Here is a 57,030-nt window from a genome sequence, read left to right as displayed (position 1 = left end):
CGAGCTGCGGGCGCTGCTGTGCGTGGAGGGCGTGGAGACCGAATTGCAGTTCGCGGCAGCGTTGTCGGCCGGAGCGCAGCTGGCGCAAGGGGAGCTGTTCGCGCCGCCGGCCAGGCTGCCGACCGCGGAAGTGTATGTTCCGCCCCGCTCCCCCGGTGTCGAGGCGTCGTCGCCGTCGGGACCGCTGGTGCGGGAGTTCGTGCGGCCGGCCGCGCTGCTGCCCGCGAATGCGTCCGCGGCCCAGGTGCGGGCGCTGCTGACCGGGTCCCCGGATGTGTCCGGGGTGCTGCTCGTGGACCGTGACGGGGTGCCCGTGCGGTCCGTGCACCGCTCACGCTTCTTGCTGTCCATGTCGGGCCGGTACGGGCACGCGCTGTACGCCGACCGGCCCGCCGCCAAGCTGGGTGATCCGCCACGCATCGTGGGGGCCGACGCCACCGCCTGGGAGGTGCTGGAGGTGGTCGCGGACGGCGGGCGGGACCGTACGTCGGACGATGTGGCCGTCGTCGACGCGCACGGGCGATGCGTGGGCGTCGTACGGCTGGCGGACCTGGTGCGGGCACTGGCCGAGACACGGGTCGAGGAGGCGGCCGGGCTCAATCCGCTGACGCGGCTGCCCGGGTCGGACGCGATCACCGGTGAGGTGGACCGGCGCATCGCGGGAGGCCGGTCGTTCGCCCTGAGCTGGCTGGATGTCGACCACTTCAAGCAGGTGAACGACGGTGCCGGGTTCGCGGCGGGTGACGAGCTGATCCGGTCGGTGGGCCGGGCGCTGCAGGTCGCGGCATCCGGGAACACCCGGGTGGGCCACATCGGCGGCGACGACTTCCTGGTCCTCGCGGATCCGGAGGGGCTTGATCCGCTCGCATCCTCGGTCCTGGACATGCCGTGGTCGGCGGGTGGGCGGCCGGTGACACTGTCCCTTGCCACCGTGCTGTGCCCGCCCGGCAGCGTCACGGATCACCGGGAGGCGGCGGCCTGCCTCGCACCCCTGAAGAAGGCCGCGAAGGCGCTCAGGGGGGCGAGCTGGGTGCTGGGCCACCCGGGTCTGTCCAGCCACGAGATCCTGCGTGGCCGGACAGACCATGCGCCGAACGAGGCCGGATGTGCCGTGGGGGATCCCGGCAGGGGCTGAGAGGAGCTGCGGGGGCGGCGGCGCATGTGCGCCCGGGCGGCTCGACGCCACCTGCGGGCACGCAAGGGGAGCCCGTGCCACCTCCCGGTGCGGACACGTCAACGCAGCACGGCGCCCTCTTGCCGGTGCGGCCACCACCAGAGTCGCCCGCCCGCACAGTACGGTGCGGCCACCATCAGCCCGCCCGCCGCCGCAAAACGGAACGGGCGTCACCAGCCCCCACCGCGGCGAACCGACGCGGGCACCACCAGACCCGCCCACCCCCGGAATGCGGTGCGCCCACGACGGCACCCCCCACCGCCGCAAACCGGAGGGACGACCACCACACCCGCCCTCGGCCGCCCCACGTGCCTCGCACCGCGATGGCGCTGGGGGCGCGGGCCGGCGCGCTCCGGAGTGGGAGGGGCCGTGAATGGGTGCCGTCGGCGACCTTGACGCCCCCTGACCCCCGGTGAACACTTCGGGTGTCAGCCGACATCGCCCTGCATTCTCGGCGCGTTCCGGCGCGGAGCCGTACGGGCTCGGGCGCCGAGGCCCACTTCCTTGGCCGGGTCGGCTGCGACGGCACGCTCGTCACGGACGCCGACGGGGCGCGGGACCCTCCCAGGCTCCGGCTGATCGGCACGGGAGCAACGCGACGCACCTGCACGGAGGACCGGGCCGAGCGCCCCGTCCACGGGTCTAGGAGCCGCCATGAGCAGCGGAGACATCTCCGTCGGCGAGGTCATCGGCACCGCGATCCTGATCCTCTTCGCCGCCGGTGTGTACGCGGCTGTGACGCTCAGGCATGTGAAAGCGCGGGCCCCGGGGTGGATCGTGATCGCGGTCGGCCGGGGCTTCGGCATGCCGGCGAACGCATGCACGGCCGCTGCCGTGGCCGGTGGACCCTTCAATCCGGCCGTCACTTTCGGTATCGCCTTCGACACGGGCGTATGGGGCACGGTACCGGGGCTCCCTGCTCGGACAGCTCGTCGGAACGAGCGCGCTGATCGTCCCGCTGCGGGTCGTCGGCATCGGCCGCTCCCCCGGCGGGCCAGCCGGGTGCACGATCAACCCGGCTCGCCACCTGCGGTCGGGCATCGTGCGGGCCTCCCTGCCGCTCCGGGACCAGGGCACCTGCGAACGGGGCTACGCGTGGATTCCGGCCGTAGGGCCACTCGTGGGACGAACGCTCGCCGGCCCTACCTACAGCACAGCTTTCTGAACCGAGCCCAAGGGGAAAGCCATGACGAACAACGCCGAGAAGTACGTGGCCGCGATCGACCAGGGCACCACGTCAAGCCGCTGCATCGTCTTCGACCGCAACGGCGCGATCGTCGCCGTGGATCAGCGAGAGCACCGGCAGATCTTCCCCAAACCCGGCTGGGTCGAGCACGACGCGACCGAGATCTGGTCGAAGGTGCAGGCGGTGGTCGCCGGGGCGATCGCCAAGGCGGGACTGCGGGCCGACCAGCTGAGCGCGCTCGGCATCACCAACCAGCGTGAGACGACGGTGCTCTGGGACCGCGCCACAGGAAAGCCGGTGCACAACGCCATCGTGTGGCAGGACACCCGTACGGCCGCCCTGTGCGGCGAACTGGGCGGCTCGGACGGCCAGGACCGCTTCCGTGAGCAGACGGGTCTGCCGCTGGCCAGCTACTTCTCCGGGCCCAAGGCGGCCTGGCTGCTGGACAACGTACCCGGTCTCAGGGACCGCGCCGAGCAGGGTGAGATCGCCTTCGGCACGATCGACTCCTGGCTGATCTGGAACCTCACCGGCGGCACCGACGGCGGCCGGCACGTCACCGACGTCACCAATGCCGGGCGCACCATGCTGATGAACCTGGAGACCCTCCAATGGGACCCCTCCATCCTCGCCGCGATGAATGTGCCCGAGTCCGTGCTGCCCGAGATCAGGTCCTCGGCCGAGGTCTACGGGACGGCCGTGGGCCAGCTCGCGGGGGTGCCCGTGGCGTCCGCGCTGGGCGACCAGCAGGCAGCCGTGTTCGGGCAGGCGTGCTACGACGTGGGGTCGGCCAAGAACACGTACGGCACGGGCAGCTTCCTGTTGCTGAACACCGGCAGCCGGCCTGTGCCGTCCAAGAGCGGGCTGCTGACGACGATGGGCTACAAGATCGGCAGTGAGGCACCGGTGTACTGCCTGGAGGGGTCCATCGCGATAACGGGCGCGCTCGTGCAGTGGTTCCGCGATCAGCTCGGCATCATCCGAACCGCCGACGAGATCGAGACACTGGCGGCGAGTGTCGACGACAACGGCGGCGCCTACATCGTGCCCGCGTTCTCGGGCCTGTTCGCGCCGTACTGGCGCTCCGACGCGCGCGGGGTGGTCGCCGGGCTGACCCGGTACGTCACCAAGGGGCACCTCGCGCGTGCCGTGCTGGAGGCGACGAGCTGGCAGACGCGCGAGGTCGTCGACGCCATGTACCAGGACTCGGGCGTGCACATCAGCACCCTGAAGGTGGACGGCGGCATGACGAAGAACAACCTCCTGATGCAGCACCAGGCAGACGTCCTGGGCGTTCCCGTGATCCGCCCCAAGGTGTCCGAGACGACGTGTCTGGGCGCGGCCTACGCGGCCGGGCTCGCGACGGGCGTGTGGAACGACCTCGACGAACTCAAGGCGCACTGGCAGAAGGACGCGGAGTGGACGCCGGCCATGGAGGCGTCGGTGCGTGACCGCGAGTACCGCAACTGGCGCAAGGCGGTCGAGAAGAGCTTCGGCTGGGTGGAGGACGGCGACAGCTAGGCACGCGCGCGTGGATGGGGGCCGCCGCATTCATGGGCTGCGGCCCGTACCCCAGTCGGCGGGGGTACGGGCCGCGCGCGTCCGTCAGGTCGTCACGGCCTGACGGAGGTCCGCCGCCAGAGCCATGGCGTGCTGGACGACGCCGATCAGGACGTCCTTGACCGACTCCCGGTCGCGGGCGTCGCACAGCACCAGGGGCACGTCTTCGTCCAGGTCGAGCGCCTGCCGTACGTCCTCCGCCGGATAACGGTCCGCGCCCTCGAAGCAGTTGACGCCGACGACGAACGGTATGGAGCGCCGTTCGAAGTAGTCGACTGCGGCGAAACAGTCCTCCAGCCTGCGGGTGTCGGCGAGGACGACGGCCCCGAGCGCGCCCTCGGAGAGCTCGTCCCACATGAACCAGAACCGCTGCTGGCCGGGTGTGCCGAAGAGGTAGAGGACGAGGTCCTCGCGCAGTGTGATGCGGCCGAAGTCCATGGCCACCGTCGTGGTGTGCTTGCCTTCCACGCCGCTGGTGTCGTCGACCGGGCGCCCGGCTTCGGTGAGCAGTTCCTCGGTGCGCAGCGGCCGGATCTCACTGACCGCGCCGACGAGGGTGGTCTTGCCCACCCCGAAGCCACCGGCCACCAGGATCTTGAGCGTGACGGGCTCGACCGGGGGCTTGCCGCGCTCAGATCGCCCGAAGATCATCGATCTCTTCTCCTGCTCGATGGGGGTCGGGGGGCGGTGGCCCGTAGCCTCCGCCGCCGGGGGTCTCGATGACGAGCACGTCGCCGGGTCCGACGTCCGTGGCGTCGCTTCCGCCGAGTGTGCTGATCGTGCCGTCCGCGCGCTCGACGCGGTTGGCGCCCAGGGCACCGGGCTCGCCGCCTGCCATGCCGTACGGGGGAATCCTGCGGTGCTGGGAGAGCGTGGAGACGGTCATCGGCTCGTGGAACCGGATACGGCGGACGGCGCCGTCCCCGCCGCGCCACCGCCCCGCACCGCCGCTGCCGCGCCGGACCGAGAACTCCTCCAGCTGGACGGGCAGGCGCCACTCCAGGACCTCGGGATCGGTCAACCGGGAATTGGTCATGTGGGTCTGCACGACGCTCGCGCCGGGGAAGCCGTCGCCCGCTCCGGATCCGGAGGCCAATGTCTCGTAGTACTGGTGGCGTTCGTTGCCGAAGGTGACGTTGTTCATCGTTCCGGAGCCTTCCGCCTGCACGCCGAGCGCGGCGTAGAGGGCGCCGGTGACGGCCTGGGAGGTCTCCACGTTGCCGGCGACGACAGCGGCGGGCGGGGCGGGCGAGAGCATCGAGCCGGACGGCACGATGATGCTGATCGGGCGCAGGCAGCCGTCGTTGAGGGGGATGTCGTCGTCGACCAGGGTGCGGAAGACGTACAGGACGGCCGCGTTGACCACCGAGTACGGCGCGTTGAAGTTGCCGGCCAGCTGCGGTGACGTACCGGTGAAGTCCACCGTGACGGCGCGGTTTTCGCGGTCCACGCGCACGCGTACGCGAATGACGGCGCCTGAGTCGGTCTCGTAGGCGTACTCACCGTCGTCGAGGGCTTCGACGACGCGGCGCACCGCTTCCTCCGCGTTGTCCTGGACGTGCCGCATGTACGCCTGGACGACGTCGAGGCCGAAGTCCTCCATCATTCTGGTGACTTCCTCGACGCCCTTGTGGTTGGCGGCGATCTGGGCACGCAGGTCGGCGAGGTTGGTCGTGGGGTTGCGTGAGGGGTGCGGCGCCTCGGTGAGCAGGCGGTGTGTCTCCTCCTCCCGGAAGCGGCCGTTCTCGGCGAGCAGCCAGTTGTCGAAGAGGACGCCCTCCTGCTCGATGGTGCGGCTGCGCGCGGGCATGGAGCCCGGGGCGATGCCACCGATCTCCGCGTGGTGGCCGCGCGAGGCGACATGGAAGAGGATCCGGTCACCCTCCGTGCCCGCCGATCCGGCGGTGTCGAAGACAGGGGTGATCACTGTGACGTCGGGGAGATGGGTGCCGCCGTGGTACGGGTCGTTGACGGCGTAGGTGTCCCCCGGCCGCATGCCGGTGCCGCGCCGCCGGATGACCTCTTTGACGCTGGTCCCCATGGATCCCAGGTGGACGGGGATGTGTGGGGCGTTGGCCACGAGGTTTCCGTCCGGGTCGAACAGGGCGCAGGAGAAGTCCAGACGTTCCTTGATGTTGACGGACTGCGCCGTGGACTCGAGCCGGGCGCCCATCTGTTCGGCGATCGACATGAACAGGTTGTTGAAGACCTCAAGGCGAACCGGATCGGCTTTCGTGTCCAGTTCGGAACTCTCTGTAGTTGCCGCGCGTTCCATGAGCAGATGCCCGTCGTCGGTCGCCGCGGCCCGCCAGCCGTCGTCCACGACGGTCGTCGCGCCGGCCTCGGTGATGATCGCCGGTCCGGTGACGGTGTCGCCCGGGGGCAGGTCCTCGCGGCGGTGGAGGGGTACGTCGCGCCAGGCGCCGCCGCTGTGGAGGCGGACGGTGTCAGGGGCGGCGGGGCGGCCCGCGCGGGCTGCCTCGTAGGGAGCGAGAGCGGACAGATCGGGGGGTTCGGTGATGCCGGTGGCTTCCACGGAGAGGGCTTCGACGACGACCGGGCGGTCGAGGGTGAAGGAGTACGTGGCGCGATGACGTTCTTCGAAGGCCTGCTTCATGGTGTCGGGGTCGGTGAGTTCGACGGTGAGCGTCGTGTCGGTGCCGTCGTAGCGGAGCTGGGCGCGCCGGGTGACCTCGATGCGGTCCTCGGGGACGTCCTCGGCAAGGAGTTCGGCGCGCGCCGCGGACTCCAGGTCGTCGGCCGTCTTGGTGACGCCGGGCATGGAGGCGGTTTCCAGTGGTGCTTCGACGGACTGTTCCCGCATGGCGGTGGTGTCGGCGAGGCCGATGCCGAGCGCGGAGAGGACACCGGCCATGGGAGGTACCAGGACGGTGCGGATGCCCAGCAGGTCGGCCACCATGCAGGCGTGCTGCCCGCCCGCACCGCCGAAGGTGGTCAGGGCGTAGCGGGTGACGTCGTGGCCCTTCTGCACGGAGATCCGCTTGACGGCGTTGGCGATGTTGGCGACGGCGATCTGCAGGTAGCCCTCGGCGACCTGCTCGGGCGTGCGGTCGTCGCCGGTCCGCTCGCGGATCTCGCGCGCGAGACCGGCGAAGCGCTCGCGGACGAGGGGCGCGTCGAGGGGCTGGTCGCCGTCGGCGCCGAACACGTGGGGGAAGTGATCGGGCGGGATGCGGCCGAGCATGACGTTGGCGTCGGTGACGGCGAGGGGGCCGCCCGCGCGGTAGCAGGCGGGGCCGGGGTCTGCGCCCGCCGAGTCCGGCCCTACGCGGTAGCGGGAGCCGTCGAAGTGGAGGATCGAGCCGCCCCCGGCCGCGACGGTGTGGATGTCCAGCATGGGCGCACGCAGCCGTACACCGGCGATCTGAGTGGTGAAGACGCGTTCGTAGGCCCCGGCGAAGTGGGACACGTCGGTGGAGGTGCCGCCCATGTCGAAGCCGATGACGCGGTCGAAGCCGGCCAGCTGCGACATGCGCGCCATGCCGACGATGCCGCCCGCAGGCCCGGACAGAATGGCGTCCTTGCCGCGGAACTGCCCCGCTTCGGCAAGGCCTCCGTTGGATTGCATGAACATGAGCCGGACGCCTTCGAGCTCGTCGGCGACGTGCCGCACGTAGCGGCGCAGCACCGGCGACAGGTAGGCGTCGACGACGGCGGTGTCTCCGCGAGGGACGAGTTTCATCAGGGGGCTGACCTCGCTGGACAACGAGATCTGGGGGAAGCCGATGCGATCGGCCAGCTCCCCGACCGCCTGCTCGTGGGCGGGGTGCAGGTGGCTGTGCATGCAGACCACGGCGACGGCGCGGATCCCGTCGTCGTAGGCCCGGCGGAGGGGTTCGGCGAGGGCGTCCAGGTCGGGTGCGGCCCTGACGGTGCCGTCGGGGGCGATGCGCTCGTCGAGCTCGACGACCCGTTCGTGGAGCAGCTCGGGGAGCTCGATACGGCGGGCGAAGATCTCTGGGCGGTTCTGGTAGGCGATCCGCAGGGCGTCACGGAAGCCGCGTGTGATCACGAGCAGGGTGCGCTCGCCCTTGCGCTCCAGCAGCGCGTTGGTGGCGACCGTGGTCCCCATGCGCACCGCTTCGATCGCGTCGCCGGAGTCGGACAGGAGCTCGCGCACGCCGGCCACGGCCGCGTCGGAGTACCGTGCCGGATTGTCGGACAGCAGCTTGTGGATCATCAGCCGTCCGTCCGGGCGCCGCGCGACGATGTCGGTGAAGGTGCCGCCCCGGTCGACCCAGAACTGCCAGCCTGTCACGTCTCCACCTCGCTTCCGCGCTGGTCACAGCGCCCTGAGGCCGTTGATCACGTCGCGCAGAATGCTCTCGTCCGGCAGCTCGGCCGGAGGCACCGGCCGTGTCACATGGACGAGCTCCGCGTCCGTCAGGTCCCCTACGAGTACCCGCACGACACCGATGGGCAGGTCCAGCCCGGCTGCGAGTTCGGCGACCGACTGCGGCATGTCACGGCACATCTCGACTATGTCCACGTGTTCCGGGGACAGGGTCGTGTCCGGTTCCGGATCGTCCACATGGGGCTCCGTGACGACCACCGCGATCAGATCCAGGCGGTGCTGGGCCGCATGGCTGGTGCGGCCCCGCGTCATGGCGTAAGGACGGACGACCGGTCCTGCTTCGTCGTCGAACCAGTGGCTTCGTGCCTGACCGTCTGCGCTCATGCCGTCCCACTACCCGCCCGAGGGCAGATCGGTGCGCGAAGCAGCGCCCAGATGCACGCCGACCCGCTTCACGAGGAGCGTCATCTCGTAGGCGACCTGGCCGACGTCCGAGTCGGCGGCGGACAGGACGGCGAGGCAGCTGCCGTCACCGGCGGCCGTGACGAACAGGAAGGCGTCGTCCAGTTCCACGACCGTCTGGCGGACGCTGCCCGCCTCGAAGTGCCGGCCCACGCCTTTGGCGAGGCTGTGGAAGCCGGAGGCAACGGCGGCCAGATGCTCGCCGTCCTCCCGGGTGAGGTCCTTGGACACCCCCGTCGCCAGACCGTCGCCGGAGAGTACGACGGCCTTGCGAATGCTCGCGACGCGGTCCACCAGTTCGTCGAGGAGCCAGTTGAGCTCGCCGGACCTTCCGTTCGCGGTGTGGCCGGTCGCTTTCGGTGCGGTCATCGACCGTCCCCCTTTGTCGTTCCCTGTGGTGCTGTGCCGCGCGGGACGTCGTCCCCCGCGGCGTTCTCCTGGCGGCCGCGCTGCCAGCCGCGCTGGAGCGAGGCCATACGGCTGCGGACCTCGTCGGCGTCCCGTTCGGCGGGCGCCGCCCGGTCCTCGGTACGGCGCGGGTCCTGCTTCAGCTGGGGCGCCAGACTGGCCTGGCGGACACGGCGGGGCAGGGCGCCGCTGCCTGACGGCGCTGACCCGGGCTCGCCGGGGCTCGGGCGCCCTGCCGTGCCGTCCTGGCAGGGGTCATGGGCCTGGGGCTCGCCGGCATCGCTGATCCGGCCCAGCGCGGACTCGGCCCCCTCGGGGCTGTGCCCGGCGGCTGCGGTGTGGGTTCCGGTGTCGTCGGACAGGGGGCTGGGCCATCCCCGGAAGTCCGTCGCCTCTACGGAACCCGTCGCCTCCGCGGAGCCCCCCGTCTCAGAGGCTTCCCTCGCCTCCGCGGAGCCCCCCGTCTCAAAGGCTTCCCTCGCCTCCGCAAAGCCCTCCGTCTCAAAGGCTTCCCTCGCCTCCGCGGAGCCCCCCGTCTCAGAGGCTTCCCTCGCCTCCGACGGGTCCCGTGCCTCGGAGCTGCCGCCCAGAATCGCGGGTGGGCGCTCGGAGGGCTCGCCGGTGTCGCGCTTCGCGGGCTGCTCCGGGTCGCCGAGGTGGGCGGCGGAGCCTGCGGTACGGCCGAGGGGTGAGCCGCCACGGCGGCGGGTCGGCAGGGGTGGGGTGCGGTCCTGCTCGGAGCGCCGCGGGCCGGGGCCGGTCGCGTGCTCCTCGTCGGCTTCCGGGCGCCGGAAGCGCTGGCCGGTGACCGGGCGACCGTGCGAGCTGACCAGCTTGGGTGTGCGGCGGCGGGGCAGCGGCACCGGGGGGTTGACATGATCGTCGCCCTCGGTGCGGTCGGATATGCCACGATCCTCGGACCTGGACGGCTTGTCCCCGTCGGCAGCAGTGAGGCCGCGGCGCGGGCGGAACAGGCCCCCGCGTGCGCTCTCCTCACCTTCGAGTGCGCCCGGGAAGTCGTCGATGGCGTCAAGGTCCACGGGGCCCTCCAGCTCGACCGGCCCATCCAGCAACGCGGGAGGCAGCACGGGCAGTTGAACCGGCGCCTGGGAGAGCGCCGTCCTGCGGCTCTCCTCGGACCCGGCCTCCCTGGACGGGCGTGGGCGGTCCAGACGGAAGCCGACGCCGTTGGTGTCCGGTACCTCGTCCGTCAGCAGCGAGTCCGGGATGAAGACGACGGCCGTGGTGCCGCCGTACGGGGAGGGCTGCAGCGAGACCCGGACGTTCTGCCGCTGTGCGAGCCGGCTGACCACGAAGAGCCCGAGCCGGTCGGTGTCGGACAGCTCGAACTCCGGAGTCTCGGCAAGCCGGAGGTTGGCGTCCAGCAGGGCCTCGGCCGCCATGCCGAGGCCGCGGTCGTGGATCTCCAGGGTGAAGCCGTTTGCCACGCGCTCACCGAGGACCTGGACTGCCGTGTGCGGTGGGGAGAACACGGTGGCGTTCTCCAGGAGTTCGGCCACGAGGTGGGTGAGGTCGGCGACCGCCGGGCCGGTCACAGCGATGCGGGGCAGGCGGCGGACCTCGATGCGTTCGTAGTCCTCGACCTCGGCGACGGCGGCCCGGACGACGTCCATCAGCTGGACGGGCTTGCGCCACTGCCGGGAGGGCGCGGCGCCGGAGAGAATCACCAGGCCCTCGGCGTGCCGCCGCATACGCGTGGTGAGGTGGTCGAGTCGGAAGAGGTCGGCGAGTTCTTCGGTGTCCTCGGTCCGGCGCTCCATCGTGTCGAGCAGGGTGAGCTGCTTGTGCAGGAGCACCTGGCTTCGGCGAGCGAGGTTCACGAAGACCTCGGACACGCCGGCACGGAGTTCGGCCTGCTTGACGGCGGCTTCGACGGCGGCGCGCTGCAGGGTGTCGAGAGCCTGGCCGACCTCGCCGATCTCGTTCCTGTCGAACTCCAGGCGCGGGACCTCGGTCTCCACGTCGACCTGCTCACCCACGGACAGGCGGCGCATCACGCTGGGGAGCCGGACGCCGGAGGCCTCGTGGGCTTCGAGACGGAGCTGGCGCAGGTCGCGTATGAGACCGCGGCCGATGCGTATGGAAACGATGAGCGAGAGCAGTACGGCGACCAGGCCGAGGACACCTGCCACCACCGCCTTGACGATGATGCCGGTGGCGATCGGGCGGACGCGGTCCTGGTAGCGGTCCGCCGCCTCGTCGTCGAGGTTGCCCAGTTCGTCGAGTACGTTGCCGGCCACGCTGTCCCAGGTCTGCGCCGAGACACCGCCTGTGCCACCCGAGGAGGAGGCCACGGTGGACTCCTCGGCCACGCGCAGTGGCGCGGTGGCGGCGTTCTTCCAGAAGCGCTCGTAGCGCTCACGCTCCGAGCTGGGCAGCATCGGCAGGCTGGTGTCGTAGAGGACGTTCCGCTGAGCCACGAGGTCGGAGATGTCACGCGTCTCGGCGCGGGAGAGCTTGCCGACGACCAGGGAGGAGCCGAGGAGGGCGTCCTCACGGGAGAGGAGTTCCCGAGCCCGGACCATGTTGACGAGCGCACGGTACTGGGTGTCCATCTCCACGTTGTCGACGACGTGGAGGTCGCCCAGGAGGACGAAACACGGGTCGACCAGGCGGTTGTAGAGGTCGAGGGCCTGGGAGCGGTCGACCGTGCCGTCCTCCACGCTCTGACGCAGGGACTCGATGCCGTCGAACGCGTCCAGGACGGCGGTCAGCCGTTCGCCCGCGGTCTCACCGAGGTCGTCACGCACCTTCGCACTCGAGGCGTTCCTGCGGACCGTGGCGACGGCTTCGTCGGTGGCGGCGCGACTGCGTCGGAGCGCGGCGAGCCCGTCGGAGGCTCGGGGATCGGCGAGATGGACCAGGGTCTGGCGTCGTTCCTGCTGAAGGACCCGGACGGTGTCCTCGACCGGATAGCCGATCTTCTCGACGACGGACGCAGCGCTGAACAGCTGTGCCGCCTCGCGGCCCGTGAGTACCGTGGCGAAGGCCCAGATCGCGCTCAGGGCCAGCAACGGCACGAGAAGCAGCGCCACGATCTTCCGGCGGATGGACTTCCCGCGAAAGCGCATGGCCTCCCCCAGCTCGCCCCCACCGGCAGGGGGTACACATGTGCGTCAACAAGCGGCGCGAGCCTACTACCGACGCACCCGCAACTCGAAGACCGTTCCGGACGTCGAGCTTCCGGATGCCTGCCGGACAGGGGGAGTTGTCCCTTCATTGCAGGAGATTCCCGCCCCCGATCGAGCGCTCCCGGGGAAGCCGGATCCGATCGGCAAGCCCGGGTGTTTGGCCGGAATTTTTCGTTCGTTGGGAATCATCGAAGCGCACCGTTCGTCCTTCTCTACAGGAAATGGGGGCGGAATCGGCCACAGGAGCCGCATCCTGCACCCGGGCGGCGTAAAGCAACGCAAGCCGGGCAGCCAATGGGGAGTCGGGTCTTCGGACCGGGGAAATGGGTCTGCTGGCGGTGGGGAGTGACACGGTGATGGGCACGGCGGAGCGGCAAGAGGCACCCACGAAGGGCGCGGTCGCACAAGTGACGGCGCAGCGGGGCCCCGAGGCGCCGGATCACGACATTCACACGGGCGGACCGGCGTTGCTGGAGGGGGACCTGGCCACGGAGACGACGGAGCAGGGCGGAGGGAAGGCCGAGAGCGGGGGAACGGCGGCACAAGCGAGCGCGGCCCGTCCCTCGGAGAGGAACGCGCCTCAAGAACGGCCCGGTTACCGGCCCTTGTGGATCGAGGAGCCCGCCAAGCGGCGCAGGCTGCCGGACCCGGTGCGGGCGGCGGCCGTGCGAGCGGTGCTCATCGTCGCCGTGACGCTGATACAGGCGATGGTGGCTTTCCTGTGCACCCTCGCCGGCTCCTGGCTCGCGTTTCCGATGGTGCTCAGCAGCATCGCCAGCACGGTCGCGGCGACGTGGAGTGTGCTCGACGTCTGGGTCACACGTCAGGTCTGGAACCAGCGCAACGGGGTGGTGTCGATGCCGAGCAGCACGGCACGGGCACTACGGCGCGAACGCCGCCGGGCCAGGCGCCAGGCACGGGCAGCCGAGCGGACGCAGGAGCGGATACACGGGCGGGGTGCTGGGCAGTTGTCGCACCCCTGAGACATCGGCTCGGCTGGTCGGCCCAGATCGGTAGGCCGGCCGGTACAGCTGGCCGGCCTTGCGGGTGCCTCGCGTACAGAACCTGGACGCGCCCCGGCGATCACCGCCGGCCGCTCCGGCCCGGTCGACCTGCGCACGCTCGACAGCGGCGAGACGTGTGCACGTTCGGCCCGCTAGACCGGCCGCTTGAACATCCGCGTCGCCGTGATCTCGCTGTGCACCGTCTCACCGGAGCGCGGCTGTTGCGGCAGCCCCGGCCTGAGGTGTTCCTCGACGCTGATGTACTTCAGGCCCGCTCGCAGGTCGGCATCGTTGCGCAGCCGGATGACCAGCGGGAACTCGGCCAGCGCCGTCGTGTCGAACAGGCCGGTGGTGTACAGAAGCTGCACTCCCAGGGCGTCGGAGACAGCTCGCTGGAGTTCCAGCAGGTACGTGGCGTTGGCGCGGCCGATCGGGTTGTCGAGGAAAAGGGTGCCGGCGTGCCGGTGCCGGTGCCGGGCCCGGCCCCGGTCGTTGGAGCGCAGCGCGGCCATCGTGCAGTACAGGGCGATGGCCGCGGTGAGCAGCTGGCCGCCGGAGAACACGTCGCCCATCTGCCCGACGGGTACGCGCTCCGCACGCAGCACGGCGTCCGGCTTGAGGATCTCGACGGCGACGCCCTTGGGCCGGAGGGCGGCGGCCACGCCCCGCAGCAGCAGGGACATGCCGTCGCGGCGCAGGTCGGAGTTCTTCTTGACGGCGGCCTGGGTCGCCTCGTCGACGACCTCGCCGAGGCGCTCGGCGAGGGTGGCCTGGTCGGGCTCCTCGAAGCGGATCCGAAGGAACTCCTGCCCCGACCACTCGCCGAGTCCTTCGGGCAGCCGTGACAGCCGCTGCGCGGAACGCAGGGTGGCAAGCGCCGACTCGACCAGCCCGCGCAGCCGGTCCACGATCGAGTCCCGGTTGCGCTCCAGCTGCTCCAGCTCGTCGGTGAGGACCCGCAGCCGGGGCGCGAAGGCGTCGGCCCACTTCCGCGCGTGTTCGGGCAGTGCGGAGGCGGGCAGCTCGCGGATCTGCTGGCGGGCGGGCGTGCGTACCTGCTCGTAGCGGGTGGAGTTGGCGTGCCGGACGAGGATGTCGCTCGCCTCGCGCACGGCGGCCTCGGCGGCGGACAGGTCGCCGGCGCAGCCGCGCAGCGAGCGGCGGGCCTCGGCGGCGGACTGCCGGGCGTCCTCCAGACCGCCCGGATAGGGCTCCGGCACGTCCTGCTCCTCGTCACCGGCGGGCTCGCGCAGCAGGTCCCGCAGCAGCGCGGCGATCTCGTCGAAGCCGCTCGCCGCGTCCTCGGCGGCACGGTGCGCGTCGAGCAGCTCGCCGTGCGCCTCGCGGGCCTGGGTCAGCGCCTCGGCGCGGGAGGCGAGTTCGCCGGTGGCCGTACGCAGCAGTGTCTGCGCGTGCTCCGCGTCGCGCGGCTGGAGTTCCCCGGGCAGCTCGGTGTGCGCCTCGCCCTCTTCGGGAGCGTTCCGTTCGGCCTCGCCGCGCAGCCGGCCGAGCTGCTCGCTCGCGCTGGACATCCGGGTCTCCAGGAGCTGGACGAGCTCCTCCGCGCGCGCGGCGGCGGCCTGCCGGGACGGCCCGTCGGAACCGTCGGGGGACTGCAGCAGCTGTTCCGCGCGTGTGCGGACCTTGTTGCTCAGCCGGTCCAGCTCCGCCCGCGCCGCGCTCTCGTCACTCTCCGCCCGCGCCTGCTCGGCCCGCAGATCGGCACCGACGCCGACCTTCTCGTAGACCTGGGACGCCGCCCGGTACGCCTCACGCAGAGCGGGCAGGGCCGTCTCGGGCGCGCACGCGTCGTCCTCGACTACGTCGTCGGGTGCGCCGGCGATCTCGGAGCGCTCGGCGCGCAGCGCACGGGCGGTGCGGCGGGTGTCGTCGGCGGCCCGCTGGGCGGCACGCCGGTCCTCGTCGGCGGCGCGGGCCCGCTCCAGGCAGGTCTGTGCGAGGGCCTCGGACTCGGCGGCCTCGTCGGCGAGTTCGCGCAACTTGACCTGCCAGCCGGCCCGTTCGCGCAGCCGGAAGGCGAGCCCGGCGAGGGCGTCGGCGGAGCGGCGGGCCTTCTGCGCGGCCTCCTGCCGCTCCTCGCGCACCTGTGCCGCTTCCGCGGCGGCTTCCTCGGTCTCGGCCCGCGTGGCTCGCGCCTCGGCCAGCTCGGCCTCGCTCTCCTCGGCGAAGGCCCGCGCCTCGCGCGTCACCCGCGCCAGCTCCGCCAACCGCCCGGCCGGGCAGCCCGTACGCCAGGACGCGAGCCGCGCGGCGAGTTCGCGGTCCTTGCCGAGCCGGGCCGCGAGCGCGCGGATCTCCTCGTCGCGCTCGGTGGCCCGCGCGCGCAACGCCCGCCGCTCCTCGTCGGCGGCGTGCTCGTCGTGCATGGCGGGGTTGGGCGGTACGAGGAAGACGTCGCCGTCGCCCGACGTGTCCGGGGCCGGGGTGGGCGCGAGCAGGGCGGCCGCCGTGCCGACCGCCACGGCGGAGCGGGGCAGCAGCGCGGCGTCGCCGAGCGCGTCCCGCGCGCGGGCGTGCGAGGCAGGGTCCGTGATGATCACGCCGTCCACCAGCTCGGGCCGGGCGGCCAGCACGCGCGCGTGGTCGGCGGGGTCGACGGCCTGCGCGAGGTAGCGCCAGCCGGGCAGGGCAGGGATGCCGTGCTCGCCGAGGAACTCCACGGTCGCCAGCACGTCGGGGCCGGGCGGCAGCAACCCTCCGTCGCCGAGCGCGCCCAGGATGCGGGCGTCGTCGGCGGCGGCGGTGCGCAGCTCGAAGAGCTGGCGCTCGGCCGAGGACACGGTGTCGTCGAGCAGTTCGCGCAACTCGTCGGCGAACCCGTCGAGTTCCTCGGGGGTGAGAGCGCCTTCGGCGACAGGGCGCGGGGTCCTGGGGGTGCCGTGGCGCGGGTGGGACGCCCGGGAGGCCGGGTCCGTGCCCGCCGCCCGCCCGTCCGTGTCCTCGGCCGGCTCCGACGCGTCGGCGGGCGCCGGCTCGCCGGAGCCGCGTCGCCCGGACCCGGCTCCCGTCGCGCCGTCGGCACCCGCTCGCGGCGCGGGCACACCAGCGGACGCCGCGCCACCGGACGACGCCGCGCCGCCGGACGTGAGGGGCAGGCTGAGCAACTCCGCGAGCCGTTCCTCCGCCGCCAGGGCCTCGGCGGTCCGCCGCTCACCGTCGTAGGCCCGCTCCGCCGCGGTCGCCGCATCCGCCGCGCGGGCCGCCGTCAGCTCGGCCCGGGACTCCGCGGACGCCGCCTCCCGCGCTTGCTCGCTCGCCCGGCGCGACGCCTCCCGTGCCGTGTCCCAGGCGGCCACCGCCGCCTTCTCCGCGTCGCTGGCGGCGAGGGCGGCACGGGCCGGGTCGGCGTCGGGAGCGCTGTCGTCGAGCCAGCCCGCGCGCACCGCCTCGGCGGTCTCCTGCTCGACCTCGGTCAGGCGCTGCCGGAGGTGCCCCACCTCGCTGCGGGCGCGCTGCGCCTCGGTGGCGGCGGTGGTGGAGTCCCGGTACGCGCGGTCGCTGACCTCCTGGAGTGCGGCGGAGCGCTCCTCCTCCTCGTTCGCGAGCGCCTCGGCGCTCTCCGTCGCGGTGTGCAGGGCCCGTACGAGGTCCACGGCTGCCCTGGTCCGCGCGGCGAGCGCGGGAGCCGCGTCCCGTTCGGCCTCCTGGATCGCGGCGGCCACGCGCGCGACCCGGTCGGCGGCGGCGCGATGGCGCAGCACGGCCTCGGCGGCCTGCCAGGCCGAGTGCAGGGTTCGCGCGTCGGCGAGCTCACGTTTCTGCGCGGCCGCCGACTTCTCGGCCGCGGCCAGTGCCAGGGACGCGTGCCGGTAGGCGAGTTCGGCGGCGATCAGCGCGCTGCGGTCGCGCGCGGACTCGGCGTGGGTGACGGCGTGGGCGGCGGACGTGACCCGCTGGGCGAGGTCGGCGGCCCGGACCCGCTCCTGGGCGCCGCGCGCGGAGAGCCGCCGGGCCAGCGTGCGCGTCCGCCGCTCGGCCCCGGCGTGGATGTCCCGCGCGCGTGTGCGGGCCTCGGCTGCCTCCACGATCCGCCCGAGCAGATCGACCGACCCCGCGGTGAAGTCCCGCTCGGCGATCAGTTCGGCCCGCCGCCCGAGCTTGTTCCCGAAGCCGCTGACCAGGTCGGCGAGCCCGTCGGTGTCGCGGGTGTCGGTGACCGCGCGCAGCAGCAGGTCGGTGAAGTCGGAGTCCTTCTTCACCGCGAAGAGACCGGCTGCCTCGCCCTCGTCGGCGTTCATCTCCCGCTGGTAGCGGAAGAGTTCGGGGTCGAGGCCGAGGTCGCCGAGGTGCTCGGTCCAGCGCTCGTGGATCTCCTCCCAGTGCACTTCGAGATGTGGATACGTTTTCCCGGCGTCGGTGAGCGCGTCCCTGAACCCCTTCATGGTGCGCCGCCGTCCCCGCGCGCCCGATTGGCCCTCCACGGAGGGCCGTACGGCGGTGGCCTCGGCGACGGGCAGGTTGTCCAGGGTGAGCCCCGGTCCGGGCCGGAAGGAGTACCAGGCCTCGGCGAACTTCCGAGGGTCGTTGGAGACCTGACGCCCGCGCCACTCGCTCACCTTGCCGACGACGACGCACTCGCCGGTCAGGACGTGCTGCCACTCCAGCACGACATGCCCGCAGTCGTCCGCGAGCAGGAACTTGCGCAGCACACCGGAGCTGGCGCCGCCCAGCGTGTTCCGGTGCCCCGGCAGCATCACCGAGAAGATCAGCTTGAGCAGCACGGACTTGCCGCCGCCGTTCTCCAGGAACAGCACCCCGGCGGGCGCGGGCCGGCGCGGCGGGCCGACCGGCTCCTCCTCGAAGAACTCCGCCTGCGTCGGCGCGGGGTCGGGCACGGACTCGCCGACACCGCGCAGGTCAAGCACGGTGTCGGCGTAGCGCGCACCGGCCGGCCCGATGGAGTAGAGGCGGACCCGGGACAGCTCGTACATGGCGGACTCTCGTAAGTCTTCGGCAGATCAGGGAAGTTCAGGGCGGCGCGGGATATCAGGCGGAGTGGAACGGAAGTCCGGCATCGGCCACCAGGTGCAGGTCGTCGCCCTCCTGCGGGGGCAGCAGCGTCGGCGTGCCGTCGGTCACCGGGACGACCCCCAGCTCCAGCAGCTCGGCCATGGCAGCGCTTGCGGCCATGTCCCGCACCTGGAGCTGGTAGCGGGCGGTCGTGCGGTAGGTACCGCCGTTGTCGTCGCCCGTCCGCTGCAGGAAGCCGGAGTCGGTGAGGAAGGCCACGGCCTTGCCGACGATGCCGGTCGTGGACCCCGCGAGGCGCCGCGCGTCCTTGGTGGCACCGGTGGCGCTGCGTCTCACCCAGATCCGCCAGGCGGCCTCCAGGCCGGGCGCGTCGGTCGCGGGGTCGGTGTTCTCCCCCTGCTCCGCGGCCCGCTCCTCCAGCCGCCGGCAGGCCTGTCGTACGAAGGCGTCGACACCGTTGACCGTCGCACGGCCGATGTAGCCGTTGTCGGCGAGGTCCTCGGGGCGCGGGAACGCCATGGCGGCGACGGCCAGATGCGCGAGTCCATGCAGGAACCGGTCGCCGGAGTCGGCGGCCGTACGGCGCGCGTAGTCGCCCATCCGCACGGCGAACACGGAGTCCTCGGCGGCGGTCACGGCGATCCCGGCGCGCGGGGACACCTCCAGTACGACCAGGCCCAGCCCGGTGGCCACGGCGTCCGCGAGCCGCGCGAACGCCGGATGCTCGCGATACCGCCGCAGCAGGTCGGCGTACTCCTGGTCGCGCGCGGGCAGCAACTTCGGCTGCAGCCCGAAGGCGACGAGCCGCGCCGCGTCGGCGGCGTCGGCGGGGGTGACGCCGGCGCTCACCGCCGTCCCCGCGCCCTCCGGCTCCACGTGCTCGCTCACGACTGCAACTCCTCAGTGGTCATCACGCGGCCTCCGTCCGCTCCGCCGTCATCCCCGCCGCGTCCAGCAGGGCCGTGCCGACGATCAGGTCGGCCCCGCCGAACTCGGGATCGTCCAGCTCCGTCCCGTCGTCCACGGAGAACAACAGCTTCTCCTCGCCCTGCCGATACGCCGTCCCGACCGGCGGGCTGGCCGCGTGGACCGCCATCAGCGCCACCAGGTACGGCAGCTCGGGATCGGTCCGGCGAGCCTGGGCCAGCAGCCCCGACAAGCGTCTGGGCGCGTCCGCCGGAAGGTCCAGCAGCGCGTTCGCCGCGGCCAGTTGGTCCTCGCTGAACCGGCTGTCGTCCGGTGTGGCGATCAGGTCGGGCTCCGGCATCTCCGCCCCGAGGTGCTCGCGCTCCACCGGCGGCGTCAGGAGTATGTCGACCAGGTCCCCGACCCGGACGGTCACCGGCGTGCGCAGGCCTGTGCCCTTCGCGAAGAAGGCGTCGGTGACACGGATCGCCTGCTCCAGCGGCAGCGGCAGCACCGGCGCGACCAGGTGCCCGTACAGGTCGATGCCCGCCGTGGACATCGGCGTCGCGAAGGCCTGGCGGTCCTGCTCGGCGCGGAACAGGGGCCCGGCCTCCAGCAGTCGCGACTGCAACTGGGTGTGCCGCCGGATGCAGTCCTTGACGATGTCGACCAGCTCGGCGGCCCGCCGCTTGTGCTCGGGGTCCTCCGACTCGTCCCGTGCCCTGCGGATGTTGGTCAGGATGGCGTTCTCGTGCCGGTACCGGTCGGCCACGTGGTCGAGCGCCTCGGCGATCATGTCGGGCACGGTGCTGAGCCAGTCGACTGCGCGGACGTTGCGCCTGGTCGCCTCCAGGGCGCGGCGGAGCGTCTCCGAGTACTGCACGGTGCGGTACCGCGCCTGCTCGGCGGCCAGTTGCGCATCGGCCAGCCGGCCGCGGTTGATCAGAACCTCCAGCTTGACCTCTGCCGCGATCTGGGCGCTGGTGACATCGGTGTCCAGGGCGCCGACGAGGACGTTCACCGCCTCGTCGGTCGTGCGGAGGTAGACGCTGCCGCCGGGCCCTGGCACCTCCTCGATCAGTTTGAAGTCGTAGTCCCGCCGGACATATGCCCCATCAGGTGCGAAGGTGCCGTAAACCGCCCGGAATCCACGGTCCACGCTGCCGACGTTGATGAGGTTCTCCAGGACCCAGCGCGCGACCCGCTCATGCTCGGCGGCCGGCCGCCGCGGCGCCTGCGCCGCGATGCGCGGGACGAGCCGGGCCACCACCTGGTCGTGGTCGGCGCCGGTGTCGAAGTCCATGTTCAGCGTGACGAGGTCGATCGCGGCGAGGGCGACCTCCGCCATGCCGTAGACCGAGTACTCACCCGCGAGGTTGGCCTTGCGCGCGTCGAGGTCGTGCAGCGGCGCGGTGCAGGCGAGCGCGCGCAGCCGCCGCGCCAGTCCCTCGTCGGCGGCCGGTCCCGGGGCTGGGCGCGGCCCCGCGCTGAACTGGGGCGGAACACTGTCCGTCGATGCAGGCGAAGTCACGGTGCACAGATTAGGTCCTCGGTCTGACAACAGCCCAAACGGCGCAGATGCCGCCCGGCGTCACGACGGTCGCGCCGGGCCGCGGGATGTGTCCTGGGCGTCGTCGCCCACCCGCCGACGGTAGACCTCCACGACTCGCTTCAGGGAGTCGTCGAGGTACACCTCCAGCAGCCGCTCCGCCTCGCGCCTGTCGCCCGCCTGAAGGGCGTGCAGGATCTGCCGGTTGCGGGTGAGGTAGGGCTCGTGCAGCCGTCGCGGATCGTCCACGACGTGGAAGGCGAGCCGCAGTTCGGCGAAGACGCTGCGCATCAGCTCGTCGGTGCGCTCGCTGGCGGCGAGGGCGACCAGTTCGCGGTGGAAGTGGATGTTGGCCGTACCCAGGCCTTTCCAGTCGTGCTCGACCGCCGCCCGCTGCCCTTCCGTCACTGCCGACGCGAGCCCTTCCAGCGCGTAGGGCGGCTCACCGAGCCCCCGGACGACGGCGCACTCGACCAGGCGGCGGGTGCGGTAGATGTCCTCGACGTCCTCCACGGCCAGGACCCGGACGAAGACGCCCCTGTTCAGCTCGTGCACCAGCAGACGTTCATGGGTGAGCAGCCGGAAGGCCTCGCGCAGGGTGTTGCGGGAGACGCCGAGCGCCCCGCCGATGCTGTCCTCGGACAGCCGGGTGCCGGGCGGGAAATAGCCCTCGGCGATACGGCTCCTGAGGATGTCCGACACGCGCTCGGCGGTGCTGGTGCGCCCCAGGAGGGCCCGGTCGCCGGCCAGTCCCGTCAGCTGCTCTGCCATGCCCGGAATTCAATCGCAGATACCAGAACGAAACAACACGAGTATTGAGGGATCGTTGAACGATCCTCTACGTTGCTACGAGCGGTGCCGCCCCCTCCCTCAGGCGGCGGCACCGCCACGCTTCCGCACGGCTCAGTCCGCAAGCACCCTCCGTCCCCCCTCTGCGAGGTGCCCATGAGCACGACCCCTCCACCGCCGGCCCCGACCACCGGCGCCCGCCCGGAAAAGAGTGAACAGAACGACGGTGACGGCGCGTTCGGCTGGCTGCGCGCACTCGGCCCGCGTGGCCGCCGCGCTTTCGCCGGCGCCTTCGGCGGCTACGCGCTGGACTCGTACGACTACTTCACTCTCCCGCTGAGCATGGTCGCGCTGGCCGCCTACTTCAGCCTGGACAGCGGCCAGACGGGCCTGCTCACCACCGTCACGCTCGTCGTGTCCGCGATCGGCGGCGCCCTCGCGGGCGTGCTGGCGGACCGGATCGGCCGGGTCAAGGCGCTGATGATCACGGTCGTCACGTACGCCGTGTTCACGGTGGCCTGCGGCTTCGCACCCAACTACGAGACGCTGCTGGTCTTCAGGGCCTTGCAGGGCCTGGGCTTCGGCGGCGAGTGGGCGGTCGGCGCGATCCTGGTCGCCGAATACGCGAGCGCCAGGCACCGGGGGCGCACGCTCGGCGTGATCCAGAGTTCCTGGGCCGTCGGCTGGGCCCTGGCCGCGATCGTCTACACGCTGGTCTTCTCGTTCCTCGACGAGGACCTGGCCTGGCGCGTGATGTTCTGGACCGGCGCGCTGCCGGCGCTGCTGGTCATCTGGATGCGGCGTCGCGTCCACGACGCTCCTGGGGCGGCTGCCACACGGGAGAAAAGCCCGCAAAAAGGTTCATTCGCGGCCATCTTCAAGCGGGACACGGCCGACACGCCGGGCCTGCTGCGCACGACGCTCTTCGCCGTGCTGCTCTCCACCGGCGTCCAGGGGGGCTACTACACGCTGGCGACCTGGGTGCCGACGTACCTCAAGACGGAGCGCGACCTGTCCGTGGTGGGCACCGGCGGCTATCTGACCTTCCTGATCTCCGGCGCCTTCGTCGGCTATCTCACGGGCGGCTACCTCACCGACAAGCTGGGCCGGCGGCGCAACATCTGGCTGTTCGCCCTGCTGTCGGCGGTCTGCATCCTGGCGTACGCGAACATCCCCGGCGGCGCCAACACCCTCGTGCTGGTGCTGGGGTTCCCGCTCGGGTTCTGCATGTCGGCCATCTTCAGCGGCTTCGGGTCGTTCCTGAGCGAGCTGTACCCGACCGCCGTGCGCGGCACGGGGCAGGGCTTCACCTACAACACCGGCCGGGCCGTCGGCGCGGTCTTCCCCACCACCGTCGGGTTCCTGGCGGACAGTTGGGGTGTGGGCGGCGCGCTCGTCTTCGGTGCGATCGGCTACGGACTCGCGGCGCTGGCGCTGCTGGGGCTGCCCGAGACGCGAGGCAAGGAGCTGGTGTGAGGCGCGCCGACGACCGCCCCCTGGCCCTCGTGGACGAGCACGCGCGCGCGTGGACCCCGGAAGCGGCCCGGACCCGCTTCCGCGCGGGACTGGCCGGCCCCACGGCCGGGGTCGCCGCCGGCCACACCCAGGTCAACCTGGTCGCGGTGCCCGCCGAATGGGCCTGGGACATGCTGCTGTTCTGCCAGCGCAATCCCAAGCCGTGCCCGGTCCTGGACGTCACGGACGCCGGTTCCTGGACGACCGTGCTCGCGGCCGGCGCGGATCTGCGCACCGACCTCCCGCGCTACCGAATCTGGCAGGACGGCGAGTTGGTGGACGAACCGACGGACGTTCTCGCGCACTGGCGGGACGACTTGGTGTCGTTCCTGATCGGGTGCAGCTTCACCTTCGAGTGGGCACTGTCCGCAGCGGGTGTGCCGCTGCGCCATGTCGAGCAGGGAAGGAACGTGCCGATGTACGTGACGAGTCGTCAGTGCCGTCCGGCGGGGCGTCTGAGCGGGCCCATGGTGGTGTCCATGCGCCCGGTGCCGCCCTCGCGGCTCGGGGCTGCGATCCGGGAGAGCAGTCTGCTCCCTGCGGTGCACGGCAGCCCCGTGCACTGCGGTGACCCGTCGGCGCTCGGCATCGACGATCTCGACCGGCCCGACTTCGGCGATCCGGTGACCGCCGATCCGGACGACATCCCGGTGTTCTGGGCCTGCGGGGTGACCCCGCAGGCGGCGGTGATGGCCTCCCGCCCGCCGTTCGCCCTCACCCACGCACCGGGCCAGATGTTCCTCACCGACGCCCGCGACGACCAGTACCGCGTGGCCTGAGCAGCCAAGGGGACCCCATGACCGCGATCGATCTGAACGCCGACCTCGGCGAGGGCTTCGGCCGCTGGCGGCTGACCGACGACGAGCAACTGCTGTCCGTCGTCTCCAGCGCCAACGTGGCCTGCGGCTTCCACGCCGGGGACGCGGCCACCATGCGGCGGGTGTGCGAGCTGGCCGCCGCGCGCGGAGTGACGATCGGCGCTCAGGTCTCCTACCGCGACCTGGCCGGGTTCGGGCGGCGCGCGATGGACGTGCCGCCCGCCGAGCTGGCGGCCGAGGTGGCCTACCAGATCGGGGCCCTGGAGGTGTTCGCCCGCGCGGCCGGGGCCCGGGTGGCCTACGTCAAGCCGCACGGCGCCCTCTACAACCGCGTGGTGCACGACGAGGAGCAGGCCGGTGCGGTCGTCTACGGCGTGCTCCTCGCGGACGGCTCGCTGCCCGTGCTGGGGCTGCCCGGCTCGCGACTGCTGGCACTCGCCGGGAAGGCGGGGCTCGCGGCGGTCCCGGAGGCGTTCGCGGACCGCGCGTACACCGACGAGGGCACCCTGGTGCCGCGCGGCCGCGAGGGCGCCGTCGTGACCGATCCCGAGGCCGTCGTGGCACGGTCGGTGGGCCTGGCCCGTTCCGGGACGGTCGTCTCCCACTCCGGGGCCCGCATCGGGATACGCGCGCGGTCCCTGTGCCTGCACGGGGACACCCCCGGCGCGGTGGAGCTGGCCCGGCGGGTGCGCCGACAGCTCGAAGAGGCCGGTGTCCGGGTGGAGGCCTTCGCATGAGGGTGCTGCCGGTCGGCGACGACGGCCTGCTCGTGGAGGTCTCCTCCGGCGACCACGCACAGGCGCTGCACGCGGAGTTGCTGCGCCGCCGCGCCGAGGGGTCGCTCACGGTTCGCGACATCGTGCCCGCGGCCCGTACCGTCCTCCTCGACGGCCTGACGGACGCGCTCCGCCTGGCTTCCGAGCTGGCGGCCGCCGCCGTGCCCCCCGCTCCCCCGCGCGCGGGGGAGGTCGTCGAACTCCCGGTGCGCTACGACGGCCCCGATCTGGCGGACGTCGCCGCCCTGTGGGGCGTGAGCGAACGGGAGGTGGCACGCGTTCACGCCGGGACCGAGTTCCGGGTCGCCTTCTGCGGTTTCGCCCCCGGCTTCGGCTACCTGACCGGTCTGCCGCCGCGCTACGACGTCCCGCGCCGCCCGACCCCGCGCACCGCCGTCCCGGCGGGTTCGGTGGCGCTGGCCGGCCCCTACACGGGCGTGTACCCGCACGCGTCCCCGGGCGGCTGGCAGCTGATCGGCAGCACGGACGCGGTGCTGTGGGACCACGCACGCGTGCCCGCCGCGCTGCTGGCCCCGGGCACGCGCGTGCGGTTCGTCCCGGTGCGCGCCGATCACCAGGGTCCGGTGGTGGGGCACCGATGACGGACCGCGCGCTCGCCGTCGTACGCGCCGGGGCGCTGACCACCGTGCAGGACCTGGGCCGCCCCGGTCACGCCCACCTCGGCGTGCCGCGCTCCGGGGCCCTGGACGCGCCCGCGGCGGCCCTAGCGAACCGGCTGGCCGGCAATCCGCCCGAGGCAGCCGTCCTGGAGACCACCCTCGACGGCTGTGCCGTCCGGCCGCGTTCCACGGTCACCATGGCGGTCACGGGCGCGCCCTGCCGGGTCACGGTGGACGGGCGGCCGGTCGCGTGGTGCGCGCCGCTGCGGGTGCCCGCGGGCGCTGTCCTGGACGTCGGCGCGGCGGTGCGCGGGGTCCGCGGCTACGTGGCAGTCCGCGGCGGCATCGCCGTCGAGCCGGTGCTCGGCAGCCGCTCCACGGACCTGCTGTCGGGGCTCGGCCCGCCGCCCCTCACGAACGGCGCGGTACTCCCCCTGGGGCGGATGAGCCGCCCCTACACGCGCGTGGACGTCGCTCCGCAGCCGGCGCCACCGGCGGAGCTGGTCCTGCGGGTGACGCTCGGTCCCCGCGACGACTGGTTCACGCGGGAGGCCGTACGAATGTTCACGTCGCGCGCGTACCGCGTGTCCGCCGCGGGCAACCGCATCGGGCTGCGCACGGAGGGGCCCGCCCTGCAGCGGGCCCGTCCCGGCGAACTCCCCAGTGAGGGCATGGTCCTGGGCGCGGTCCAGGTCCCGCCCGACGGCCGGCCGGTCGTCTTCCTCGCCGACCACCCGACGACCGGCGGCTACCCGGTCGTCGCGGTGGTCCGCACGGCCGACCTCCCGGCGGCCGCACAGGCGGTACCGGGCACACCGGTGCGCTTCGTGGCGGTACGCCGTCGCTGACACACCGTGGCTCCCGTGGGAGTCCGGTCCTACGCCGCCTCCGGCTCGGGCTGCGGCTCGGCGACCGGACGCTGCTCCGCGACGGACCGCTGCTCCGTCACCGCACACTGTTCCGCGACGGCCCGCTGCCCAGGCGACGGCGTCTGCCCGGCCCCCGCCCGCCGGCCCGGTGCGGACCGCTGCTCGGCCCCCGCCCGCTGCTTCACGACCGCGCGCTGGTCCGGCCCCGTCCGCTGGCCCGGCATCGAGAGCTCTTCGGGCAGGACGAGCTTCCCGGACTCGGGACGCTGTCCCGGCCTCGTTTCCGGCGCCGACAGTGCCGCCAGCGCCATCGACACCGCGGTCGCAGATCGCAGGTCGAGCCGGGCGCAGGTGCCGCGTGCGCGGTGCCGCATCTCGACAGCGGCCAGGCGCAGCAGCTGAGGCAGCAGATCGTTGCATCGCCGCAGCACCCAGGCGGTGCCCGCAGTGGCGAGCCACAGCAGGCTCGCCGACCTGGTGGGCGGCGGGAACTCGGGCTCGGCGGGCGGCGCGTCGCCCGTGGCGATCCCGGCGTCCGCCAGCAGCCCGTGGAACCGGACGGCCAGCTGGCGGTGACCCCGCTCCCCCGGGTGCAGCCGGTCCGAGGACCACATGGCCCGGTCGCCCACCCAGTCCCCCTCGGCCGCGTGCAGGTGCAATGCCCCGTACCGCTCGGAGAGCGCGTGGACCACGGTGTTCACCGCGCGCTGCCGCCGGGCCAGCGGGTTGGCCAGCACCCCGGGCAGTCCCAGCATCGTGCCGGGGTCGGGCAGGCAGGCGGTCAGGACAGCCGTGCCCTGCCGGGTGAAGGCCGCGTAGACCTTGTCGAGGCGCTCGGTGATGTGGTGGATGTCGAAGGTGCGGCGCAGCGTGTCGTTCACGCCGACGAGGACGGACGCGACGTCCGGCCGCATCTCCAGCGCGGCGGGCAGCTGGGTCTCCAGCACGTCTCGGGTCTGCGCCCCGCTGACCGCGAGGTTGGTGAATTCGGCGGGCGGCTCGGACAGGCCGCCGGCGAGCAGCGCGGCCCAGCCGCGCCACCCATTCCCCACGGGATCGCCGACCCCCTCGGTCAGCGAGTCCCCGAGGGCGACGTAACGGACGGCTCTCATGCCGCGCCCTCCGCACGGGCGAAGGGGCGCTCGGGCACCGCGGCGTCGTGCGTGGCGAGGAAGGCGTCCACCGCCGTACCCCAGCCGAAGCACTCCGCACGCGCGCGTGCCGTCTCCCGGCGCTCACGCTCGGGCCGGTCGAGCAGCATCTCCACGGCGTCCGCGAAGGCGTCCCCGTTGTCCGCCGCGGTGGCACCGGCGGACCCGATGACCTCGGGCAGCGCGGAGGAGGCGCTCGCCACCACGGGCGTGCCGCAGGCCATGGCCTCCAGCGCGGCGAGCCCGAACGTCTCGGCCGGCCCGGGGGCCAGGCACACGTCCGCGGTGGCCTGGAGCGCGCCGAGCAGGCTGCGGTCGGCGACGTGCCCGAGGAAGGTCACCGGCAGGTCGCGCTCCTGCGCCCGCTTCTCCAGGCCGGGGCGCAGCGGCCCGTTGCCGGCCACCACGAGCACCGCGCGCACGCCGCGCTGGCGCAGTGACTCCAGGGCGTCCAGGGCGGTGCCCGGCCGCTTCTCGACGGACAGCCGTGAGCACATCACGAGCAGCTTCTCGTCCGCCCGCGCGTGAGTGTCGCGCAGCGCCGCGTCGCGCAGGGTGGGGCGCCGGTTCATCAGGTCGACACCCAGGGGCGCGCGTACGACGTTGCGGGCCCCGATCCGGATGAACTCCCGCTCGGCGAACTCGGTGGTGCACACGACCTTGGAGTAGGTGTGGGCCGTGCGCACGTTGAGGGCGTCGGCGGCGCGCCGCGAGACGTTCTCCGACAGGCCCCAGGTGCGCAGGACGCCGTCGGCGGTCTCGTGGGAGACCATCACGGCGGGTACCCGGGCACGCCGCGCCCACTTGCCGGTCCACCTGAGCGTCGTGCGGTCGGAGACCTCCAGGCGGTCCGGGCCGAGCTGCTCCAGGAGGGCTGCGACGCGGCGCTTGTCGAGCAGAACGCGGTAGCCGCCGGTGCCGGGCAGCACCGGTCCGGGCAGGGTGATCACCCGGCCCTGTTCGGTGTCCCGGTCGCTGTACCGCTCGCCCGGCACGATCAGGACCGGATCGTGGCCCGCGAGCTTGAAGCCCTTGCCCAGCTCCCGCAGCGCGGTGCGCAGGCCGCCGGATGCGGGGGCGACGAAGTTCGCCAGCCGGACGATGCGCAGGGACGTGTTCATGCCGCCACCGCCGGCTTGCGCGCGTCGAGGACGGCCTCGTAGTGCACGATCAGCTGGTCGCCGATGGCCGCCCAGGTGCGGCCCTCGACCGTGGCGCGGGCGGTGGTCCCGAAGGACCTGCGCAGCGCCGGGTCGGCGGCCAGGGCGGCCACGGCGTCCCGGACGGCGTCCGCGTCGCGCGGGGGCACCAGGATCCCGGTGCGACCGTGGTCGACCAGGTCCTTCGGGCCGCCGGCGGCGGGCGCGACCACGGGGACACCGCTGGCCATGGCCTCCTGGACGGTCTGACAGAAGGTCTCGAAAGGTCCGGTGTGGGCGAAGACGTCCAGCGAGGCGAAGATCCGGGCGAGGTCGTCACCGGTACGGCGGCCCAGGAAGACCGCCCCGGGCAGCGCCTCGGCAAGGCCGGGCAGGCTCGGTCCGTCGCCGACGACGACCACGCGCACGCCGGGCAGCCCGCAGACCCCGGAGAGCAACTCGACGTGCTTCTCGGGCGCGAGCCGCCCGACGTAGCCGACGATCAGCTCGCCGTTCGGGGCGAGTTCGCGGCGCAGTGCCTCGTCTCGCAGTTCGGGGCGGAAGCGGGCGGTGTCGACACCGCGCTGCCACAGGTGCACGCGGGGGACGCCGTGGGCCTCCAGGTCGCCCTGGGAGGCACTGGAGGGCGCGAGGGTGCGGTCTGCGGCGGAGTGCACGGAGCGGATGCGCCGCCAGGCCGCGGCCTCACCGGCGCCGACGTAGGTGCGGGCGTACCCGGCGAGGTCGGTCTGGTAGATGGCGACGGCGGGCACGCCGAGCCGGGCCGCCGCGGCCATGCCCCGGACGCCGAGGATGAAGGGGCTGGCGAGGTGCACGATGTCGGGCTGGTGCGAGATCAGCGCGGCGGCCAGGCGCCGGCTGGGCAGGGCGACCCGGACCTGGGGGTAGCCGGGGAGCGGGAGCGAGGGGACGTGGACGACGGGGCAGGGCGCGAGGGCGTCCGCCTTGTTCCCGGGCGCGGGGGCCGGGGCGACGACGATGGGAGCGTGACCGCGATCGACGAGGTGTCGGGCGGTCTGGAGCGCGCAGTGGGCCACGCCGTTCACATCGGGGGGAAAGGATTCGGTCACGATGACGACACGCATAGGGCTGTTGTCGCCACGCTGGACGTGGCCGCGTCAACGTCGATCTTTCCGAACGGGGAACGATCCATGAGCGTTGCGCTGCGTACCCGAGAGCGTCAGCCCGCGGCCACACACTCCTGGCCTCCGGGTCGACCGCCGTTCACCCGGCGGGCGGTCCGGCTCCCTGTCACCCCGGGAAGGGGGAGGGCGGCGTTCACATGGCTTCGGGACCGATCCGGCTGCGTACCGCGGTCTGGACCTCCGCCTCCTCGGCGGGGTCGGAGGCGAGCCGGCGCAGTTGCTCGACGACGCGGGTGTCTCCGGTCTCGGCGTGCCGGGCGGCGAGCTCCCGGGTGGTCTCCTCGCAGTCCCAGAGGCATTCGACGCCGAAACCGGAGGGGAAGGAGGGGTCGGTGGCGGCGAGCGCACGGGCGGCCCTGCCCCGCAGATGGGACGAGCCGGTCTCGCGGTAGACATGGCGCAAAACCGGTGCGGCACAGCCGATGCCGAGCCGTCCCGCGCCGTCCACGAGGGTCCACAGGGTCGGCGCGTCGGGCCCTTCGCCCCGCACGGCCTCCCGGATCGCGCCGAGGACCAGGTCGCTGTCCTTGGCGCCGCCCCGGCAGGCGAGTACGCGTCCGGCGGCGGCTCCCAGCGGATCGGGGCGGCGTGCCCAGCTTCGCGCCCGGTCGACGGCGGCCACACTGCGCATCCGTTCGAAGGCCTCGACGGCCGCCTCCACGACGGGCGGCGTGCCGGTGACCACGGCCGCCTCGATCAGCTCGAGCGCCTCGGGATCGTTACTGTCGGCGAGATAGCGCAGCGCGGTGCAGCGGGCACCTTCGGTACCGTCCTGGGCGGCGCGGACGATCTCGGGCCGGTCCTCGGGGCCGGCGACCGCCGTGAGACAGCGGGCGGCCGGGACGTGCAGCGCGGCGCCGCGTTCGACGCCGTGCTGAGCCCACTCGAACACGGCCTGCACGCTCCACCCCGGGCGTGGCCCGGCCGGCCGCATCTGCCGCTGCCAGCGGTCGAAGCAGCCCGTCTCCTGGGCGGCACGCACGCGCGCGCCGATCGTCGCGCGCGGGTCATCGGCCCACAGCCGCCAGGGCCGCGGCTCGAAGGCGTCGCGCACGGCGGCGGCCAGCTCGGCCTCGCCCTCGGCGTCCGCCGGGAAGCGGGCCAGCACCGGCACGGCCAGGGTGCGCAGCCCGGCGTCGTCGTCGCGCAGGGCCAGTTCGTCCAGGGCCCAGGCCCAGTTGGACCCCTGGGCGGCGTACCTGCGCAGCAGGGCGAGCGCGTCGTGCCTGCCGTAGGACGCGAGGTGGCCGAGGACGGAGAGGGCGAGTCCGGTGCGGGACTCGTCGTCGTCGACGACGTCCTCGGGGTCGAAGAGGTGCGCCTCGATCGCGTCCAGGTCGCCGTTCAGGTCGAGGTAGAGGCGGGCGTAGTACAGCGAGCGGTTCTCCACCTGCCAGTCGCGGCGGGGGTCGCGCAGCACACAGTGGTTCAGCGCCGCGAGCGCCTCGGGACGGGGGGCGGTGAGCGCGTGCAGCGTGCCGTCGCCGCGGCCCCGCTGCAGCAGGCCGAGCAGCGTACCGCTGGGCGCTATGACCGGATCGAACATGGGAAACAGCCTCACATCAAGCGTCGACGCAACCGGGAAACGTGCTCTACCTGGCCGCGTGACAACACGTCGGGGCGCCCGCCGTCTTCTGCTTGCTGTAGACCATCTTCCTCTGCCTCTCGTCGGTGGCCCATGCGGGCCGCGTCACGGCCCGCGCGGTGCGGCTTCGCCTGCCCAGCCCTCACGTCCGTGAACCACGACGTCATGATGACCCGGCGCTTCTCGATGCCGCGACCGATATTTCCGGCGGCCAGGTACCGCCTCCCCCGATTTCCGTGTCCTGCCCGGCCAGGAGGCCTGTCCTGCCTGGCCGGGGTGGTGTCTCAGCGTGCGCCGAACAGTTCCAGCAGCTCCGCCTTGCCGAACATCCGGGCGGTGTCGACGGCCGACGGGGTGCCCGCGGCCGGATCGGCGCCGCCTTCCAGCAGGGCTTCGATCACTTCCTGCTCGCCCTTGAAGACCGCCCCGGCGAGGGGCGTCTGACCCCGGTCGTTGACGCGGTCCGCCTCGGCGCCGCGGGCGAGCAGCTCGCGCACCGTCCCGGCGTGCCCGTGATAGGCGGCGAGCATGACGAGGGAGTCGCCGCGGTCGTTGGTGAGGTTGACCGGAACGCCCGCGTCGACGTACGCCACGAGCGCCTCGGTCCGCCCCTGCCGGGCCAGATCGAAGATCTTGGTCGCGAGCTCCACGACCTCGGGGTCGGGGGCTTCGGTCATCGGCCGGACCGCCTCTCACTACGTTCGCGTACGAACTACAGCTAACCGCACTGCTGGGCCCTATGGGTGAATCGCCAGCGTACTGGCTGTGCGGGGACATGACGGGCCATGCCCGAGGCAAAGATCACCAATGCACCCGCCGGGCGCAAGCTCCCAGCACCCCCGGACCGTCCCAGCTGCGCCGTACGGACGATATCGACCATATTTCACCCAGTTGCACCTTTTATCGTATAGATACATCCTGTGAACAGGGAAGTACTCATGGTGACTGTCCCCCTCGACACCAGGAGACCTCATGATTCTGTCCATCTCAGGCGTCGTCCTGCTCGGCATCGTCGTCTTCATCTTCTTCCGCAAGGACGGACTCAAGGCGTCCCACGCCTGCATCGCGGCCCTGTTCGGCTTCTACCTCGCGAGCACGGCCATCGCCCCGAGCATCAAGGCGGGCGGCGAGAGCCTGGCGGGTCTCCTGGGCGGCATCAAGTTCTGACCCCCGGGCCGTCCGGACCCACCACCCCGCCCGCACGCACCTCCAGGAGACAGCAGTGGCCCGGCGCCCTCTTCCCCGCATTCTGAGCAACGGCGGCGCGCAGCTGGCCCGGACCCGGGAGCTGGCCCGGACGGCGGCCGACAGCGCCACCGACGTCCTCCACCCGCTGATCACCATCACCCGGGGGCTGCGCCGGCTGGCGGCGGCCGGGCGGCGCAAGTGGGCCGAGACGCCCAAGGACAAGCGTGGCCATCTGCTGTTCCTGGTGGCCTCGGTGGTCCTCGCCGTCGCGCTCGCGCCGTACGGGCCGCTGCTCGCCGCCGTCGCCCTGATGGCGGCGGCAGCCTGGCAGGGCCGCGACCGCACGCCCCCGGCCTCCGAGGGGCCGGACGAGGCCCAGACGCAGCGCCTGCAGTCGCTGTACGAGGCACTGGTCCCGTTCTTCTCCGTCGCCGAGGACCCGGCACCCCTGTACGCCCACGGCGGGGACTGGGAGAAGACCTTCCCGGAGTACGAGTTCGACGGCGCCGGCCGGATCTCACACCTGGTGGTCGGATACCCGGCGTACTTTCCGGACAGCGAGCCGGAGGCACGCGCGCGTGTCGAGCATCTTCTGACGGCCAAGGCGGGCCGTGACCGCGAGTACCACTTCATGTGGGACGAGGAGGGCAACCAGCTCACGGTCACGGTCCTCGCGCCGCTGCCCACCGACATCGCCGCCCAGCGATTCGTGACGGCACCCGGCGAGACGGTCCTCGGCTTCACCGACGCGAGCGAGGTCCAGCGCACGCTGCCGCTGGTCCACGGCGAGGAACGGCGCGACATGCCACCCGTGGTGTGGCGCACCGGGATCCGCTCCACCGAACCCCACCTGCTGGTCACCGGCCAGCCGGGCAGCGGCACCTCCACCCTGCTGCGCTCCGTGGCGCTCCAGGCCCTGCAGTACGGCGACGTCCTCGTCGTCGAGGGCGGCGGCACCGGTGAGTACGCCTGCCTGATCGGCCGGGACGGGGTCCTCGCCGTCGAGTGCGCGCTGACCGGGGCACTGGCGAGTCTGGAGTGGGCCGCGACCGAGACCGAACGCCGGCTGATCGCCGTCAACCGCGCGCGTCAGGCGGGCCACCCGGCGCCGGACGACACGAAGCGGCCGCTGTGGATCCTGCTGGACCGCCCGGCGGCGCTCGCCCTCGTGGCCGCCGCCGACGGCCACAAGGACCCCCAGTCGTTGCTCCAGGTACCGCTCCGGCACGGCCGCGCCGCCAACGTCACCGTGGTCGTCGCCGAACAGTTCGACAGCCTGGACGCCCTGAGCGACCCGGTGCGCCGGCACACCCGCGCGCGGGTGGTCCTCGGCCCCACCACCAGGGAGCAGCTCACGACGATCCTGGGCGCGCCCCCGCACACCACCCCGGTCGCGCACGTCCCCGCCGGCCGCGGCTACGCCCGCCTGGGGACGGGCCCGGTCCTGCGCCTTCAGGTCCCGGCCACCCCGGACCCGTACGACGACGCGACGAGCGACGCGCACCGCCAGGCGGTGCTGGACCTGCTTCCGCCCCGCACGAGTCCGGCGGACGCGAAGCCGGACCCGGTCCCGGCGGCACCCGAGCCCGAGCCGGTACCGGCGGAGGCGGCGGCAGTGGCGGAGAGCTCCTGAACCCGGCGCCGGAGCCACGGAGGAAGCACGTCGGCGGCCCGCACTCACTCGCACGCAGCGCTCGAACACACCGCACGGCCCGCACCCGCACGCAGCCCCCGACCTCACCGCACAGCCCGCACCCGCACGCAGCCCCCGACCTCACCGCACAGCCCGCACCCGCACGCAGCCCCCGACCTCACCGCACAGCCCGCACCCGCACGCAGCCCCCGACCTCACCGCACAGCCCGCACGGACCACACCCACACACGCGCGGCCACCGGCCACACTCCCCGGCCCGCCTGCCCGGCCAACGGGCGCCCGGCCTACGCCACGAACGTCCGCGGCGCCTCCGCCCCGACGGTCCCGCCGCTGCGTACCAGCCGTGCCGCCGCGGCCAGTCGTACCGCCGCCTCCTCCGCCACCGCGCCGCCCACGGTGAAGGGCAGCCGCACATAGCCCTCGAAGGCGCCGTCGACGCCGAAGCGCGGGCCGGACGGCACCCGTACACCGACCCGCTCCCCCGCCTCCGCGAGGCGCGAACCCGACAGTCCACCGGTCCGTACCCACAGCGTGAGCCCGCCCCGCGGCACCTCGAACTCCCAGTCGGGCAGTTCCCGGCGCACCGCGGTCACCAGCGCGTCCCGGTTGTCCCGCGCCTGCCCGCGCCGCAGTTCCACGGCCTGCTCCCAGCCGCCGGTGCCGAACAGCCAGTGCACGGCGAGCTGTTCCAGCACCGGGGTGCCCAGATCGGCGTACGCGCGTGCGGCGACCAGGCTGCGGATGACGTCGGGCGCGGCCCGCACCCAGCCGATGCGCATCCCGGCCCAGAAGGCCTTGCTGGCGGAGCCGACCGTGATGACGGTGGACCCGGCCGGGTCGAAGGCGCACACCGGGCGGGGCATCTCCACGTCGGGCTCCACCCACAGCTCGTTCATCGTCTCGTCGGCGACGATGACGGTGCCCGCCGACCTGGACGCCTCCACCAGGTGCCGGCGCTGGTCCTCGTCGACGAGCGCGCCGGTCGGGTTGTGGAAGTCGGCGACGACGTAGGCGATACGCGGCGCGGCGTCCCGCAGGACCTGCCGCCAGCGGTCCATGTCCCACCCGCCGAGCCCCTCGGCCATCGCCACGGGCACCAGCCGGGCACCCGCCTCCCGCATCAGCTGCAGGATGTTGGCGTACGACGGCGACTCGACCGCGACGCGCTCGCCCCGGCCCGCGAAGAGATGGCAGATGGCGTCGATGGCGCCCATCGCACCGGTCGTCACCATGATCTGCTCCGGCATGGTGGGGATCCCGCGCGCGGTGTAGCGCTCGGCGAGCATCGAGCGCAGCGCGGGCAGCCCTGCCGGATAGTCGCCGTGCGTGTGCGCGTACGGCTGGAGCTCCCCCAGGGCGCCCTGGACGGCGCGGGTCAGCCAGGGTTCGGGTGCGGGCAGCGCCGCGCAGCCGAGGTCGATCATCGAGCCGAGAGCCTCCGGCGGCAGCGGCTCCAGCCCGCGCGCGGGGAGCGGGTTCCCGGCCGGGACGGCGGTCCAGCTCCCCGCGCCGCGCCGGGACTCGAGGAACCCTTCGGCACGAAGCGCCTCGTAGGCGGCGGCGACCGTCGTGCGGCTGACGGACAGGGCGAGGGCGAGCTCCCGTTCGGCGGGCAGCCGCGCCGCCACCGGCACCCGCCCTTCCAGCACCAGCAGCCTGATGCCGTCGGCGAGCGCGCGATAGGCGGGCGGCCGGCGCGAACCCGGGCCCGCGGGACGGTCCTGCTGCGACCGGAGCTGCCGGGCCAGCTGCGCCGCACCCACCGCCGAGGTCCACTGCCCCATGACGATCAGTCCACCTTCCCCGAATTGGCCCCGAGTGGCATTGTTCTCCCAGCCACAGGGTGCCACGTGCCAGGCCACCGGCACCAGCGGGGGTAATCCCACCTTGGCCGGCGCCGACGTTTCCGCCGCCCCCTCGGCATCCGACGGCAGCACCGGCGTTGCCACCGGTCAACCCCGGCGCGCCATACTGCGTCCGTGAGCACGCGCATACGGCATCCCTACCTCGACCACCCCGGCCCGATCGCCTTCGCCCACCGGGGCGGCGCCGCGGACGGCCTCGAGAACACCTCGCTGCAGTTCCGGCGCGCGGTGGAGATGGGCTACCGGTACATCGAGACCGACGTCCACGTCACGCGGGACGGGCGGATCGTCGCGTTCCACGACGCGACGCTGGACCGGGTGACCGACGGGGCCGGCCGGATCGCCGACCTGCCCTGGGACGACGTGCGCCAGGCACGGGTCGCGGGCAGCGAGCCGGTGCCGCTCTTCGAGGAGCTGCTGGAGACCTTCCCCGACGTGCGCTGGAACGTCGACCTGAAGGCCGAGTCGGCCCTCCACCCCTTCCTGGAGCTGATCGGCCGCACCGACGCCTGGGACCGGATCTGCGTCGGCTCGTTCTCCGAGGCCCGCGTCGTGCGCGCCCAGCGCCAGGCCGGGCCGCGCCTGGCGACGTCGTACGGCACCCGTGGGGTGCTCAACCTGCGACTGCGCTCCTGGGGCGTGCCGGCCATGGTGCGCCGCTCCGCCGTCGCCGCGCAGGTTCCCGAGACGCAGTCGGGCATCCAGGTCGTGGACCACCGGTTCGTGCGCGCCGCCCACGCGCGCGGGCTGCAGGTGCATGTGTGGACCATCAACGACGCGGAGCGGATGCACCGGCTCCTGGACCTCGGCGTCGATGGCATCATGACCGATCACATCGGCACCTTGCGCAAGGTCATGGAGGACCGGGGCGTCTGGGTCTGACGCCCCGGGCGGCGCACGCGCACGGGCACTTCACGGGGAAGCGAGGGCACGGGTGGGCACCGACACCGTGCGGACACCGGCGGCCGACGACGCGGCCGGACGACGGCGCGAGCAGCGGGGCTGGTACTTCTACGACTGGGCGTGCTCCGTCTACTCGACGAGCGTGCTCACCGTCTTCCTGGGCCCCTATCTGACGTCGGTGGCCGAGTCGGCCGCGGACGCTGACGGCTTCGTGCACCCGCTGGGCATCCCGGTCCGCGCCGGTTCCTTCTTCGCCTACTCGGTGTCCCTGTCGGTGATCGTCGCCGTGCTGGTCATGCCCCTGGTGGGCGCCGCCGCCGACCGCACCGGCCGCAAGAAGCCCCTGCTGGGCGCCGCCGCCTACCTCGGCGCCGCGGCCACCGCGGGCATGTTCCTGCTGGACGGCGACCGGTACCTGCTCGGCGGCGTCCTGCTGATCGTCGCGAACGCCGCCCAGTCCGTGGCGATGATGCTCTACAACTCCTATCTGCCGCAGATCGCCCCACCCGAGGAGCGCGACGCGGTCTCCTCGCGCGGGTGGGCCTTCGGGTACGCGGCGGGCGCGCTGGTCCTGGTCGTCAACCTGGTCCTCTACCTCGCCCACGACAGCTTCGGCCTCACCGAGGGCATGGCCGTGCGCGTCTGCCTGGCCTCGGCCGGCCTGTGGTGGGGCGCCTTCGCTCTGATTCCGCTGCGGCGCCTGCGCGACCGCCGCTCCCCCGCGCGCGACAGGGCGGTCACCGGGTGGCGGCAGCTCGCGGCGACGGTCCGCGACATGCGCCGCCATCCGCTCACCCTGTCCTTCCTGCTGGCGTACCTCGTCTACAACGACGGCATCCAGACAGTGATCACTCAGGCCTCGGTGTACGGCTCCAAGGAGCTGGGTCTGGAGCAGTCGACACTGATCGGCGCGGTCCTGCTGGTCCAGGTCCTCGCTGTGTTCGGCGCGCTGGCACTGGGCCGGCTCGCCCGGCGGTACGGCGCGAAGCGCACGATCCTCGGCTCACTGGTCGCCTGGACGGTGATCCTGGCCGCCGGGTACTTCCTGCCCGCCGGCGCGCCGGTGTGGTTCTTCGTCCTCGCCGCCGGCATCGGCCTCGTCCTCGGCGGCAGCCAGGCCCTTTCCCGCTCGCTCTTCTCCCACCTGGTCCCGCCGGGCAAGGAGGCCGAGTACTTCTCGGCGTACGAACTGAGCGACCGTGGGATGAGCTGGCTGGGCCCGTTGCTGTTCGGTCTGACCTATCAGCTGACCGGGAGCTACCGCGACGCCATCATCTCGCTGGTGGCGTTCTTCGTGATCGGCTTCGTGTTGCTGGCGCGAGTCCCGGTACGGCGTGCCGTCGCCGATGCCGGGAACCCGGTCCCCGAACGGATTTAGCACTCAGGGCGAAAGGGCTGTAGTGTACGCGTTTGGCCTGCCAGGCGTACCGTTACTGCGCGTCAAAGATGCCGAAACGCTGGGTGACATCTGCTATCAGATGTGACAAACCGGGCGCTGGTGGGTACAACATGGGCGGCTACGACGGCGACGCATGACCCGGAACGGGCTTCCGAACGGGAATCTTTACCGCCGACCGGACGTTGACCGGATGACGACGACAGCGACACCTGTCCTGTGGGCGACAAGCCCGGGAGGCACGATTCATGAGTGAGCGAGCTCTTCGCGGCACGCGCCTCGTGGTGACCAGCTACGAGACGGACCGCGGCATCGACCTGGCTCCGCGCCAGGCCGTGGAGTACGCATGCGAGAAGGGGCACCGGTTCGAGATGCCCTTCTCGGTCGAGGCGGAGATCCCGCCGGAGTGGGAGTGCAAGGTCTGCGGGGCCCAGGCACTCCTCGTGGATGGCGACGGCCCGGAGGAGAAGAAGGCCAAGCCGGCGCGTACGCATTGGGACATGCTGATGGAGCGGCGCACACGTGAGGAGCTCGAAGAGGTCCTCGAAGAGCGTCTCGCCGTTCTGCGCTCCGGCGCCATGAACATCGCGGTGCACCCCCGAGACAGCCGCAAGTCCGCGTAGTTCCCGCGCGGCCTCGGCGGGGTTTTCCAACGCGCCCCAAATCGACCGCGGGCGCCGTACGTGAGTGTGCGTACGGCGCCCGCGGTCGTTCTCGCTTCCGGCAGGTGCCCTCGGCATCGGTGGTGACTCCGGGTGCCCCGGGCATCGGTGGTGACCGAGGGGCCCTGCGGCCATGGGTGGCGGTCGCATGCCCGCGGCCGTCCGTGAGCGCAGGTGCCCGTGGGCTCCGGTGCGTCCGCAGGTGGAGCGGAGTCGCGCCGGAATCGCCCGGTCGGCCGGATCCAGGCGCTCTTGCCGGCCGACGCGATCGCGGTCGACGGGTTCACCCGGAGCGTTCCGGCCGAAACGCGCCGGACCTCGGCCGGTGTCGCCACCGGCGTTGCCGGTTGTCAGCGGTTCAGCGGCGGGCGCGGCTCCTGGGAAGCGTCGCCCGGCTCCTCCCTGATGACCTCACCCTGCACGACCTTGCCGTCCGGGCGGTGAATGCGGGCCTGCCGAAAGGCGTCGCCGAAGCTGCCGGGGGTCGCGCCCCGGAGCTTGCGGTCCACGGTGCGCTCGGCGTAGCGGCCTACAGCCTTCTGGACCGGCGGAAGCAGCAGGAGCAGCCCGGCCGCGTCCGAGATCAGGCCCGGCAGCATCAGCAGCAGGCCGCCCAGCATCATCAGGCCGCTGCCGCCACCGCTCGACGGCGGCACACCGCGCTGCAGCGCCTCGTTCAGGTTCTGGAAGGCGCGCCGTCCCGCCCGCTTGATGACCACGCCGCCCAGCACCAACCCGGCGACCAGCAGCAGGAACACCGTGAACCCGCTCGCCGCGCCCGCGACCACGGTCAGCAGCCAGATCTCCAGCACCAGCCACGCGGCGATGCCCAGCGGCAGAAACGTACGCAGCCGCGACCGCCGGGGCCGTGCCGAGTGAGGAGGGTTCGTTGCGCCAGTCGTCATGTCCCCAGTGTGCCTGGCCCCCGTTCAGCGCGGGATAAGCGGCGGCCGGCAACCGCGCTAGGACCCGGACGGTCCTGGCCCGCCCTTGCCCATGAGCTTGGTGACGCGCTCGCCCACACCCCACGTCGTGACCCGCCACAGCGCCTCGACCAGGATGTCGCGGCTCATCTTGGAGTCGCCGAGTTCGCGTTCCACGAAGGTGATGGGGACCTCGACGACGTGGTACCCGGCCTTGACCGCGCGGCGGGCGAGGTCGACCTGGAAGCAGTAGCCCTGCGAGGCGACGTCTGCGAGGCCCAGCCCTTCCAGGGTCTCGCGGCGGAAGGCGCGGTAGCCGCCGGTCACGTCCCGGATCGGGACGTCCAGCAGCACCCGCGAGTACAGGCTGCCGCCACGGGAGATGAACTCCCGCGACCTGGGCCAGTTGACGACCCTGCCGCCGGGCACCCAGCGGGAGCCGAGCACCAGGTCGGCGCCCTTGAGCGCGGTCAGCAGCCGGGGCAGTTCCTCGGGCTGGTGGGAGCCGTCGGCGTCCATCTCGATCAGTACGCCGAAGTCGTGCTCCATGCCCCAGCGGAAGCCCGCGAGGTAGGCGGCCCCGAGGCCCTCCTTGCCCTTGCGGTGCAGCACATGGACCTGCTCGTCACCGGTGGCCAGCTCGTCAGCGATCTTGCCGGTGCCGTCGGGGCTGTTGTCGTCGGCCACGAGCACGTGGGCCTCGGGAACCGCCTGACGCACCCGGCCGACGATGGCCTTGATGTTCTCGGCCTCGTTGTAGGTCGGAATGATCACCAAGGCCGTGCCGAGCGGGCCGAAGCGCCTCCCCCGGGCCTCTGCCGCGCGGTTCCCCTCGCCGTCGTTCACTGCTGCCCCTTCAAGTCAGTCCGCAGAGGTCCACCATAGTGGCCGCCGCCTGCACCGACGCGATAGGACGGTCGTATGGTGGTGTCGGTTCCGCCGGCATGGGGTAGGGATGGCTTTTCGGCCCCGGTGCGCAGCCGCCGCGGCCGAGAGGCGAGGGGCGGGTGTGGGTCGGATGCCTGCGGATGGGGGCCCGGCGCCCTTCGGGCCGACCTGGGACCCGCTGGCTGCGGATCGACCTGAAGCCGTTGTCTACTGAGCGCCCGGGCCCCATCCGGGTCACACCGTGCCGACCTGGCCGGAACGTTCCCCCGCCGTGGCGCGGTCGCTGTGCCTGGCTCCCAGTGACGGTGCCCCGGTGCGGTACCCCGTCCCTGACCCAGCGGCGCCGCGACGAGTGTGCGGACGAAGCCCGGTCGGGCGTCCCGTGGTGGACTCGGCCGAACCTACCCGCCCCGGGCCGCCGCCTGTCAATAGCCGCATGACCTGCGAGTCTTCGCGCCGAGCACGGGTCGGCCCGCTGGATACGCAGGTCGTGAGACACGGCTCGGTGCGCCGATCTCCGTCGCGCCACCCCGGGAGATCACTCGCTCGGCCCCACGAACACGGTCCGGCCCCCCACGACGGTTCGCAGGCAGATGGGCAGGCCGGAGCCGGGGCTCAGGTCGGGCAGCCCGGGCGTGCCGGAGCGCGGGTCGGTCGACCAGCGGGCGACGCGGTCGTCGGGCGCCTGCACGAGGAGCTCCCCGGTGCGCCACACGGCGTAGTCCGCGGGCGCGCCCGGCACGAGGACGCCGGCGTCGTCCCGTCCGATCGCCCGCCAGCCGCCCCGCGTGTGCGCCGTGAAGGCGGCGCGGACGGAGACCCGGTGCTCGGGCGTGCGGTGGAAGGCCGCGGCGCGGACCGTGCCCCACGGGTCCAGGGGCGTGACCGGGCTGTCGGAGCCGAGCGCCAGCGGGACACCCGCGCGCAGCAGCGCCGCGAAGGGGTTGAGCAGGCGGGCGCGTTCCGCTCCCAGGCGCTGGGCGTACATGCCGTCCGTGCCGCCCCACAGCGCGTCGAAGGCGGGCTGGACGGAGGCGGTGAGGCCGAGTTCGGCGAAGGCGGCGACGGTGTCGGGGGTGAGCATCTCGGCGTGTTCGACGCGGTGGCGGGCGGCGCGGATCCGGGCGAGGCCGAGCTTCTCGGCGGCGGCGCGCACGCCCTCGACGACGGTGGTCACGGCGGCGTCGCCGATGGCGTGGAAGCCCGCCTGGAGGCCGGCCTCGGTGCAGGCGACCACGTGCGCGGTGACGGCGTCGGCGTCCAGGTAGGCGGTGCCGGTGTGGCCCGCGTCGGCGTACGGCTCGTGCAGGCGGGCGGTGTGCGAGCCGAGGGCGCCGTCGACGAACAGGTCCCCGGCCGCGCCCAGCGCGCCCAGCTCGCGCGCCTTGTCCACGTCGCGCTCGGCCCAGTAGCCGACGACGCGCGGTCCCGGCTCCTCGGCGGCGAGCCGCAGCAGGTCGGTGAAGTCGTCCTCGCAGGAGATGTCCGGTCCGGCGCACTCGTGGACCGAGCCGATGCCGAGGGAGGCGGCGTGCGCGAGGGCGGCGCGCTGGGCCTCGGAGCGCTGGGCGGGCGTCACGGCCGCGAACGCGGCGGCGCGTACGGCGTGATGGGCGTCGCGGGTGAGGGGGGCGTCGTCCTGCCGGCCCAGTCGGGGCACCAGGTCGAGCAGGGCCGTGCTGACGACGGCCGAGTGGACGTCGATGCGGCTGAGGTACACAGGGCGGTTGCCGGTGGCCGCGTCGAGTTCGGCGCGCGTCGGCGGGCGGCCCCCGGGCCAGCGTGCGGCGTCCCAGCCGTGGCCGAGCAGAACGCGGTCGTGGGGGCGGCCGGCGGCGAAGTCCCGCACCCGGGTCAGTGCCTCGTCCAGGGAGCCGGCGCCGGACAGATCGAGGCCGGTCAGGGCCAGGCCCGTGGAGGTGGTGTGCACATGGGCGTCGGTGAACGCCGGGGTGACCAGGGCGCCGTCCAGGTCGACCACCTCGTCCACGCCGTCCGCGAAGGCGTCGGCTGCGCCCTCGGAGCCGACCCACGCGACCTGGCCGCGCTGGACGACCATCGCGGTCGCGAACGGATCGGCTGGACTGTGGACCTCTCCGCGACGGAGCAGGACGGTCCGGGCCGGGGCGGTGCGTTCACTCATGACAGACAGTCTCTCGCCTCACGCGAGGCCCGGTGCACGCGGGTGCCCCGCGTTCACCGGAGGCGAGACGGGTGCGGCCGGCTCAGATGCGCGGCGGCCGCGCCTCGTACGGCGTGGACAGAACGACGGTCGTCCGCGTCGAGACCCCCGCGAGCGACCGCACCCGCGCCAGCAGTTCCTCGAGCTCGTGCGGTGTGGCGACCCGCACCTTGAGGATGTAGTTCTCGTCGCCGGCGACACTGTGGCAGGCCTCGATCTCGGGCACATCGGCGAGCCGGTCCGCGATGTCGTCGGGGGCGCTGGGATCGAACGGCTTCACCGAGATGAAGGCGGTCATCGGCAGCCCGACCGCCTCCGGGTCGACGACCGCGGCGTACCCGCGGATGACCCCGCGCTGCTCCAGCCGGCGCACCCGCTGGTGCACGGCCGACGTGGACAGCCCGGTGGCCTTGCCCAGGTCGGTGTAACTCATCCGCCCGTCCTTGACGAGCAGCTGCACGATCTGTCGGTCCAGCTCCTCCATGGCGCAAGAACCTACAGTGCGGCTGACCTCAGGGGATACCTCAGCGGCGCAGGTCATACCCGGGTCGTGACGTCTGCGGGGCCGGCCCGTGAGCCACTGGGGGGACAAATGCGCCACGCGCGGCATCTGCGAGCGGCATGTGACGAACGCCACAGGCTTCGAACAGCCTCCGTAATGAAGTCGTGATTACCCCCGAGAGCGGCTGGGAAGTGCTTGCTGTGGTCGAGGCCGCAGTGCCTTCACGGCCCAGCCCGAGGGGGAGAATCCCATGCAGAGTCTTAAGCGCCCTGGTCGTACCGCGCCCAAGCGTCAGCAGCCGGTCGTCGAGCCCGCGCCGGAGGGTGTCGAACCCGACGCCTTCGGTGCCGAGGAAGTGGACGAACTGGACGCGTACGACACCTTCGAGATGTACCGGGTGATCTGCCCGGACTGCGCACAGCCGATCGCCCTGCTCGCGGACGAGGACATCCTCCCCGAGCACGCGTTGTGCGCCTCACCGTGGAACCCGTTCGGGCTCACGGTCTGCGCCGGAACGGGCCGCCGCGCCGACGACGCGCGCCCCGCGGACGAGTCCGTCGAGCCCCAAGAGCAGGACACCGCCCTGCTGCTGACGCTCCCTCAGGGACTGGACTGGCGCACGCAGCCCTTCTCCCATGTCGGCGGCCCGGGCTCGCGCCCCATGCGGATCCCCGTCATGCGGCGTCACGCCGCCTGAGCCACCGCGCCGGGTCTCAACCCCAGTAGCTGCCCTGCACCATGGCCCGCAGGCTGCCGTGGTGCAGGATCAGTGTGTCCGGGTCCGCCGGGGCGGTGGGCGCCTGGTGCACCGGGTAGTCGTCGAGCGGTACCGGAGGATCGTCGGCCACGGCAAACCTCCCTGGGCACAGTGCTGTTGACGGTACGTCAGGGAATCACCGGCGGCCGGACACGGGACAGGACGGGGCGGGGGCGGTTCACGGATGCCCTCGGGCGGAGGCTGAGCGACGCGGGCGGCCGGAACGACCGGAACGGGCGACGAACCCACGCTCGATTCCCCAGCCGGGTGACCTGTCCGCATACCGTCGCGTTGCCCGGGTATGACCCCGACCCCTACCACGTCCACGACCGGGAGTCAGTACCGCGCCTTCGCTCCCCGGTACGCAGAATCGCTTGCGCACGCCCCGCGCCCGGCGCAGACCCCCATCCCGCCACCGCCTCAGCCGCAGCCGCTCCCCGACCCGCCCATCTACCGCGACCTGATGCGCACCTGGGCCCACCGTGGCCGCACCCTGCCGGGGCACCACGACCCGGAGTGGATCCGGCTGGCGGCGCCCCTGGTCAGGACGGGTCAGTTCAGCGCGTCTCCGGACCCGCTAGATGACGGGCGATGACCATCCGCTGGATCTGATTGGTGCCCTCGACGATCTGGAGGACCTTCGCCTCGCGCATGTAGCGCTCGGCCGGGAAGTCGGCGGTGTATCCGTAGCCGCCCAGGATCTGGACGGCGTCCGTGGTGACCTTCATGGCGGTGTCGGTGCAGTGCAGCTTCGCCATGGCCGCCTGCCGGGCGAAGGGCCGGCCGGCGTCCCGCAGCCGTGCCGCCGCGAGGTACAGCGCGCGGCCCGCCTCGATCTGCGTCGCCATGTCGGCGAGCATGAAGCGCAGCCCCTGGAAGTCGGCGATCGGACGCCCGAACTGCCTGCGCCCTGTCGCGTACACGATCGCCTCGTCCAGTGCCGCCTGGGCGAGGCCGATCGCGCAGGCGGCGATCCCGAGCCGCCCCGAGTCGAGCGCGGACAGGGCGATGGCGAAGCCCTGCCCCGCCTCGCCGATCCGCCGGGAGTCGGGCACGCGCACCCCGTCGAAGTGCACCTGGGCGGTGGGCGAGCCCTTCATGCCCATCTTCTTCTCCGGTGCCGCGGCGCTCAGCCCCTCGGCGTCGCCGGGCACCAGGAAGGCGGTGATCCCGCGCGGGCCCTCCTCGCCGGTGCGGGCCATCACGGTGCAGAAGTCGGCGACGCCGCCGTGCGTGATCCACGCCTTGGTGCCGGTGATGACCCAGTCGTCGCCGTCCCTGACAGCTTTGGTCCGCAGGGAGGCCGCGTCGGAGCCGGAGGCCGGCTCGGACAGGCAGTACGCGCCGAGCAGGCCGCCGCCGAGGAGCGCGGGCAGGTGCTCGACCTGCTGCTCCTTGGTGCCGTAGGCGGCGAGGGCGTAGGAGGCGAGGGTGTGCACGCTGACGCCGAGGCCGACGGTCAGCCGGGCCATGGCGAGCTCTTCGAGCACCTGGAGGTAGACCTCGTAGGGCTGGTCACCGCCGCCGTACTCGGAGTCGTAGGGCAGGCCGAGCAGTCCTGACTGCGAGAGCAGGGTGAAGACGTCGCGCGGGAAACGTCCGGCTTCCTCCTCCTCGGCCGCGCGCGGGGCGATCTCGCGCTGCGCGATGTCGCGGACGAGCGAGATCAGATCCCGGGCCTCGTCCGTGGGCAGTAGCCGGTCCACCTGCTGCGGGGCGCGGTCGGGCATGGCGACGCTCTCCTCCCTTTCGGGCGCTGCGACGGACGTACGCCATGGGTGGGCGGCTCCGCCGGGTCTCACTGATGCGGCCGATGCTCGTGCTCCCGGGTCACGAAAGCTGCTGACCAGCGGCTGCGCGCTGTGAGTATGCCCGATCAGGGGCACCACGTCACCGGTTAACGACCGCTTACTTCAGGAATTCCCCGGAGCGGGAGATTGGTCCGCACCATTGACCCAACTGGTCTAGTCCTCCTACTGTGACGGATCACCAACGCCTCATCGCGTTCATGCCAATCGGCAGTCCCCCTCTCCCCCACGAGGAGACACCCGATGCACCTTCGCCTCAGCCACCGCGTCCGGTTCCGGGCGCTTGTCGCCGCCGCCTGTTCCGCCGCCCTCGGCGCCGGGCTCCTGACCGGTGCCGGCATCGCCACCGCCGCCCCGACCGGGGAGAAGGCCGCCGGCTCCAAAGTCGTCGGCTACTTCACCGAATGGGGCACCTACGACCGCAAGTACCTGGTCAAGAACATCGAGACCTCCGGCTCCGGCGCCAAACTCACCCACATCAACTACGCCTTCGGCAACGTCACCGGCGGCAAGTGCGCGATGGGTGACGCCTACGCCGCCACCGACCGCGCCCACACCGCCGCCGAGTCGGTGGACGGAGTCGCGGACACCTGGGACCAGCCGCTGCGCGGCAACTTCAACCAGTTGCGCAAGCTGAAGAAGAAGCACCCCGACCTCAAGATCCTCTGGTCGTTCGGCGGCTGGACCTGGTCGGCCGGTTTCGCCGAGGCCGCCCGCAACCCGGCCGCGTTCGCGCAGTCCTGCTACAACCTGGTCGAGAACTCCAGGTGGGCGGACGTCTTCGACGGCATCGACATCGACTGGGAGTACCCGAACGCCTGCGGCGCCACGTGCGACACCAGCGGCCGGGCGGCGTTCAAGAACCTGATGGCGGCCGTCCGGGCCAAGTTCGGTTCCGGCAACCTGGTCACCGCCGCGATCACCGCCGACGCCACCCCCGGCGGCAAGATCGACGCGGCGGACTACGCGGGGGCGGCCCAGTACGTCGACTGGTACAACCCGATGACGTACGACTTCTTCGGCGCCTGGGACGCGACGGGACCGACCGCCCCGCACTCGCCACTGACCTCGTACACCGGCATCCCGAAGCCGAACCTGCACAGCTCTGCGACCATCGCCAAGCTCAAGGGGCTCGGCATCCCGTCCTCCAAGCTGCTCCTCGGCATCGGCTTCTACGGGCGCGGCTGGACCGGCGTCACCCAGTCGGCACCCGGCGGCACGGCGACCGGACCGGCGGCGGGGACGTACGAGCCGGGTATCGAGGACTACAAGGTGCTGAGGACCAAGTGCCCGGCGAACGGCACCGTGGCCGGTACCGCGTACGCCAAGTGCGGCACCGACTGGTGGAGTTACGACACCCCGGCGACCATCGCGACCAAGATGACGTACAAGAACCAGCAGGGCCTGGGCGGCACCTTCTTCTGGGAGCTGAGCGGGGACACCGCGAACGGTGAGCTGATCAAGGCGATCAAGTAGCGGCGGACGCGAGGAGGGGCGGAAGTCCAGGTGGACCTCCGCCCCTCCCCATGTCCTACAGGTTCCGGCGGGCCGGCTCCGGGGCCGGGTACGACGGGTCCAGCTCCTCGATCGCGCGCATGGCGCCGCCCAGGGTCCTCACCAGCAGCTCGCGCATGATGTCGCGGGACAGCCCGGGGCGGTCGATCCAGTCGAGGGTGGCACCCTCGACCCCGCACACCCAGGTGAGCAGGCCCATCCGCGCGAGCGGGGCGATCTCCCCTCGCCCGTACGCCCCTTCCGCGATGGTCGCCACCATCGCCTCGCGCACCCCGTCCCGGATCGCGTGCACCTCGGTGTCGAAACCCACACCGCCGCTGACGATCGTGCGGTAGGCGGCATGGTTGTGTTCGGCGTAGCGGAGATAGCCGTCGATCGTGCGGTGCACCCGGTCCACGGCGGCCAGTTCCCGTCCGCCGGCCGCGAAGGTGACCAGGTCGGCCACCGAGTCCTGGACGATGGCCAGGTAGTAGCCCCGCTTGGACCGGAAGTAGTAGTAGATCAGCCCCTTGGCGACATGGGCCTGCCGGGCGATGTCGTCCATCGAGAGCGCGTCGTAGGACGTGTCAGCGAACAACCTCCGCCCGATGGCGATGAGTTCGGCGCGGCGTGCCGCCGAACGCTCGGTGCCGCGCGCCCGGGGCCGGGCGGCGTCGCGCTGTTGGCTGATATTCAATTTCGACCCCGGTTCCAACGGGCGGCGGGACATGCGCAGTATGGCAGGTCGGCCCCGCGGTCAGGTCACAGCAGTCCCACCTGCGTCAGGAGCATCGCGAGTACCACGACGAGGGTCCAGCCCATGACGTGTTCGACGATCTTCGGGCCGTCGTCCTTGGGGCCACCGGTACGGACGCGGGCGGCAGTGGCTGACTGTGCGGTCATGATCTCTCGCTGGTGTCGTGCGTACAGGGGACTCCCCCCCACCGATCTGTCCACCTTGCCACCTCCAGCGGCTTTTGCGACGGAGATGTTGGTCACAGACCGACGGCCCCCGGCGCGGAGCCGGGAGCCGTCGGAAGCCGGCCGGCGGCCGTCCGCCGCCGGATCTCAGCGCACGCCGACCGCCGCGAGCGCCAGCCGCTGGCGGACGGTCGGACGCGCCGGGAAGTACAGGTAGCAGACGCCGCCGGTGCCCGAGACGACGTTGCCGGAGGCGTTGTACCGCTTGGTGCGGAGCCAGATGTTCTCCCACTCACGCCGGTCGTAGACGCGCCGCACCGCCTGGTTGCCCGGCGACGCCGGGTCGTTCGCGATCACGTCGCCGCCGGCGGTGAAGCCGATCACGGTCATCAGATGGCCGGAGGTGCCGTAGCCCGCGCCGGTCAGCTCCTTCTCCAGGAACGACTGGGACGTTATGGCCGGGATGCCGGCCGCGATCAGCACCTCCAGGTCGGTGAGCGAGCCGAGCCGGGTGACCACGCCCTGAAGGCCCGGGAAGGTCGAGGCGTAGGCGGCGTTGAAAGGCCAGTTGCCGCAGCCGGCGTACTGGTAGTCGTAGGTGTACCGGGCCGCGTGGCACACCTGCGGGTCGGCGAAGTCCGGGTTCACCCAGGACAGCTGCTCCTCGCTGAGCCGGCCGCCCCAGTACTCGACGATCATCTGCGAGGAGGTGGGGCTGCACCAGGCCTCGCCGCCGTTGTCGTACTCCGGGTACTGCCCCTTGTGAATCTCCTGCGAGTACCGCGGCACGACCAGCTCCCTGGCCAGGCGAGGCTCGGACGCCGGGACCGTGAAGCGGTCCGGGACGTCGGAGCCCATCGCGCCGACCCGCCAGACCGTGGGGGTGAGCCGGGTGCCGGGCTTGCGGTAGAGCGTCAGGCGCAGCCGGTACGAGGCCAGGCGCAGGCCCGATGCCGGGTCGTCGACGGAGAAGGTGTCCGTCCAGACGGTGCTCCTGCCGTCGGTCTGGTCGTCCACCGAGGTGCGCCTGATGTCCTGGTCACCGGCCGCCCAGCGGCCCATGACGTACCAGGGCGTGTCCGTGCCGTCGGAGTAGGTGCCGCGCAGGTCCACCTGGATCCAGGTGCCGGCCGGCGTGTGCGCGTTCCAGGAGGCGATCACCTCCGTCGCGGGGACGGCGAGCCGGTGGACCGGGGAGGTCCAGGTCGCGTACTCCCAGGTGGAGGTCGTGCCGGTGTGCGGATCCGGGTAGCTGGTGGTGCCGGCCGGTGTGGCCACCACCACGCCCGGGCGGGTGCCGGCGACGGCACGGGCGCCGAGGACGGAGCCGTCGCGCCAGTCGGCGTACGTCGTCCAGAAGCGGTTCTCGACCGGGCGGGCCGGCGCCTTGGCGGGGTCGGCCGTCACCAGGTCCTCGGAAGGGGCGGAGGGGGCGGCCGTCGCGGGGCCCGCACCGCCTGCGACGGCGGCGGCGACCGCGGCGGCCAGGAGGGCTCTGCGGGACGGCTGTTCGGCTCTGCTCATGGGGGGGATGACTCCCAGGGTCCGAGTCGGGGCAGGTCCAGTGCACGGATGTGTGCGCCAACTATGGCCGCAGGAGGCCGCCACTGCCAGCACTTCGCGGCATGCCACGCCCGGCAATATTGGCCGGGACCACTGGCATGCGCTGGGAGATGATGGAGGGCGTGCCGCCTTCGTACCGCCTCGCCCCGGCCACCGCGCTGCCCGGACTCGCCCGCCTGCTGCGCGGCCTGCCCCCGTCCTGCGGCCCCGTCCGCCTGATCGGCGTCGACGGGCACGCGGGCTCCGGAAAGTCCACGTTCTGCGGGCAGTTGGCGGACGCGCTGGGCGGCGCTCCCGTGCTGCACCTCGACGACATCGCCAGCCACGACGCGTTGTTCGCCTGGACCGAGCGCCTGCTCAGCCAGGTGGTCGAGCCCCTCGGCCGGGGCGAGACCGCGCACTACACCCCCTACGACTGGCAGGCGCGCGGGTTCGGGCCGCCTCGCCCGCTGCCGCCCGCGCCGGTGATCCTCGTCGAGGGCGTCGGTGCGGGCCGGCGCGCCCTGCGTCCCCATCTGGCGCATCTGCTGTGGCTGGAGTTTCCGCACGAGGACGCCTGGGCGCGGGGACAGTTGCGGGACGGGGAGCAACAGCGGGAGTTCTGGGCCGGGTGGGTCCCCGCGGAACGGCGGCATTTCGCCGATGACCCTTCACGCCCCTTCGCCGACCTGCTGGTACGCCCGTTGCGTAGGGGGTACGAGGTGCTGCCGGGGCCCGGGGGATCACCTGGTCCGGACCAGGATGTGACGCACGGTGATGGGCCGCCCGCAATGTGCTGAACTGGTGAAGACCCTCGCGGCCGAACTTGGCCGCTTGCCTCAACTCGGCTTGACCGGGGGGCCGTACAGGACTTACGTTCTCACTGAGCGGCCAGACGCGGCCGCCGACAGACGCGAAGCCCCCGGTTGTTCCCCCGTGACCGGGGGCTTCGTTCTGCCCGCATTCGCTTCCGGCGGGCGCTCCGAGACGCGATCCGCTCACCCTCGGTCACCACGCGCAGCGCGCCCCCTCCGCTCCCACCTCGCTGGACGCCCCCCGCCGCACCCTACGGCGGGCACCGACCCGACGGTACGATGCCCTTGGTGCGACCTGTGGACGACTGCGCACCGCCGGCAACTCCGGTCCGCAGCACAGCGGTTCGACATCGGTCGGCCGACGGGCGACGGCCCGGCGGCGAACCAGCGGGGGCATGGTTTGTGGGGGGACGGGATGGACTTCGCCACGCAGGGCCCCGAGGCCCCGGCCGACCTGGCCTGGCTGCGCGGCGTGGACGCGTACACCATGGGCGCTTATCCGCAGGCGGAGGAGGAGTTCCGGGCCGCGGTGCGGCTGGACCCGGGGATGGCCGACGGCTGGCTCGGATTGCACGCGCTGCGGGTGGACACCACGACCGCACTGCTGAGGATGTTCCGGCACCGGGACCGCTTCGGCGAACAGCGCACCCGGCACCGGCGCACGCTCAACTCCTGGTACTGGCTGGGCTGGTGGGTGCAGCCCGTGCTGGAGAGCCCGCGCGACCTGCTGCTCGCGCACGCCTCGCACTGGCTGGACGGCCGCCATGTGCCCGAGCTGGACCGCGCCCTCGCGGGCCTGCCCCCGATGGACACCGACCCCCAGGTGCGTTTCCTGCACGCCTGCCGCGCCTATCTGGTCAAGGACTGGGAGCAGTTGGTGCGGCACACCGACCCGCTGCTCGACGACCCGCTGCTCGGCATCGAGGCCGGTCTCTTCGGCGGTATGGCCCGGGTCCGACTGGAGATGTACGGGCAGGCCGAGCCCCTGCTGTCGGCGGCGCTGATGCGCTGTCGCAGCGAACAGCCCCAGCGCAAGGAGCTGCGCTACTGGCTGGCCCGCGCCCACGAGGGCACCGGCCGCTCCGCCGCCGCGCTCCCGCTGTACCGGGCGGTGCACCGCGTCGACCCCGCCTTCATGGACACCTCCGCCCGGCTCGCGGCGATCGCCGAGGGCGACGGATACGACGACTCGGCGGACCTCGCCTCGATCACGCTCACCGGCGCCGGGCAGGACGTCGTCGACGGGCCCGACATGCTCGATCCGCTGTTCGGCGGCGAGGGGCGCGACCTGAGACTCCCGGACCCCGCACCACCGGCCGGTCCCCCGCCGTCGGTCATCGATCCCGCGGTACGGGAGAAGACCGTCGTACCCACCCAGCAGCTGCCCGCCGGTCCCACCGACCCCGGGTTACTCGAGGAGGCGCTCGCCGAGCTGGAGCGCATGGTGGGCCTGGAGCCGGTGAAAAGGCAGGTCAAGGCCCTGTCCGCACAGCTGAACATGGCCCGGCTGCGAGCCGGTCAGGGCCTGCCGGTGCAGCCGCCCAAGCGGCACTTCGTCTTCTCCGGTCCTTCCGGCACCGGCAAGACCACGGTCGCCCGCATCCTGGGCCGGGTCTTCTACGCCCTCGGGCTGCTCGGCGGTGACCACCTCGTGGAGGCACAGCGGGCGGACCTGGTCGGCGAGTACCTCGGGCAGACCGCCGTGAAGGCCAACGAGCTGATCGACTCGGCGCTCGGCGGCGTGCTCTTCGTCGACGAGGCGTACTCGCTGTCCAACTCGGGTTACGGCAAGGGCGACGCCTACGGCGACGAGGCGCTCCAGGTGCTGCTGAAGCGGGCCGAGGACAACCGCGACCACCTGGTGGTGATCCTGGCCGGCTACCCGGAGGGCATGGACCGGCTCCTCGCCGCCAACCCCGGACTGTCCTCCCGTTTCACGACCCGCGTCGACTTCCCCTCGTACCGCCCCCTCGAACTCACCGCGATCGGGGAGGTGCTGGCCGCCGAGAACGGGGACGCGTGGGACGAGGAGTCGCTGGACGAGCTGCGGTCCATCGCCGGGCACGTCGTCGACCAGGGATGGATCGACGAGCTGGGCAACGGGCGGTTCCTGCGGACGCTGTACGAGAAGAGCTGTGCCTACCGGGATCTGCGGCTGTCGACCTGCCCGGGGACGCTGTCGCGTGAGGACCTGTCGACACTGCGCCTGCCGGACCTGATGCAGGCGTACGGCGAGGTGTTCTCGGGCCGGGGGCCGCAGGACCCGTCGGGCATGTGACGGATCCCGCGGCCCGGCCTTCGACGCACGGGCCCGATCAGCCCGCCAGCACCTCCTCGCCCGCGCGGGGCCCGGCCACGGCCGGGGCGGCCGGCAGCTCCCGGTGCGCGGGATCCCTCACCTCTCCGACCAGCAGCTCCAGTACGTCCTCCAGGGCGACCAGCCCCAGCACCCGCCCGGAGCCGTCCGCCACCTGCGCCAGGTGCGTCGCGGCGCGGCGCATGAGGGTGAGCGCGTCGTTCAGGGGCAGCTCGGACCGCAGTGTCGTCATGGGCCGCCACAGATGCTGCGGAACGGCTCGCTCCGACTCCTGCAGGTCGAGGACGTCCTTCACGTGCAGGTACCCCATGAAGGCTCCGGTCTCCGCGGCCACCGGGAAACGGGAGTACCCGGTGCGGACGGTCAGCTCGATGATCCGGCCGGGTGTGACCGAGGGGCTGACCGTGACCAGCGACTCGCGCCGCAGGAGCACGTCGGTGACCGGGCGCGAGCCCAGCCCCAGCGCGTCCTCCAGGCGTTCGGCCTCCTCGGGGTCGAGCAGGCCGGCCTGACCGGCGTCCTCCACGAGCCGGTTGAGCTGCTCGCTGGTGAAGACCGCCTCGACCTCGTCCTTGGGCTCGACCCTGAACAGCCGCAGCACGCCCCGGGCGCAGGCGCCGAGGCCGACCGTGATCGGCCGGCAGACACGGGCGAAGGCGACCAGGCCGGGGCCGAGCCACAGCGCGGCTTTCTCCGGAGCCGCCATCGCGAGGTTCTTCGGGACCATCTCGCCGATGACGAGGTGGAAGAAGACGACGGTGGCCAGCGCGATGACGTACCCGAGCGGGTGGATCACCGCGTGCGGCAGGTGGACCCAGGCGAACACGGGTTCCAGCAGATGCGCCACCGTCGGCTCGGCGACCGCGCCCAGGGTCAGCGAGCAGACGGTGATGCCGAACTGGGCCGCGGCCATCATCTGCGGCAGCCGTTCCAGGCCGTACAGCACCTGGCGGGCCCGGGCGGTGCCTAGCGGTTCGATCTGACTGCGGCGGACCGAGACCAGCGCGAACTCGGCGCCGACGAAGAAGCCGTTGGCGAGCACGAGCAGTGCCGCGAACAGCAGTTGGAGCGCGCTCATCGCACCGCCTCCAGCACCGGGGCGGTGCGCACGATGCGGACCCGTTCGGCACGGTAGTGCCCGATCTGGCGCACGGCCAGCCGCCAGCCGTGCAGTTCGGCGCGGTCGCCGACGGCCGGGATACGGCCGAGCAGGTCGGCGACCAGGCCGGCGACCGTCTCGTACGGCCCCTCGGGCACGTCGAGGCCTATGCGCCGCAGCACGTCGACCCGGCAGCTGCCGTCGGCGTCCCAGGCCGGGCGGCCGTCCTCCGGCGGTGCGCAGGCCAGTTCCGGCAGGTCGAGCCCGTCGTGCTCGTCACGGACCTCGCCGACGAGCTCCTCGACGATGTCCTCCAGCGTGACGACTCCGGCCGTGCCGCCGTACTCGTCGACGACGACCGCGATGGGCTGCTCGCTGCGCAACCGGGCGAGCAGCGGCTGTACCGGCAGCGTCTCGGGTACCAGCAGCGGCGACTTGGCGATCCGGCCGACGGGGGTGCGCAGCCGCTCCGGCGCGGAGACGGCGAGCGCGTCCTTGAGGTGGACCATGCCGACGACCTCGTCGATCCGGTCGCGGTAGACCGGGAAGCGGGACAGACCGGTGGCCCGGGTGAGGTTGACCACGTCCTCGGCGGTCGCCGAGGACTGCAGAGCGCTCACCTTCACCCGAGGTGTCATCACGTGCTGCGTGGTGAGCTCGCCGAGCGACAGGGTGCGTACGAAGAGGTCCGCGGTGTCCTGCTCCAGGGCACCGGCCCGTGCCGAGTGCCGGGCCAGGGAGACGAGCTCGCCGGGGGTGCGGGCCGAGGCCAGCTCCACGGTGGGCTCGACGCCGAGGGCGCGGACCAGACGGTTGGCGACCGCGTTCAGAGCGGCGATCACCGGCCTGAACACGCGTGCGAACAGATGCTGCGGGCCGGCGACGAACCGCGCGACCTGCAGGGGACGGGACACCGCCCAGTTCTTGGGGACGAGTTCACCGACCACCATCTGCACGGCCGAGGCCAGCAGCATGCCGATGGCCACGGCCACCCCGGACACCGCGCCGCCGGGAACGCCGACGGCCGTGAGGGGGCCGCCCAGCAGCTCGGCCAGGGCGGGTTCGGCGAGCATGCCGACGACAAGGGAGGTGATGGTGATGCCGAGCTGGGTGCCGGAGAGCTGGAACGACAGCTCCTTCAGCGACTCGACCACCCGGTGGGCGCGTCGGTCGCCCCCGGCGGCGGCCTTCTCGGCGTCCGGGCGGTCGACCGTCACGAGGCCGAACTCGGCCGCGACGAAGAAGCCGTTGGCGAGGACGAGCAGGAATGCGGCTGCCAGCAGCAGCAAGGGGAGGGTCATGATGCCGCCGCCTGCGCGCTGTGTCGGCAGGGGGCGGCGCAGGTACTGCAGGACGATCCGTCCATCGCCGGAGAGGGTCACTCCTCGGGTCGCAGGAGCCCCTGTGCGCCGGGCCGGCACAACAGAGGCGGAGGCGTCAGGGAAAACGCCTCCGCCAACAGATTAATCAGGACACCGCACGGCATGGCAGGGTGAACGGGGCCAGTCAGGCCCGATGTTCACCGGAGCGGGCCTCGACCAGCGCCCGCAGCGCCCGCGCGTCGGCGATGGCCTGGGCCCTGGCGATACCGGGCTGGATGCCGATCGCGGCCAGGCTGGTGCCGTCGCTGAGGTCCAGGAACACCCACGGGTCGCCGACCCGCAGATGCACCTGCACGATCTGCGCCCACTCGAGGCGGCGCGTACTGGCGAAGTTCACGACGGTGACGCCGGTCTCGTCGGCGACGACCTTCGGGCGGGCCAGCATCAGCGCCACGCCCGCCAGCAGGGCGGCCGTGAAGATGAAGCTGACCCGCTCACCGGGGCCGAGCCGGTCCAGCAGCAGCGCGATCGTCGACACGACGACGAAGATCGCGACGGCCGCGGTGAGCAGGACGGCGCGGGTGCGGCCCGGCCGGAAGGTGACGGGCAGCGTGGGCAGGTCCGACATGCGGTGCGGTGTCCTCAGAGGCGGCAGGCGTGGATGGCGGTGGTCAGGATGGCCCGGGCGCCGATGTCGTACAGGTCGTCCATGATCCCCTGGGCGTCCTTGGCGGGCACCATGGCGCGCACGGCGACCCAGCCCTCGTTGTGCAGCGGCGAGATGGTCGGCGACTCCAGGCCGGGGGTGAGCGCGACGGCCTTCTCCAGCTGCTCCACGCGGCAGTCGTAGTCCATCATCACGTACGTACGGGCCACCAGGACGCCCTGGAGGCGGCGCAGGAACTGCTGCACCTTGGTCTCCTCGCCGTCCGCGCCGGTACGGCGGATGACGACGGCCTCGGACTTCATGATCGGCTCGCCGACGACCTCAAGGCCCGCGTTGCGCAGGCTCGTGCCGGTCTCGACGACGTCCGCGATGACCTGCGCCACGCCGAGCTGGATGGCGGTCTCGACGGCGCCGTCGAGGTGGACGACGGAGGCGTCGATGCCCTTGTCGGCGAGGTGGCGGGCGACGATGCCCTCGTAGGAGGTGGCGACCGTCTTGCCCTTCAGGTCCGCCAGGTCGCCGATGGTCCCGGGCTTGGTGGCGTAGCGGAAGGTGGAGCGGGCGAAGCCCAGCGGCAGGATCTCCTCGGCGTCCGCGCCGGAGTCGATCAGCAGGTCGCGGCCGGTGATGCCGATGTCGAGCTGTCCGGAGGCGACGTAGATCGCGATGTCCCGGGGGCGGAGGTAGAAGAACTCCACGTCGTTGACCGGGTCGACGATCCGCAGCTCCTTGGCCTCGCGGCGCTGCTGGTAGCCGGCCTCATGCAGCATGTCCGCCGCAGGGCCGGAGAGGGAACCCTTGTTGGGGACGGCGATGCGCAGCATGAGGTCGGCTTCCTTCGTTCGTGCGGTGGGTGTGGCGGGGCTGGTGCTCAGAGGTGGGCGTAGACGTCGTCGAGGGAGATCCCGCGGGCGACCATCATCACCTGGACGTGGTACAGCAGCTGCGAGATCTCCTCGGCGGCCGCCTCCTTGCCCTCGTACTCGGCG

At 72.6% G+C, this 57,030-nt stretch carries 45 protein-coding genes and 2 pseudogenes (2 of these 47 running past the window's edge); 18 read left to right on the top strand and 29 right to left on the bottom strand.

Going from position 1 to position 57,030, the window contains the following annotated elements:
* The 3 genes and pseudogenes from ACGF8A_RS01855 to glpK all read left to right on the top strand — a co-directional run.
* Positions 1–1,135: the 3' portion of an EAL domain-containing protein gene (locus ACGF8A_RS01855; RefSeq protein ID WP_393103139.1), read on the top strand. It extends 566 nt beyond the left edge of the window; 1,135 of the gene's 1,701 nt are visible here — the last part of the coding sequence; the start codon falls outside the window, past its left edge; its stop codon occupies positions 1,133–1,135.
* A 693-nt stretch (positions 1,136–1,828) separates the two neighbouring features.
* A pseudogene (locus tag ACGF8A_RS01850) lies at positions 1,829–2,339 on the top strand (aquaporin).
* A 21-nt stretch (positions 2,340–2,360) separates the two neighbouring features.
* Positions 2,361–3,881: a glycerol kinase GlpK gene (gene glpK / locus ACGF8A_RS01845; protein WP_393103137.1), complete on the top strand. Its 1,521-nt coding sequence runs from the start codon at positions 2,361–2,363 to the stop codon at positions 3,879–3,881.
* An 84-nt stretch (positions 3,882–3,965) separates the two neighbouring features.
* Here glpK and ACGF8A_RS01840 read toward each other — a convergent pair whose 3' ends face one another.
* From ACGF8A_RS01840 to ACGF8A_RS01820, 5 genes are read right to left on the bottom strand one after another with little or no spacing between them, the layout of a single operon-like run.
* On the bottom strand, positions 3,966–4,571 hold the full coding sequence (locus ACGF8A_RS01840; protein ID WP_393103135.1) for an ATP/GTP-binding protein: 606 nt from the start codon (positions 4,569–4,571) through the stop codon (positions 3,966–3,968).
* Positions 4,552–8,199, bottom strand: coding sequence for a hydantoinase B/oxoprolinase family protein (locus ACGF8A_RS01835; RefSeq protein ID WP_393103133.1), 3,648 nt, complete (start codon positions 8,197–8,199; stop codon positions 4,552–4,554). Before ACGF8A_RS01835 ends, ACGF8A_RS01840 begins: the two co-directional genes overlap by 20 nt.
* Positions 8,200–8,223: 24 nt before the next feature.
* Positions 8,224–8,619, bottom strand: a complete 396-nt coding sequence (locus tag ACGF8A_RS01830) for a DUF742 domain-containing protein (protein WP_393103131.1) — start codon at positions 8,617–8,619, stop codon at positions 8,224–8,226.
* A gap of 9 nt (positions 8,620–8,628) precedes the next feature.
* Positions 8,629–9,066: a roadblock/LC7 domain-containing protein gene (locus tag ACGF8A_RS01825; protein ID WP_393103129.1), complete on the bottom strand. Its 438-nt coding sequence runs from the start codon at positions 9,064–9,066 to the stop codon at positions 8,629–8,631.
* Positions 9,063–12,197, bottom strand: a complete 3,135-nt coding sequence (locus ACGF8A_RS01820) for a nitrate- and nitrite sensing domain-containing protein (protein WP_393103127.1) — start codon at positions 12,195–12,197, stop codon at positions 9,063–9,065. Before ACGF8A_RS01820 ends, ACGF8A_RS01825 begins: the two co-directional genes overlap by 4 nt.
* Positions 12,198–12,580: 383 nt before the next feature.
* Here ACGF8A_RS01820 and ACGF8A_RS01815 point away from each other — a divergent pair, with 383 nt between their 5' ends.
* Positions 12,581–13,240, top strand: coding sequence for a hypothetical protein (locus ACGF8A_RS01815; protein WP_393103125.1), 660 nt, complete (start codon positions 12,581–12,583; stop codon positions 13,238–13,240).
* Positions 13,241–13,413: 173 nt separating this feature from the next.
* Here ACGF8A_RS01815 and ACGF8A_RS01810 read toward each other — a convergent pair whose 3' ends face one another.
* From ACGF8A_RS01810 to ACGF8A_RS01795, 4 genes are read right to left on the bottom strand one after another with little or no spacing between them, the layout of a single operon-like run.
* Complete coding sequence (locus tag ACGF8A_RS01810) at positions 13,414–18,213, bottom strand: hypothetical protein (protein ID WP_393103123.1); 4,800 nt, start codon at positions 18,211–18,213, stop codon at positions 13,414–13,416.
* A gap of 55 nt (positions 18,214–18,268) precedes the next feature.
* Complete coding sequence (locus ACGF8A_RS01805) at positions 18,269–19,141, bottom strand: hypothetical protein (RefSeq protein WP_393103121.1); 873 nt, start codon at positions 19,139–19,141, stop codon at positions 18,269–18,271.
* A gap of 22 nt (positions 19,142–19,163) precedes the next feature.
* Complete coding sequence (locus ACGF8A_RS01800) at positions 19,164–20,690, bottom strand: hypothetical protein (RefSeq protein ID WP_393103119.1); 1,527 nt, start codon at positions 20,688–20,690, stop codon at positions 19,164–19,166.
* A 60-nt stretch (positions 20,691–20,750) separates the two neighbouring features.
* Positions 20,751–21,479, bottom strand: a complete 729-nt coding sequence (locus ACGF8A_RS01795; RefSeq protein ID WP_393103117.1) for a GntR family transcriptional regulator — start codon at positions 21,477–21,479, stop codon at positions 20,751–20,753.
* A gap of 174 nt (positions 21,480–21,653) precedes the next feature.
* Here ACGF8A_RS01795 and ACGF8A_RS01790 point away from each other — a divergent pair, with 174 nt between their 5' ends.
* Genes ACGF8A_RS01790 through ACGF8A_RS01770 form a run of 5 tightly spaced genes read left to right on the top strand, consistent with a single transcriptional unit; the run spans position 21,654 to position 26,074 of the window.
* A complete protein-coding gene (locus ACGF8A_RS01790) occupies positions 21,654–22,973 on the top strand; it encodes an MFS transporter (protein WP_393103115.1) in 1,320 nt (439 codons plus the stop codon).
* Complete coding sequence (locus tag ACGF8A_RS01785; RefSeq protein ID WP_393103113.1) at positions 22,970–23,791, top strand: putative hydro-lyase; 822 nt, start codon at positions 22,970–22,972, stop codon at positions 23,789–23,791. The genes ACGF8A_RS01790 and ACGF8A_RS01785 overlap by 4 nt, the downstream gene beginning before the upstream one ends.
* Before the next feature lie 17 nt (positions 23,792–23,808).
* Positions 23,809–24,567: a LamB/YcsF family protein gene (locus ACGF8A_RS01780; protein ID WP_393103111.1), complete on the top strand. Its 759-nt coding sequence runs from the start codon at positions 23,809–23,811 to the stop codon at positions 24,565–24,567.
* The gene (locus ACGF8A_RS01775; protein ID WP_393103109.1) at positions 24,564–25,208 is read left to right on the top strand and encodes an allophanate hydrolase subunit 1; all 645 of its coding nucleotides are present in this window, start codon (positions 24,564–24,566) and stop codon (positions 25,206–25,208) included. The genes ACGF8A_RS01780 and ACGF8A_RS01775 overlap by 4 nt, the downstream gene beginning before the upstream one ends.
* Positions 25,205–26,074, top strand: a complete 870-nt coding sequence (locus tag ACGF8A_RS01770) for a biotin-dependent carboxyltransferase family protein (protein WP_393103107.1) — start codon at positions 25,205–25,207, stop codon at positions 26,072–26,074. Before ACGF8A_RS01775 ends, ACGF8A_RS01770 begins: the two co-directional genes overlap by 4 nt.
* A gap of 293 nt (positions 26,075–26,367) precedes the next feature.
* Here the strand turns inward: ACGF8A_RS01770 and ACGF8A_RS01765 are convergent.
* The 5 genes and pseudogenes from ACGF8A_RS01765 to ACGF8A_RS01745 all read right to left on the bottom strand — a co-directional run.
* Positions 26,368–27,207 (bottom strand): annotated as a pseudogene (locus ACGF8A_RS01765) (SGNH/GDSL hydrolase family protein); the annotation flags it as partial.
* Positions 27,204–28,367, bottom strand: coding sequence for a glycosyltransferase (locus tag ACGF8A_RS01760; protein ID WP_393103105.1), 1,164 nt, complete (start codon positions 28,365–28,367; stop codon positions 27,204–27,206). The pseudogene ACGF8A_RS01765 and the gene ACGF8A_RS01760, both read right to left, overlap by 4 nt.
* A complete protein-coding gene (locus ACGF8A_RS01755) occupies positions 28,364–29,491 on the bottom strand; it encodes a glycosyltransferase family 4 protein (protein WP_393103103.1) in 1,128 nt (375 codons plus the stop codon). The genes ACGF8A_RS01760 and ACGF8A_RS01755 overlap by 4 nt, the downstream gene beginning before the upstream one ends.
* 193 nt (positions 29,492–29,684) lie before the next feature.
* Positions 29,685–31,097: a HEAT repeat domain-containing protein gene (locus ACGF8A_RS01750; RefSeq protein ID WP_393103101.1), complete on the bottom strand. Its 1,413-nt coding sequence runs from the start codon at positions 31,095–31,097 to the stop codon at positions 29,685–29,687.
* A 323-nt stretch (positions 31,098–31,420) separates the two neighbouring features.
* On the bottom strand, positions 31,421–31,813 hold the full coding sequence (locus ACGF8A_RS01745) for an ankyrin repeat domain-containing protein (RefSeq protein WP_393103099.1): 393 nt from the start codon (positions 31,811–31,813) through the stop codon (positions 31,421–31,423).
* A gap of 295 nt (positions 31,814–32,108) precedes the next feature.
* On the opposite strand from ACGF8A_RS01745, the gene ACGF8A_RS01740 reads away from it, so the two are divergent.
* Complete coding sequence (locus ACGF8A_RS01740) at positions 32,109–32,303, top strand: hypothetical protein (protein WP_393103097.1); 195 nt, start codon at positions 32,109–32,111, stop codon at positions 32,301–32,303.
* Positions 32,304–32,358: 55 nt separating this feature from the next.
* Complete coding sequence (locus ACGF8A_RS01735; RefSeq protein ID WP_393103095.1) at positions 32,359–33,957, top strand: hypothetical protein; 1,599 nt, start codon at positions 32,359–32,361, stop codon at positions 33,955–33,957.
* A 305-nt stretch (positions 33,958–34,262) separates the two neighbouring features.
* On the opposite strand, the gene ACGF8A_RS01730 is transcribed toward ACGF8A_RS01735, so the two are convergent.
* Complete coding sequence (locus tag ACGF8A_RS01730; protein WP_393103093.1) at positions 34,263–35,762, bottom strand: PLP-dependent aminotransferase family protein; 1,500 nt, start codon at positions 35,760–35,762, stop codon at positions 34,263–34,265.
* A 195-nt stretch (positions 35,763–35,957) separates the two neighbouring features.
* Here ACGF8A_RS01730 and ACGF8A_RS01725 point away from each other — a divergent pair, with 195 nt between their 5' ends.
* The 3 genes from ACGF8A_RS01725 to ACGF8A_RS01715 all read left to right on the top strand — a co-directional run bounded on the left by ACGF8A_RS01725 (position 35,958) and on the right by ACGF8A_RS01715 (position 38,765).
* The gene (locus tag ACGF8A_RS01725; RefSeq protein WP_393103091.1) at positions 35,958–36,725 is read left to right on the top strand and encodes a glycerophosphodiester phosphodiesterase; all 768 of its coding nucleotides are present in this window, start codon (positions 35,958–35,960) and stop codon (positions 36,723–36,725) included.
* A gap of 52 nt (positions 36,726–36,777) precedes the next feature.
* Positions 36,778–38,124: an MFS transporter gene (locus tag ACGF8A_RS01720; RefSeq protein ID WP_393103089.1), complete on the top strand. Its 1,347-nt coding sequence runs from the start codon at positions 36,778–36,780 to the stop codon at positions 38,122–38,124.
* 266 nt (positions 38,125–38,390) lie between these two features.
* Positions 38,391–38,765 (top strand): RNA polymerase-binding protein RbpA, encoded by a 375-nt coding sequence (locus ACGF8A_RS01715; protein WP_003977404.1) that lies wholly within the window; start codon positions 38,391–38,393, stop codon positions 38,763–38,765.
* Positions 38,766–39,154: 389 nt separating this feature from the next.
* On the opposite strand, the gene fxsA is transcribed toward ACGF8A_RS01715, so the two are convergent.
* The 4 genes from fxsA to ACGF8A_RS01695 all read right to left on the bottom strand — a co-directional run bounded on the left by fxsA (position 39,155) and on the right by ACGF8A_RS01695 (position 43,281).
* Complete coding sequence (gene fxsA, locus ACGF8A_RS01710) at positions 39,155–39,709, bottom strand: FxsA family membrane protein (RefSeq protein WP_393103087.1); 555 nt, start codon at positions 39,707–39,709, stop codon at positions 39,155–39,157.
* Between the two features lie 57 nt (positions 39,710–39,766).
* Positions 39,767–40,573 carry a polyprenol monophosphomannose synthase gene (locus ACGF8A_RS01705; protein WP_393103085.1) on the bottom strand — a complete coding sequence of 269 codons (807 nt, stop codon included), beginning with the start codon at positions 40,571–40,573 and terminating at the stop codon, positions 39,767–39,769.
* A 580-nt stretch (positions 40,574–41,153) separates the two neighbouring features.
* Positions 41,154–42,758, bottom strand: a complete 1,605-nt coding sequence (locus tag ACGF8A_RS01700) for an amidohydrolase (protein ID WP_393103083.1) — start codon at positions 42,756–42,758, stop codon at positions 41,154–41,156.
* A gap of 82 nt (positions 42,759–42,840) precedes the next feature.
* On the bottom strand, positions 42,841–43,281 hold the full coding sequence (locus ACGF8A_RS01695) for an Lrp/AsnC family transcriptional regulator (protein ID WP_010046337.1): 441 nt from the start codon (positions 43,279–43,281) through the stop codon (positions 42,841–42,843).
* Between the two features lie 268 nt (positions 43,282–43,549).
* Between ACGF8A_RS01695 and ACGF8A_RS01690 the strand changes: the two genes are divergently transcribed.
* On the top strand, positions 43,550–43,996 hold the full coding sequence (locus ACGF8A_RS01690; protein WP_393103080.1) for a hypothetical protein: 447 nt from the start codon (positions 43,550–43,552) through the stop codon (positions 43,994–43,996).
* Between the two features lie 16 nt (positions 43,997–44,012).
* Here ACGF8A_RS01690 and ACGF8A_RS01685 read toward each other — a convergent pair whose 3' ends face one another.
* Entirely contained in the window at positions 44,013–44,147 is a 135-nt protein-coding gene (locus ACGF8A_RS01685; RefSeq protein ID WP_393103183.1) for a hypothetical protein, read from the bottom strand.
* A 466-nt stretch (positions 44,148–44,613) separates the two neighbouring features.
* Positions 44,614–45,786: an acyl-CoA dehydrogenase family protein gene (locus ACGF8A_RS01680; protein ID WP_393103079.1), complete on the bottom strand. Its 1,173-nt coding sequence runs from the start codon at positions 45,784–45,786 to the stop codon at positions 44,614–44,616.
* Between the two features lie 321 nt (positions 45,787–46,107).
* Between ACGF8A_RS01680 and ACGF8A_RS01675 the strand changes: the two genes are divergently transcribed.
* Positions 46,108–47,340 (top strand): glycoside hydrolase family 18 protein, encoded by a 1,233-nt coding sequence (locus tag ACGF8A_RS01675; RefSeq protein WP_393103077.1) that lies wholly within the window; start codon positions 46,108–46,110, stop codon positions 47,338–47,340.
* A gap of 55 nt (positions 47,341–47,395) precedes the next feature.
* Here ACGF8A_RS01675 and ACGF8A_RS01670 read toward each other — a convergent pair whose 3' ends face one another.
* From ACGF8A_RS01670 to ACGF8A_RS01660, 3 genes are all read right to left on the bottom strand, one after another.
* A complete protein-coding gene (locus tag ACGF8A_RS01670) occupies positions 47,396–48,055 on the bottom strand; it encodes a TetR/AcrR family transcriptional regulator (protein ID WP_393103075.1) in 660 nt (219 codons plus the stop codon).
* Positions 48,056–48,120: 65 nt separating this feature from the next.
* Positions 48,121–48,261 carry an SCO1431 family membrane protein gene (locus tag ACGF8A_RS01665; RefSeq protein ID WP_393103073.1) on the bottom strand — a complete coding sequence of 47 codons (141 nt, stop codon included), beginning with the start codon at positions 48,259–48,261 and terminating at the stop codon, positions 48,121–48,123.
* A 165-nt stretch (positions 48,262–48,426) separates the two neighbouring features.
* A complete protein-coding gene (locus tag ACGF8A_RS01660; RefSeq protein ID WP_393103071.1) occupies positions 48,427–49,803 on the bottom strand; it encodes a peptidase C39 family protein in 1,377 nt (458 codons plus the stop codon).
* Positions 49,804–49,955: 152 nt separating this feature from the next.
* Between ACGF8A_RS01660 and ACGF8A_RS01655 the strand changes: the two genes are divergently transcribed.
* On the top strand, positions 49,956–50,621 hold the full coding sequence (locus tag ACGF8A_RS01655; protein ID WP_393103179.1) for a uridine kinase: 666 nt from the start codon (positions 49,956–49,958) through the stop codon (positions 50,619–50,621).
* A 430-nt stretch (positions 50,622–51,051) separates the two neighbouring features.
* On the top strand, positions 51,052–52,914 hold the full coding sequence (locus ACGF8A_RS01650) for an AAA family ATPase (protein ID WP_393103069.1): 1,863 nt from the start codon (positions 51,052–51,054) through the stop codon (positions 52,912–52,914).
* Between the two features lie 37 nt (positions 52,915–52,951).
* On the opposite strand, the gene ACGF8A_RS01645 is transcribed toward ACGF8A_RS01650, so the two are convergent.
* The 5 genes from ACGF8A_RS01645 to ACGF8A_RS01625 all read right to left on the bottom strand — a co-directional run.
* On the bottom strand, positions 52,952–54,031 hold the full coding sequence (locus ACGF8A_RS01645) for a hemolysin family protein (RefSeq protein WP_393103067.1): 1,080 nt from the start codon (positions 54,029–54,031) through the stop codon (positions 52,952–52,954).
* Complete coding sequence (locus tag ACGF8A_RS01640; RefSeq protein WP_393103065.1) at positions 54,028–55,353, bottom strand: hemolysin family protein; 1,326 nt, start codon at positions 55,351–55,353, stop codon at positions 54,028–54,030. Before ACGF8A_RS01640 ends, ACGF8A_RS01645 begins: the two co-directional genes overlap by 4 nt.
* A gap of 205 nt (positions 55,354–55,558) precedes the next feature.
* Entirely contained in the window at positions 55,559–56,002 is a 444-nt protein-coding gene (locus tag ACGF8A_RS01635) for a PH domain-containing protein (protein ID WP_393103063.1), read from the bottom strand.
* A 14-nt stretch (positions 56,003–56,016) separates the two neighbouring features.
* Positions 56,017–56,865 carry an ATP phosphoribosyltransferase gene (gene hisG, locus ACGF8A_RS01630; protein ID WP_393103061.1) on the bottom strand — a complete coding sequence of 283 codons (849 nt, stop codon included), beginning with the start codon at positions 56,863–56,865 and terminating at the stop codon, positions 56,017–56,019.
* Between the two features lie 47 nt (positions 56,866–56,912).
* Positions 56,913–57,030: the 3' end of a phosphoribosyl-ATP diphosphatase gene (locus ACGF8A_RS01625; protein WP_004990764.1), read on the bottom strand. Its footprint extends 155 nt past the window's final position; the window shows 118 of its 273 coding nt (coding positions 156–273); its start codon lies beyond the right edge, outside the window — the gene reads right to left on this strand; it ends in the stop codon at positions 56,913–56,915.

It is taken from the genome of Streptomyces sp. NPDC047706, from assembly GCF_043204795.1.
Classification (GTDB): Bacteria; Actinomycetota; Actinomycetes; order Streptomycetales; family Streptomycetaceae; genus Streptomyces.
The sequence above is the reverse complement of the archived record's forward strand: the minus strand, read 5'-3'. Positions and strand labels throughout refer to the sequence as shown.

What these genes read in the sequence shown, in the direction of transcription:
- glpK (WP_393103137.1), top strand. Translation starts at nt 2,361, where the DNA reads ATGACGAACAACGCCGAGAAGTACGTGGCCGCGATCGACCAGGGCACC.
- ACGF8A_RS01840 (WP_393103135.1), bottom strand. Translation starts at nt 4,571, where the DNA reads ATGATCTTCGGGCGATCTGAGCGCGGCAAGCCCCCGGTCGAGCCCGTC.
- ACGF8A_RS01830 (WP_393103131.1), bottom strand. Translation starts at nt 8,619, where the DNA reads ATGAGCGCAGACGGTCAGGCACGAAGCCACTGGTTCGACGACGAAGCA.
- ACGF8A_RS01825 (WP_393103129.1), bottom strand. Translation starts at nt 9,066, where the DNA reads ATGACCGCACCGAAAGCGACCGGCCACACCGCGAACGGAAGGTCCGGC.
- ACGF8A_RS01820 (WP_393103127.1), bottom strand. Translation starts at nt 12,197, where the DNA reads ATGCGCTTTCGCGGGAAGTCCATCCGCCGGAAGATCGTGGCGCTGCTT.
- ACGF8A_RS01815 (WP_393103125.1), top strand. Translation starts at nt 12,581, where the DNA reads ATGGGTCTGCTGGCGGTGGGGAGTGACACGGTGATGGGCACGGCGGAG.
- ACGF8A_RS01810 (WP_393103123.1), bottom strand. Translation starts at nt 18,213, where the DNA reads ATGTACGAGCTGTCCCGGGTCCGCCTCTACTCCATCGGGCCGGCCGGT.
- ACGF8A_RS01795 (WP_393103117.1), bottom strand. Translation starts at nt 21,479, where the DNA reads ATGGCAGAGCAGCTGACGGGACTGGCCGGCGACCGGGCCCTCCTGGGG.
- ACGF8A_RS01790 (WP_393103115.1), top strand. Translation starts at nt 21,654, where the DNA reads ATGAGCACGACCCCTCCACCGCCGGCCCCGACCACCGGCGCCCGCCCG.
- ACGF8A_RS01780 (WP_393103111.1), top strand. Translation starts at nt 23,809, where the DNA reads ATGACCGCGATCGATCTGAACGCCGACCTCGGCGAGGGCTTCGGCCGC.
- ACGF8A_RS01775 (WP_393103109.1), top strand. Translation starts at nt 24,564, where the DNA reads ATGAGGGTGCTGCCGGTCGGCGACGACGGCCTGCTCGTGGAGGTCTCC.
- ACGF8A_RS01770 (WP_393103107.1), top strand. Translation starts at nt 25,205, where the DNA reads ATGACGGACCGCGCGCTCGCCGTCGTACGCGCCGGGGCGCTGACCACC.
- ACGF8A_RS01760 (WP_393103105.1), bottom strand. Translation starts at nt 28,367, where the DNA reads ATGAACACGTCCCTGCGCATCGTCCGGCTGGCGAACTTCGTCGCCCCC.
- ACGF8A_RS01755 (WP_393103103.1), bottom strand. Translation starts at nt 29,491, where the DNA reads ATGCGTGTCGTCATCGTGACCGAATCCTTTCCCCCCGATGTGAACGGC.
- ACGF8A_RS01750 (WP_393103101.1), bottom strand. Translation starts at nt 31,097, where the DNA reads ATGTTCGATCCGGTCATAGCGCCCAGCGGTACGCTGCTCGGCCTGCTG.
- ACGF8A_RS01745 (WP_393103099.1), bottom strand. Translation starts at nt 31,813, where the DNA reads ATGACCGAAGCCCCCGACCCCGAGGTCGTGGAGCTCGCGACCAAGATC.
- ACGF8A_RS01740 (WP_393103097.1), top strand. Translation starts at nt 32,109, where the DNA reads ATGATTCTGTCCATCTCAGGCGTCGTCCTGCTCGGCATCGTCGTCTTC.
- ACGF8A_RS01730 (WP_393103093.1), bottom strand. Translation starts at nt 35,762, where the DNA reads ATGGGGCAGTGGACCTCGGCGGTGGGTGCGGCGCAGCTGGCCCGGCAG.
- ACGF8A_RS01715 (WP_003977404.1), top strand. Translation starts at nt 38,391, where the DNA reads ATGAGTGAGCGAGCTCTTCGCGGCACGCGCCTCGTGGTGACCAGCTAC.
- fxsA (WP_393103087.1), bottom strand. Translation starts at nt 39,709, where the DNA reads ATGACGACTGGCGCAACGAACCCTCCTCACTCGGCACGGCCCCGGCGG.
- ACGF8A_RS01700 (WP_393103083.1), bottom strand. Translation starts at nt 42,758, where the DNA reads ATGAGTGAACGCACCGCCCCGGCCCGGACCGTCCTGCTCCGTCGCGGA.
- ACGF8A_RS01695 (WP_010046337.1), bottom strand. Translation starts at nt 43,281, where the DNA reads ATGGAGGAGCTGGACCGACAGATCGTGCAGCTGCTCGTCAAGGACGGG.
- ACGF8A_RS01690 (WP_393103080.1), top strand. Translation starts at nt 43,550, where the DNA reads ATGCAGAGTCTTAAGCGCCCTGGTCGTACCGCGCCCAAGCGTCAGCAG.
- ACGF8A_RS01680 (WP_393103079.1), bottom strand. Translation starts at nt 45,786, where the DNA reads ATGCCCGACCGCGCCCCGCAGCAGGTGGACCGGCTACTGCCCACGGAC.
- ACGF8A_RS01675 (WP_393103077.1), top strand. Translation starts at nt 46,108, where the DNA reads ATGCACCTTCGCCTCAGCCACCGCGTCCGGTTCCGGGCGCTTGTCGCC.
- ACGF8A_RS01665 (WP_393103073.1), bottom strand. Translation starts at nt 48,261, where the DNA reads ATGACCGCACAGTCAGCCACTGCCGCCCGCGTCCGTACCGGTGGCCCC.
- ACGF8A_RS01660 (WP_393103071.1), bottom strand. Translation starts at nt 49,803, where the DNA reads ATGAGCAGAGCCGAACAGCCGTCCCGCAGAGCCCTCCTGGCCGCCGCG.
- ACGF8A_RS01655 (WP_393103179.1), top strand. Translation starts at nt 49,956, where the DNA reads ATGGAGGGCGTGCCGCCTTCGTACCGCCTCGCCCCGGCCACCGCGCTG.
- ACGF8A_RS01650 (WP_393103069.1), top strand. Translation starts at nt 51,052, where the DNA reads ATGGACTTCGCCACGCAGGGCCCCGAGGCCCCGGCCGACCTGGCCTGG.
- ACGF8A_RS01645 (WP_393103067.1), bottom strand. Translation starts at nt 54,031, where the DNA reads ATGAGCGCGCTCCAACTGCTGTTCGCGGCACTGCTCGTGCTCGCCAAC.
- ACGF8A_RS01640 (WP_393103065.1), bottom strand. Translation starts at nt 55,353, where the DNA reads ATGACCCTCCCCTTGCTGCTGCTGGCAGCCGCATTCCTGCTCGTCCTC.
- ACGF8A_RS01635 (WP_393103063.1), bottom strand. Translation starts at nt 56,002, where the DNA reads ATGTCGGACCTGCCCACGCTGCCCGTCACCTTCCGGCCGGGCCGCACC.
- hisG (WP_393103061.1), bottom strand. Translation starts at nt 56,865, where the DNA reads ATGCTGCGCATCGCCGTCCCCAACAAGGGTTCCCTCTCCGGCCCTGCG.